This is a genomic window from Streptomyces sp. NPDC058257 (assembly GCF_042881845.1).
Lineage (GTDB): Bacteria > Actinomycetota > Actinomycetes > Streptomycetales > Streptomycetaceae > Streptomyces.
Map to the genome: position 1 here is coordinate 1 of NZ_JBHVXJ010000034.1, position 54,646 is coordinate 54,646.

Annotated in this window: 42 protein-coding genes; 20 read left to right on the plus strand and 22 right to left on the minus strand. The window is 71.2% G+C overall.

Annotated features, from left to right (window positions below):
• Positions 1 to 56 precede the first annotated feature (56 nt).
• From ACFVXC_RS40615 to ACFVXC_RS40630, 4 genes are all read right to left on the minus strand, one after another.
• The gene (locus ACFVXC_RS40615; protein ID WP_249591189.1) at positions 57 to 431 is read right to left on the minus strand and encodes an RNA polymerase-binding protein RbpA; all 375 of its coding nucleotides are present in this window, start codon (positions 429 to 431) and stop codon (positions 57 to 59) included.
• A gap of 256 nt (positions 432 to 687) precedes the next feature.
• Complete coding sequence (locus tag ACFVXC_RS40620) at positions 688 to 2,052, minus strand: MFS transporter (RefSeq protein WP_389916559.1); 1,365 nt, start codon at positions 2,050 to 2,052, stop codon at positions 688 to 690.
• Between the two features lie 47 nt (positions 2,053 to 2,099).
• The gene (locus tag ACFVXC_RS40625; protein WP_389916561.1) at positions 2,100 to 2,867 is read right to left on the minus strand and encodes a glycerophosphodiester phosphodiesterase; all 768 of its coding nucleotides are present in this window, start codon (positions 2,865 to 2,867) and stop codon (positions 2,100 to 2,102) included.
• Positions 2,864 to 3,511, minus strand: coding sequence for a YitT family protein (locus tag ACFVXC_RS40630; protein ID WP_389916563.1), 648 nt, complete (start codon positions 3,509 to 3,511; stop codon positions 2,864 to 2,866). Before ACFVXC_RS40630 ends, ACFVXC_RS40625 begins: the two co-directional genes overlap by 4 nt.
• Positions 3,512 to 3,634: 123 nt before the next feature.
• Here ACFVXC_RS40630 and ACFVXC_RS40635 point away from each other — a divergent pair, with 123 nt between their 5' ends.
• Positions 3,635 to 5,134, plus strand: coding sequence for a PLP-dependent aminotransferase family protein (locus tag ACFVXC_RS40635; protein ID WP_389916565.1), 1,500 nt, complete (start codon positions 3,635 to 3,637; stop codon positions 5,132 to 5,134).
• A gap of 13 nt (positions 5,135 to 5,147) precedes the next feature.
• Here ACFVXC_RS40635 and ACFVXC_RS40640 read toward each other — a convergent pair whose 3' ends face one another.
• On the minus strand, positions 5,148 to 6,794 hold the full coding sequence (locus ACFVXC_RS40640) for a hypothetical protein (RefSeq protein WP_389916567.1): 1,647 nt from the start codon (positions 6,792 to 6,794) through the stop codon (positions 5,148 to 5,150).
• 48 nt (positions 6,795 to 6,842) lie between these two features.
• Positions 6,843 to 7,037, minus strand: coding sequence for a hypothetical protein (locus ACFVXC_RS40645; protein WP_249591193.1), 195 nt, complete (start codon positions 7,035 to 7,037; stop codon positions 6,843 to 6,845).
• A gap of 296 nt (positions 7,038 to 7,333) precedes the next feature.
• Here ACFVXC_RS40645 and ACFVXC_RS40650 point away from each other — a divergent pair, with 296 nt between their 5' ends.
• From ACFVXC_RS40650 to ACFVXC_RS40670, 5 genes are all read left to right on the plus strand, one after another.
• Positions 7,334 to 7,726, plus strand: a complete 393-nt coding sequence (locus ACFVXC_RS40650; RefSeq protein ID WP_389916569.1) for an ankyrin repeat domain-containing protein — start codon at positions 7,334 to 7,336, stop codon at positions 7,724 to 7,726.
• A 302-nt stretch (positions 7,727 to 8,028) separates the two neighbouring features.
• A complete protein-coding gene (locus ACFVXC_RS40655; RefSeq protein WP_389916571.1) occupies positions 8,029 to 9,447 on the plus strand; it encodes a HEAT repeat domain-containing protein in 1,419 nt (472 codons plus the stop codon).
• Positions 9,448 to 9,582: 135 nt separating this feature from the next.
• Positions 9,583 to 10,713, plus strand: a complete 1,131-nt coding sequence (locus tag ACFVXC_RS40660) for a glycosyltransferase family 4 protein (RefSeq protein ID WP_389916573.1) — start codon at positions 9,583 to 9,585, stop codon at positions 10,711 to 10,713.
• Complete coding sequence (locus ACFVXC_RS40665; protein ID WP_389916575.1) at positions 10,710 to 12,062, plus strand: glycosyltransferase; 1,353 nt, start codon at positions 10,710 to 10,712, stop codon at positions 12,060 to 12,062. The genes ACFVXC_RS40660 and ACFVXC_RS40665 overlap by 4 nt, the downstream gene beginning before the upstream one ends.
• On the plus strand, positions 12,059 to 12,913 hold the full coding sequence (locus ACFVXC_RS40670) for an SGNH/GDSL hydrolase family protein (RefSeq protein WP_389916577.1): 855 nt from the start codon (positions 12,059 to 12,061) through the stop codon (positions 12,911 to 12,913). Before ACFVXC_RS40665 ends, ACFVXC_RS40670 begins: the two co-directional genes overlap by 4 nt.
• Before the next feature lie 16 nt (positions 12,914 to 12,929).
• Here ACFVXC_RS40670 and ACFVXC_RS40675 read toward each other — a convergent pair whose 3' ends face one another.
• Complete coding sequence (locus ACFVXC_RS40675) at positions 12,930 to 13,055, minus strand: hypothetical protein (protein WP_389916579.1); 126 nt, start codon at positions 13,053 to 13,055, stop codon at positions 12,930 to 12,932.
• Positions 13,052 to 14,353 carry an MFS transporter gene (locus tag ACFVXC_RS40680; protein ID WP_389916581.1) on the minus strand — a complete coding sequence of 434 codons (1,302 nt, stop codon included), beginning with the start codon at positions 14,351 to 14,353 and terminating at the stop codon, positions 13,052 to 13,054. The genes ACFVXC_RS40675 and ACFVXC_RS40680 overlap by 4 nt, the downstream gene beginning before the upstream one ends.
• Before the next feature lie 201 nt (positions 14,354 to 14,554).
• Here ACFVXC_RS40680 and ACFVXC_RS40685 point away from each other — a divergent pair, with 201 nt between their 5' ends.
• From ACFVXC_RS40685 to ACFVXC_RS40700, 4 genes are all read left to right on the plus strand, one after another.
• Positions 14,555 to 15,259 (plus strand): GntR family transcriptional regulator, encoded by a 705-nt coding sequence (locus ACFVXC_RS40685; protein WP_389916631.1) that lies wholly within the window; start codon positions 14,555 to 14,557, stop codon positions 15,257 to 15,259.
• Positions 15,260 to 15,340: 81 nt separating this feature from the next.
• Positions 15,341 to 16,867, plus strand: coding sequence for a hypothetical protein (locus ACFVXC_RS40690; protein WP_389916583.1), 1,527 nt, complete (start codon positions 15,341 to 15,343; stop codon positions 16,865 to 16,867).
• 85 nt (positions 16,868 to 16,952) lie between these two features.
• Positions 16,953 to 17,846 (plus strand): hypothetical protein, encoded by an 894-nt coding sequence (locus ACFVXC_RS40695; protein WP_389916585.1) that lies wholly within the window; start codon positions 16,953 to 16,955, stop codon positions 17,844 to 17,846.
• A 92-nt stretch (positions 17,847 to 17,938) separates the two neighbouring features.
• Positions 17,939 to 22,642: a hypothetical protein gene (locus tag ACFVXC_RS40700; protein ID WP_389916587.1), complete on the plus strand. Its 4,704-nt coding sequence runs from the start codon at positions 17,939 to 17,941 to the stop codon at positions 22,640 to 22,642.
• Here ACFVXC_RS40700 and ACFVXC_RS40705 read toward each other — a convergent pair.
• From ACFVXC_RS40705 to ACFVXC_RS40725, 5 genes are all read right to left on the minus strand, one after another.
• Positions 22,639 to 23,766, minus strand: coding sequence for an aromatic ring-hydroxylating dioxygenase subunit alpha (locus ACFVXC_RS40705; protein WP_389916589.1), 1,128 nt, complete (start codon positions 23,764 to 23,766; stop codon positions 22,639 to 22,641). The genes ACFVXC_RS40700 and ACFVXC_RS40705 overlap by 4 nt on opposite strands.
• Positions 23,767 to 23,814: 48 nt before the next feature.
• Positions 23,815 to 24,969: an N-methyl-L-tryptophan oxidase gene (gene solA, locus ACFVXC_RS40710; RefSeq protein ID WP_389916591.1), complete on the minus strand. Its 1,155-nt coding sequence runs from the start codon at positions 24,967 to 24,969 to the stop codon at positions 23,815 to 23,817.
• 33 nt (positions 24,970 to 25,002) lie between these two features.
• Positions 25,003 to 27,444 carry an FAD-dependent oxidoreductase gene (locus ACFVXC_RS40715; protein WP_389916593.1) on the minus strand — a complete coding sequence of 814 codons (2,442 nt, stop codon included), beginning with the start codon at positions 27,442 to 27,444 and terminating at the stop codon, positions 25,003 to 25,005.
• The gene (locus ACFVXC_RS40720) at positions 27,441 to 28,526 is read right to left on the minus strand and encodes an S-(hydroxymethyl)mycothiol dehydrogenase (RefSeq protein ID WP_389916595.1); all 1,086 of its coding nucleotides are present in this window, start codon (positions 28,524 to 28,526) and stop codon (positions 27,441 to 27,443) included. Before ACFVXC_RS40720 ends, ACFVXC_RS40715 begins: the two co-directional genes overlap by 4 nt.
• A gap of 319 nt (positions 28,527 to 28,845) precedes the next feature.
• Positions 28,846 to 29,688, minus strand: coding sequence for an IclR family transcriptional regulator (locus ACFVXC_RS40725; RefSeq protein ID WP_389916597.1), 843 nt, complete (start codon positions 29,686 to 29,688; stop codon positions 28,846 to 28,848).
• 188 nt (positions 29,689 to 29,876) lie between these two features.
• On the opposite strand from ACFVXC_RS40725, the gene ACFVXC_RS40730 reads away from it, so the two are divergent.
• Entirely contained in the window at positions 29,877 to 30,197 is a 321-nt protein-coding gene (locus ACFVXC_RS40730) for a bifunctional 3-phenylpropionate/cinnamic acid dioxygenase ferredoxin subunit (protein WP_389916599.1), read from the plus strand.
• The gene (locus ACFVXC_RS40735) at positions 30,194 to 31,369 is read left to right on the plus strand and encodes an NAD(P)/FAD-dependent oxidoreductase (RefSeq protein ID WP_389916601.1); all 1,176 of its coding nucleotides are present in this window, start codon (positions 30,194 to 30,196) and stop codon (positions 31,367 to 31,369) included. The genes ACFVXC_RS40730 and ACFVXC_RS40735 overlap by 4 nt, the downstream gene beginning before the upstream one ends.
• Before the next feature lie 53 nt (positions 31,370 to 31,422).
• On the opposite strand, the gene ACFVXC_RS40740 is transcribed toward ACFVXC_RS40735, so the two are convergent.
• Positions 31,423 to 31,890 (minus strand): hypothetical protein, encoded by a 468-nt coding sequence (locus tag ACFVXC_RS40740; RefSeq protein ID WP_389916603.1) that lies wholly within the window; start codon positions 31,888 to 31,890, stop codon positions 31,423 to 31,425.
• Between the two features lie 444 nt (positions 31,891 to 32,334).
• Here ACFVXC_RS40740 and ACFVXC_RS40745 point away from each other — a divergent pair, with 444 nt between their 5' ends.
• Genes ACFVXC_RS40745 through ACFVXC_RS40765 form a run of 5 tightly spaced genes read left to right on the plus strand, consistent with a single transcriptional unit; the run spans position 32,335 to position 40,474 of the window.
• Positions 32,335 to 35,283 carry a nitrate- and nitrite sensing domain-containing protein gene (locus tag ACFVXC_RS40745; RefSeq protein ID WP_389916605.1) on the plus strand — a complete coding sequence of 983 codons (2,949 nt, stop codon included), beginning with the start codon at positions 32,335 to 32,337 and terminating at the stop codon, positions 35,281 to 35,283.
• The gene (locus ACFVXC_RS40750) at positions 35,280 to 35,720 is read left to right on the plus strand and encodes a roadblock/LC7 domain-containing protein (RefSeq protein WP_389916607.1); all 441 of its coding nucleotides are present in this window, start codon (positions 35,280 to 35,282) and stop codon (positions 35,718 to 35,720) included. Before ACFVXC_RS40745 ends, ACFVXC_RS40750 begins: the two co-directional genes overlap by 4 nt.
• A 9-nt stretch (positions 35,721 to 35,729) precedes the next feature.
• Complete coding sequence (locus ACFVXC_RS40755; protein WP_190084953.1) at positions 35,730 to 36,134, plus strand: DUF742 domain-containing protein; 405 nt, start codon at positions 35,730 to 35,732, stop codon at positions 36,132 to 36,134.
• A 25-nt stretch (positions 36,135 to 36,159) separates the two neighbouring features.
• Complete coding sequence (locus ACFVXC_RS40760) at positions 36,160 to 39,888, plus strand: hydantoinase B/oxoprolinase family protein (RefSeq protein WP_389916609.1); 3,729 nt, start codon at positions 36,160 to 36,162, stop codon at positions 39,886 to 39,888.
• Positions 39,869 to 40,474 carry an ATP/GTP-binding protein gene (locus tag ACFVXC_RS40765; protein WP_361192076.1) on the plus strand — a complete coding sequence of 202 codons (606 nt, stop codon included), beginning with the start codon at positions 39,869 to 39,871 and terminating at the stop codon, positions 40,472 to 40,474. Before ACFVXC_RS40760 ends, ACFVXC_RS40765 begins: the two co-directional genes overlap by 20 nt.
• A gap of 89 nt (positions 40,475 to 40,563) precedes the next feature.
• On the opposite strand, the gene glpK is transcribed toward ACFVXC_RS40765, so the two are convergent.
• The 5 genes from glpK to ACFVXC_RS40790 all read right to left on the minus strand — a co-directional run bounded on the left by glpK (position 40,564) and on the right by ACFVXC_RS40790 (position 45,810).
• A complete protein-coding gene (glpK, locus tag ACFVXC_RS40770; RefSeq protein WP_389916611.1) occupies positions 40,564 to 42,084 on the minus strand; it encodes a glycerol kinase GlpK in 1,521 nt (506 codons plus the stop codon).
• Between the two features lie 14 nt (positions 42,085 to 42,098).
• Positions 42,099 to 42,854 carry an MIP/aquaporin family protein gene (locus tag ACFVXC_RS40775; RefSeq protein ID WP_389916613.1) on the minus strand — a complete coding sequence of 252 codons (756 nt, stop codon included), beginning with the start codon at positions 42,852 to 42,854 and terminating at the stop codon, positions 42,099 to 42,101.
• Between the two features lie 419 nt (positions 42,855 to 43,273).
• Positions 43,274 to 44,464, minus strand: a complete 1,191-nt coding sequence (locus ACFVXC_RS40780; RefSeq protein WP_389916615.1) for a lipid-transfer protein — start codon at positions 44,462 to 44,464, stop codon at positions 43,274 to 43,276.
• The gene (locus tag ACFVXC_RS40785) at positions 44,461 to 44,886 is read right to left on the minus strand and encodes a Zn-ribbon domain-containing OB-fold protein (protein WP_389916633.1); all 426 of its coding nucleotides are present in this window, start codon (positions 44,884 to 44,886) and stop codon (positions 44,461 to 44,463) included. Before ACFVXC_RS40785 ends, ACFVXC_RS40780 begins: the two co-directional genes overlap by 4 nt.
• Positions 44,887 to 44,985: 99 nt before the next feature.
• Positions 44,986 to 45,810 carry a M15 family metallopeptidase gene (locus ACFVXC_RS40790; protein WP_389916617.1) on the minus strand — a complete coding sequence of 275 codons (825 nt, stop codon included), beginning with the start codon at positions 45,808 to 45,810 and terminating at the stop codon, positions 44,986 to 44,988.
• Between the two features lie 73 nt (positions 45,811 to 45,883).
• Here ACFVXC_RS40790 and ACFVXC_RS40795 point away from each other — a divergent pair, with 73 nt between their 5' ends.
• Complete coding sequence (locus ACFVXC_RS40795) at positions 45,884 to 46,426, plus strand: NUDIX domain-containing protein (RefSeq protein ID WP_389916619.1); 543 nt, start codon at positions 45,884 to 45,886, stop codon at positions 46,424 to 46,426.
• On the opposite strand, the gene ACFVXC_RS40800 is transcribed toward ACFVXC_RS40795, so the two are convergent.
• On the minus strand, positions 46,417 to 48,798 hold the full coding sequence (locus ACFVXC_RS40800; RefSeq protein WP_389916621.1) for a TIM-barrel domain-containing protein: 2,382 nt from the start codon (positions 48,796 to 48,798) through the stop codon (positions 46,417 to 46,419). The two genes, ACFVXC_RS40795 and ACFVXC_RS40800, sit on opposite strands and share 10 nt — an antisense overlap.
• Before the next feature lie 219 nt (positions 48,799 to 49,017).
• Here ACFVXC_RS40800 and ACFVXC_RS40805 point away from each other — a divergent pair, with 219 nt between their 5' ends.
• Both ACFVXC_RS40805 and ACFVXC_RS40810 read left to right on the plus strand, forming a co-directional pair.
• Positions 49,018 to 51,000 carry an acetoacetate--CoA ligase gene (locus ACFVXC_RS40805; protein ID WP_389916623.1) on the plus strand — a complete coding sequence of 661 codons (1,983 nt, stop codon included), beginning with the start codon at positions 49,018 to 49,020 and terminating at the stop codon, positions 50,998 to 51,000.
• A gap of 76 nt (positions 51,001 to 51,076) precedes the next feature.
• Positions 51,077 to 51,970 (plus strand): hypothetical protein, encoded by an 894-nt coding sequence (locus ACFVXC_RS40810; protein ID WP_389916625.1) that lies wholly within the window; start codon positions 51,077 to 51,079, stop codon positions 51,968 to 51,970.
• A 57-nt stretch (positions 51,971 to 52,027) separates the two neighbouring features.
• Here the strand turns inward: ACFVXC_RS40810 and ptsP are convergent, their stop codons facing one another.
• Both ptsP and ACFVXC_RS40820 read right to left on the minus strand, forming a co-directional pair.
• The gene (gene ptsP, locus ACFVXC_RS40815) at positions 52,028 to 53,698 is read right to left on the minus strand and encodes a phosphoenolpyruvate--protein phosphotransferase (protein ID WP_389916627.1); all 1,671 of its coding nucleotides are present in this window, start codon (positions 53,696 to 53,698) and stop codon (positions 52,028 to 52,030) included.
• A gap of 77 nt (positions 53,699 to 53,775) precedes the next feature.
• Complete coding sequence (locus tag ACFVXC_RS40820; RefSeq protein WP_389916629.1) at positions 53,776 to 54,225, minus strand: PTS glucose transporter subunit IIA; 450 nt, start codon at positions 54,223 to 54,225, stop codon at positions 53,776 to 53,778.
• Positions 54,226 to 54,646: the final 421 nt, after the last annotated feature.

Consider the following 54,646-nt stretch of genomic DNA (forward strand, 5'->3'; position numbering starts at 1 on the left):
GGGCCACTGCTCAGCAGTGGCCCCGGCCTTCGTGTGCGGTGTTGTTCAGTTCGCCGTCAGGCGGACTTGCGGGAGTCCCGCGGATGCACCGCGATGTTCATGGCTCCTGAACGGAGAACCGCAAGGCGCTCCTCCAGGACCTCCTCGAGTTCTTCTCGAGTACGGCGCTCCATGAGCATGTCCCAGTGCGTACGCGCAGGCTTCCCCTTCTTCTCCTCAGGTCCGTCGCCGTCTACAAGGAGTGCCTGGACCCCGCAGACCTTGCACTCCCACTCCGGCGGGATTTCTGCCTCTACCGAGAACGGCATCTCAAATCGATGTCCGTTCTGGCATGCGTACTCCACGGCCTGGCGCGGAGCCAAGTCGATGCCGCGGTCGGTCTCGTAGCTGGTCACCACGAGGCGCGTGCCGCGAAGAGCTCGCTCACTCATGAATCGTGCCTCCCGGGCTTGTCGCCCACAGGACAGGTGTCGCTGTCGTCGTCATCCGGTCAACGTCCGGTCGGCGGTAAAGATTCCCGTTAAGGGTCATGCGTCGCCGTCGTATGCCGCCCCTTGTTGTACCCACCAGCGCCCGGTATGTCACATCTGACAGAGGATGTCACCCTGCGCTTCTCAATCTTCAGCGCGCAGTAACGGTCCGCCTGGTAAGCCAAACGCGTACACTACCGCCCTTTGGCTTCAGTTGCTAAATCCTGTCGGGTACGGGATTTCCCGCGTCGCGGATCGCGCGCCGCACGGGTACCCGCGCGAGCAGGGCGAAACCGATCACGAAGAAGGCCACGAGCGAGACGATAGCGTCGCGGTAGCTGCCCGTGAGCTGGTACGTCAGGCCGAAGATCAGCGGCCCGAGCCAGGCCATGCCGCGGTCGCTGATCTCGTACGCGGAGAAGTACTCGGCCTCCTTGCCCGCAGGCACCAGATGCGAGAACAGGGACCGCGAGAGCGCCTGGGAACCCCCGAGCACCAGACCGATGCCCGCCGCGAGCACGAAGAACCACACCGGCGCGCCCGCGGGCAGGAAGAACCCGGCCCCGATCGTCACCGTCCACGCGACGAGCGAGCCGAGGATGGTGCGCTTGGCTCCGTACGTCCGTGCGAGGCGCCCCATGGCGAGCGCGCCCGCCACCGCGAGCACCTGCACGAGCAGAACCGCCACGATCAGCGTGGACTGGTCGAGGCCGAGCTCCTCGGAGCCGTAGACGGACGCCTGGGAGATCACCGTCTGCACGCCGTCGTTGTAGACGAGATAGGCGAGCAGGAACGCCAGGGTGTGCGGATGGCGGCGCATGTCGCGCACGGTCGACGCCAGCTGCCGCCGGCCGCGCGCCGACCCTTGTGAGGACGACCGCGAAGGCGGCGCCTCGCGGTCACGAAGCCGCCGCAGCGGTACGAGCGTGAAGGCGCCCCACCACACACCCGCCGACGCCAGACAGATGCGCACGGCCGTGGACTCCGGGACACCGAAGGTGTCATGGGCCAGGAACAGGACCAGATTCGCCACCAGGACGAGCGCGCCCGCCGCGTAACCGAACGCCCATCCGCGCGAGGAGACCGCGTCACGCTCGTGCGGAGGCGCGATCTGCGGCAGATAGGAGTTGTAGACCACCATCGAGACGGCGAGGGAGGCGTTGGAGACGATCAGCAGGAAGCCGCCGAGGAGATAGCGGTCGCCGTCCAGGAAGAACATGCCGGCCGTCGACGCGGCCCCCACGTAGGCGGCCACCGCGAGCAGCGGCTTCTTGCGGCCCGTGCGGTCGGCTGCGGCGCCCGCGAGCGGCATGACGAAGACCGACACGATCACCGATGCCGACACCGCGTACGCGAAGAAGGACCCGGCGCTGACCGGGACGCCCAGTGGGTGGACGTATCCGTCGCCGTCCGCGGCCGACTTGGCGATCTCCGTCAGATACGGGCCGAGGAACACGGTCAGGACGCTGGTCGAGTAGACCGAGCAGGCCCAGTCGTAGATGTACCAGCCGTGCTGCTCGCGCCGCCGCGCGGCGGCGCTCTCGTCGGCCGGTGCTGCCGTACGCACGGTGTCGGTGCCCACCCGTGCCCCCTCGCTGGTCCCCGTGGTCCGCTGCCGCCCCTGAGCGGTCAGGCCCAGGCTCCCCGGTCCTTCAGCACTTCGCGCAGCGTCTCGATGTGATCAGTGATGATGCCATCCACTCCGAGGCCGAGAAGAGCGGCCATGCGATCGGCGTCATTGACCGTCCACACATGCACCTGCAGCCCGCGCGCGTGGGCCGCGCGTACGAACCGCCGGTCCACCACCCGGATCCCGGCATGCGTCTCGGGCACCTGCGCGCACACCGCTGAGCGGCGCACGGGGGCGGGGACGCCGTAGGAGCGCAGCCGCAGGCCCGCCACTCCCCGCGTACCGAAGGACGTGGCGAGGCGCGGGCCCGCGAGGCGCTGGGCCCGTGCCACGCGGGCCTCGGAGAACGAGCCGACGCAGACGCGGTCCCAGGCGTCGGTGCGGCGCAGCAGCTCAAGGAGCGGGAGCAGGGCGGGCTCGGCCTTGACGTCCACGTTCCAGCGGACGTCGGGGAAGGTCTCCAGGAGCTCTTCGAAGAGGGGCACCGGCTCGCTGCCCGCCACGCGCGCGCGCCGCACGTCGTTCCACGGAAGGTCGGCGATCTGCCCGGCCGCGTCCGTCACGCGGTCGAGCGTCGCGTCGTGGAAGGCCACGAGACGGCCGTCCGACGTGGCGTGCACGTCCGTCTCGATGTAGCGGTACCCCAGGTCGACCGCGCGCCGGAACGCGGCGGCGGTGTTCTCCAGGCCGTCCGCCGCCCCGCCGCGGTGGGCGAAGGGGAGCGGGCCGGGATGGTCGAGATAGGGATGGCGTACGCGCGTGGTCACCGCTGCAGTATCGCCTGCCCCGGTTGACCGTCGGCGGCCACGGGCTCTCGCCCGGATGGAGCGGGGACGGCGAAGAAGCGCAGGAAGAACTGGGCCAGCGGGCCGATCGCGAGGGCGTACAGGACCGTTCCGACGCCCACCGTGCCGCCGAAGGCGAAGCCGGTGGCGACCACCGCCACCTCGACCAGCGTCCGCGTCACCCGGATCGAGCGGCCGGTGCGCTGGTGCAGGCCCGTCATCAGGCCGTCCCGCGGTCCGGGACCGAACTTCGCCGAGATGTAGAGCCCGGTCGCCGCACCGTTCAGGACGATCCCCGCCACGAGGAGCGGTATGCGGGCGCCGAGCGCGTGCGCGTCCGGCATCAGGGCCAGGGTGCCGTCCATCGCCAGGCCGACCACGAAGACGTTGGACACCGTGCCGAGCCCGGGGCGCTGCCGCAGCGGGATCCACAGGAGCAGCACCGCGGCCCCGATGAGGATCGAGACGACGCCGATGGACATCCCGGTCAGCTCGGCGAGGCCCTGGTGCAGCACGTTCCACGGTTCGAGGCCGAGGCCGGACACCACCAGGAGCCCTGAGCTCGCGCCGTACAGCGCCAGACCGACGTACAGCTGGATCAGTCGGCGTGCGAGGTGCGACGGCATAAGTGGCTTCGGCGTGGACAAGAGATGGCCCCCCTGCTGGTGATAGTGGCCTGACACATGACACTCTGTGGCTCGTAAGACAGTGCCAACCATGGCCAATTCCGGGAAGGTGGACTGGGAATCATGGCTCAGTGGACTTCGGCGGTGGGCGCCACGCAGCTCGCCCGGCTGCTCACCTCGCAGCAGACGCGCCCCGCGGGCCCCGGCACGCGCCGCCCGCCCGCCTACCGCGCCCTTGCCGACGGCGTCCGCATGCTCGTCCTCGAAGGCCGCGTCCCGGTCGCCGCGCGCCTGCCCGCCGAGCGTGAGCTGGCCGTGTCCCTCGCCGTCAGCCGGACCACGGTCGCCGCCGCGTACGAGGCGCTGCGCACCGAAGGCTTCCTGGAGTCCCGCAGGGGAGCGGGCAGCTGGACCGCGGTCCCGGCCGGTAACCCCCTCCCCGCGCGCGGGCTCGAACCCCTTCCGCCCGAGGCGCTCGGCTCCATGATCGACCTGGGCTGCGCGGCGCTGCCCGCTCCCGAGCCCTGGCTCACCCGCGCCGTGCAGGGCGCTCTGGAGGAACTGCCCCCGTACGCGCACACCCACGGAGACTTCCCGGCCGGTCTGCCCGCGCTGCGCCAGATGCTCGCCGAGCGCTACACCGCGCGCGGCATCCCGACGATGCCCGAACAGATCATGGTCACGACCGGGGCGATGGGCGCCATCGACGCGATCTGCCACCTGTTCGCGCCGCGCGGCGAACGCATCGCCGTCGAGTCCCCTTCGTACGCCAACATCCTCCAGCTGATGCGCGAGACGGGCGCCCGCCTTGTCCCCGTCGCCATGTCCGAGGGGCTCGAAGGCTGGGACATGGACCGCTGGCGGCAGGTCCTTCGCGATGCCGCCCCCCGCCTCGCCTATGTGGTCGCGGACTTCCACAACCCCACGGGCGCGCTCGCCGACGAGGACCAGCGGCGGAAGCTGGTCGATGCCGCGCGCTCCGCGGGAACGGTCGTCGTCGTGGACGAGACCATGATCGAGCTGCAGCTCGACGACGACCTGACGATGCCTCGCCCCGTCTGCGGCTTCGACCCGGCGGGCTCGACCGTGATCACCGTCGGCTCGGCGAGCAAGGCGTTCTGGGCGGGCATGCGCATCGGCTGGGTGCGGGCCGCTCCCGATGTGATCCGCAGCCTGGTCTCGGCGCGTGCGTACGCCGACATGGGCACCCCCGTCCTGGAACAGCTGGCCGTGAACTGGCTCCTGAGCACCGGCGGCTGGGAGTCGGCCGTGCGGGTGCGCAGGGACCAGGCCCGCGAGAACCGCGACGCCCTGGTCGCCGCGGTCCGCCGCGAACTGCCCGACTGGGAGTTCGCGGTACCGGCGGGCGGCCTGACCCTGTGGGCGCGCGCCGGAGGCCTCTCCGGCTCCCGCCTCGCCGAAGTGGGCGAGCGGGTGGGGGTCAGGGTCCCCTCAGGGCCGCGTTTCGGGGTGGACGGGGCCTTCGAGGGGTATGTGCGGCTGCCGTTCACCGTGGGAGGCGCGGTGGCGGACGAGGCGGCGGCGCGCCTCGCCGCGGCCGCGCGCCTGGTGGAGACGGGGGCGGGCTCGGGCGTGGAGGCGTCGCGGGCCTTCGTGGCCTGAGGGCCGGCTCCGGTCAGCTCTCGGCGGGTACGGGCTCCGGCTTCGTGGCGGGTTCTGTCGCCGCGGTGCCGGATTCGGTCGCTTCCACGGCCTCGGCCGTCTCCGTGCCGGTGCCGGTGACCCCTTCGGTGCCGGCGTCCGCGCCGGCCGGAGTGCTCCGTGCGGGCAGCAGCTCCGTCACCGCCTGCCGGTGCGACTCGCTCGTCGCGTCGTCGTACGGATCGGGTGTCGCGGGCACCTGGAGCCGGTGCACCTGACCGGTACCCAGCCGGGCGTAGCCGCGGCCGGGCGGGACGTCGGACGTGGGCGTCGTGCGGGGCGGTACTCCGAGGATGTCCTCGACCTGGTCGAGCGTCGTGGGTCCGAGGACCACGCGCGCGCGTGTGTGCTGGCGCACCGGATCGCTCAGCGCCTCCAGGCTGTCGAACTGGTCGGCCACGACGACCGTGACACTGGCCGCCCTGCCGTGCCGCAGCGGCACCTGGAGCAGCGACTGCGGGTCCTTGCGTCCGTCAGCGGCGGCCAGGTGACCGAGCACGCTGGGGCGGTCCAGGATGATCCACAGGGGTCGCTTGGTGTCGTCCGGGGCGGGGTGGCCCGCTTGCCGGGCGCGGTTGGCGGAGATCAGGCGCCGCTCCGTCTCGTGCGCGGCCCACTCCAGGCTCGCCAAGGCTCCGGCGAGCCCGCACTCGATGGACAGGACGCCGTCACGGCCGGTCAGACAGGCGTAGTCGCCGATGCCGCTGCCCTCGACGATCAGGACGTCGCCGTGCGGCAGGGCCTGCAGGGCGATGGAGCGCAGCAGGGTCGTGGTGCCGCTGCCGGGCTCGCCGACCACCAGGAGGTGGGGCTCGGTGGAGCGGGGGCCGGTGCGCCAGACGACGGGGGGTACGTCGCGCTGCTCGTCGCCGTCCGTCACGGGCAGGGTGCGCTGGACGCCGGTGGGGTCGGTGAAGCCGAGCACGGTCTCACCGGGGGCCGTGACGAAGCGCTGGGCCGCGATGTCGGTGGGCAGTGGGGGGAGCACGTTCACCGTGAGCTGGTTGCCCTCCTCGTCCCACTCGAAGTGGTACTCGCGGCCACGGCCCGCCTTCGCGTGCAGCAGCTGCTCGATCCGTGCGCGCGATTCGGGCTCGCCGTCCGTGAAGTACGCGGGGTAGCGCACCTCCAGACGGGAGACACGTCCGTTGTCGTCGAAGTCGTACGACGTGAGGGCCTTGTCCCACTCGCCGCCGTGCGCGAAGAGCGGCGCGGGGTCCTCGGGGACGGAGAAGTACGGGACGAGCGCTTCGTAGAGGGACTGCAGCCGCTGGGTCTGCGCCTCGTCGGGGCCGGTGGGCGCCGGCGCCGTGCGTTCCCTGCCGGTCCACGCGGCGGCCGCCATCAGGCAGATGGCGGCGAGCAGCGGACCGTACGGAATGAGGGCCACGACCAGGACGACGGAGGCCACGAGGAACAGCAGCGGTCCGCGCCGGTCCTTGGGGGTGTCGGCCCACTTGCGCCGCCCGGCCGCCGCCAGCCGGCGCAGTCCACGAGTGATCGTGATCAGCGGGTGGAGGACGTCGGTGGCGTTGTCGGCGGCCGACCGTGCGAACTCCCGGCTCCGGGCGATCGAGGCGGTTCCGTTGCTCAGGATGCGGGGGAGGGGGCGCCGGGCCACGTCAGTCTCCAGATGGTGCGAACGAAGTACTACAGGGAGCAGGAGGCGTCAGAACTTGATCCCGCCGAGGAGGCTCGCCAGGCTCGCGCTGCCGGCCTTGATGCTCGGGGCGATGGCGGTGCCCGCCATGAAGAAGCCGAAGAGCGCGCAGACCAGCGCGTGGGACGCCTTGAGGCCGTCCTTGCGGAAGAACAGGAAGACGATGATGCCGAGCAGCACGACGCCCGAGATGGAAAGGATCATGACGGTTCTCCTGGTTGGTGGGGACAGTCACCATGAGTTGTTCCAGGTTCACAGCATGTATCCATACGATAAAAGGTGCAAATGGGGGAATTTTCCTGGAATTCCCTCGAATGGCGGAGGTCTGCTGGGCCACCCGAGCGCGGATCCGGGGGGCGTCCGGGTTCCTCGATGATCTTTGCCGCGGGTGTGCCCGGTCATGTGCCCGGACGGGCAGTAGCCTGTCGGTTCACCCGTACGGCCGCACCGGTCGCCGTACGATCCCCGAGTCACCCCGCAGTCGAAAGGCGGTCCGGTCCATGAGTGAAGCCCCCGACCCGGAAGTCGTGGAGCTGGCGACCAAGATCTTCGATCTGGCGCGCCAGGGCGACACCGCGGCCCTCGCCGCGTACGTGGACGCAGGAGTTCCGGCGAACCTCACGAACGACAGCGGGGACTCCCTCGTGATGCTCGCCGCCTACCACGGCCACGCGGAAGCGGTACGGGCCCTCCTGGAGCGGGGCGGCGACGCCAACCGTGCCAACGACCGGGGGCAGACCCCGCTCGCCGGTGCCGTCTTCAAGGGCGAGGACGCGGTGGTCAGGGCGCTGCTCGACTCGGGCGCGGATCCGGCCGCGGGCACACCGTCGGCGGTGGACACCGCCCGGATGTTCGCCAAGACGGAGCTGCTCGAGCTGTTCGGGGCGGCCTGAACGGGGTAGCTGACCAGCAACAACGGGGGCGCTGGAAATGTGGTCGCGGCGGGCTGAACCGCTGGGCCATCATGACGACGTGATTCACGGACGCGACGGCGGGGCAGGAGATGCCGCACCGCGTGGACCGTGAGCGGCCCGCCCCCGGACCTCCCGTCCGGGATCCCTACGGGCCACCGACGAGAGGCAGAGAAAGATGGTCTACACCAAGCAAGAGACGGCGGGCGGCCCGACGTGTTGGCGCACGGCCAGGTAATTCACGGTTCCCGGTTGCGTCGACGCTTGATGTGAGGCTGTTTCCCATGTTCGATCCGGTCATAGCGCCCAGCGGTACGCTGCTCGGCCTGCTGCAGAGGGGCCGCGGTGACGGCACCCTGCACGCACTCACCGCACCCCGGTCCGAGGCGCTCGCCGCCCTTGAGACCTGTGTGCTCCACGACCCACGCCACGACTGGCAGGTCGAGAACCGCTCCCTGTACTACGCCAGGCTCTATCTCGATCTCCGTGGCGGCATCGACGAGATCGAGCGGCATCTCTTCGATGCCGAGGACGTCCTGAACACGGACGACTCACGCACCGGCCTCGCGCTCGCGGTCCTGGGCCACCTCGCCTCCTACGGCAGGCACGACGCCCTCGAACTGCTGCGGAGGTACGCGGTGTTCGGGACCAATTGGGCCTGGGCCCTGGACGAACTGGCGATGCGGGACGACGACGCGGGCCTGCGCGCCCTCGCCGAGCCCGTGCTCGCCAGATTCCCCTCGGACGCGCAGGGCGAGGCAGACCTTGCCACCGTCGTGCGCGACGCCTACGAACCCCGGCCCTGGCGGCTGTGGGAGGAGGATCCGCGACAGGCTGTCGGCGCCCGCGTGCGGGCCGCCCGCGAGCAGGGATCCTTCGACCGCTGGCAACGCCAGATGCGGCCGTCGGGGCCACGCCCCGGCTGGAGCGTCCAGGCCGTCTTCGACTGGGCGCAGGAAGGGCTCGAACGCGGCGCCGTCCTGCATGTGCCCGCGGCCCGCTGCCTGAGCGCGGTCGCCGGGCCCGACGACCGCGCCGAGATCCTCGAAGCCGCCCGCAACGGCTCCGACGGGGCGCGCGGCACAGCCCTGCGCTACCTCGCGGACGCCCACGATCCCGACGTGTTCGACCTGATCGAGGAGGCCGTCCAGAGCCCGTCACGGGCCGTCGTGGACGCCGCGGCAGAGTCCTTCGAGCGGATGCGCAGCGTCGCCGCCGTGGAGCGGGCCCGCCGCTGGGCCCTGCGGCCCGACGTGCTCGGCGCCGCGGCGGGGCGGGTACTCGCCTGCCGGGGCGCGGCCCAGGACAGCAAGCTCGTCCTCGCCGCCCTGAGGGAAGCCGTACGGGGCGAGGGCCCGGACACGCCGACCCTCTGGACGCTCGTCGACGGCGCGGGACGGCTCGGCATCGCCTGCGCGGCCCCCGTCCTCCGGCACGTCTACCGCGAGACCGCCTCCTCCCACCTGCGCGGACGCGCCGCCCGCGCGCTCGCCGCCACCGATCCCTCGTTCGCCGCCGGATTCGCCGTCGAATGCCTGTGGGACTGCGAGGAGACGACCCGCGAGGTCGCCGCCAGGCACGCGGAGACCGGCGACGCCCGCGTGGTCACCCAGCTCAGAAGGCTCGCCGCGGACCCCGCCGAGGAGGACGAGGTACAGACCGCGGTACGCAGCAGAATCGGCCCCGACGCGGCCGAGGTGTAGCCCTCGACGCGGCGGAAGCTCGGCCGGGCGCGCCCCCTGGGCCGGGCGTGTGCGGAGCGGAACGCTCATGGGACGTTCCTCGCCAGGAAAGATCCACGTTGACGTGACCACGCCCCGCGCGACGACAACACGGGTATGCGTGTCGTCATCGTCACCGAATCCTTCCCTCCCGACGTCAACGGCGTGGCGCACTGCGCCCTGCAGACCGCCCGGCAGCTCGTCGCGCGCGGTCACGACCCCCTGGTCATCGCCCCGGCCCCCGCAGCCGGGGCGGACGCCGCAGCCGAAGCCAGTGCGCCCTGCCCGGTCATCCGCGTCCCCTCCCTGCCCCTGCCCGGGTATCCCCAGGTCAGGCTGGCGCTGCCCAGTCGTCGCCTGTCGGCGGCGCTGAGCGCGCACCGCGCCGATCTCGTCCATCTGGCCAGCCCCTTCGTCCTCGGCGCGCGCGGCATGGCGGCCGCCACACGCCTCGGCATTCCCGCCGTCGCCGTCTACCAGACGGATCTGGGCGGCTACGCGCGTACGTACATGGGCATGGGGGAGTCCACCGCCTGGCGGCGCATCCGTGCCGTCCACGCGGCGGCCGACCGCACTCTCGCCCCGTCGTCGGCCGCTCTGCGCGATCTTGTGACACACGGAGTGCCACGGGTGCGGCTGTGGCCACGGGGTGTGGACACCACCCGGTTCCGGCCCGGCCTTTGGGACGCGGCCGTGCGCCGTGAACTCGCGCCGAACGGCGAGCTGATCGTCGGCTACGTAGGGCGCCTCGCCCCCGAGAAGCAGGTCGAACTCCTCGCCGGGGTGTGCTCCTTGGAAGGCGTGCGCCTCGTCGTCGTCGGCGAGGGGCCCAGCGAGGGTTCCGTACGGGCGGCACTGCCCGGGGCGGTGTTCCTCGGACGCCGCACCGGGGGCGAACTCGCCCGGATCTTCGCCTCGTTGGACCTCTTCGTGCACACCGGTCCGCACGAGACGTTCTGCCAGACCGTGCAGGAGGCCATGGCCAGTGGCGTGCCGGTGATAGCGCCCGCCGCCGGAGGCCCGCTGGACCTCGTCGTCCCCGGCCGCACCGGACTCCTGGTGCCGACGGGGGACGCCCTCGCGGTGCGTGACGCGGTCTGGGCGCTCGCCGCCGATCCGGGGCTGCGGGCCGCGTACGGCACGGCCGGGCGCTCGGCTGTCGAGGGGCGGACCTGGGAGGCGGTGGGCGGACAACTCGTCGACCACTACGCCCAGGTGCTCGCCGCGCGGACGGTGGTGGCGGCATGAGGGCGGCTCTGTACCGGGAGGCGGCCTGCCGCGAGGCGGCGGCCCGCTCCGAGGCGGCGGCCCGGTCCGGCGAGGGGCCTTCCACATCGCTGCGGATCGTACGGCTCGCCAACTTCGTAGCCCCCTCGTCCGGCGGACTGCGCACCGCACTGCGGGAGTTGGGCCGCGGCTACATCGCGGCCGGGCACGAGCCCGTGCTGATCGTGCCCGGCGAACGCGCCGGGGTCCGCGACACCGACCAGGGCCGCGTCGTGACACTGCCGGGCACACCGCTGCCCGGAACAGGCGGCTACCGCGTCCTCACGGACCGCCGCAGGGTGGCCCGAATCCTCGAACGCCTCGCCCCCGACCGCATCGAGGTCTCCGACCGTACGACCCTGCGCTGGACCGGTGCGTGGGCCCGGCACCGCAGGATCCCGGCGGTGATGGTCTCCCACGAGACGACGGACGGCGTACTCAGGTCCTGGGGCGTGCCGCGACAGGCCGCTTCGCGTACGGCCGACGCCCTCAACTCCCGTACGGCGCACGCCTTCGCACGGGTCGTGTGCACCACGGAGTGGGCCGAGCGCGAGTTCGTCCGCATCGGAGCGCGCAATGTCGTCCGTGCGCCGCTCGGCGTCGACCTCGTGGCCAGCGGTCCGGGGCTGCGCGATCCTCGCGTACGCGAGCGCCACGCGCGCGTGGGTGACGTTCTGCTCGTGCTCTGTTCCCGCCTCTCCGTGGAGAAGCGGCCGGGCATGGCCCTTGACGCCCTGGAGGCGCTCCGCGGCCGGGGTGTGCCGGCGGTCCTCGTGGTGGCGGGGGACGGGCCGCTGCGGGCCCGTCTGGAACTGCGGGCGCGTGAACGTCGGTTGCCGGTCACCTTCCTGGGGCATGTCGCGGACCGTGCGGCCCTGGGCGCACTGCAGTCCACGGCAGACGTCTGCCTGGCACCGGGCCCCTGTGAGACGTTCGGGCTCGCGGCCCTGGAGGCACTGGCGTGCGGTACGCCGGTGGTGGCCAGCGCGTCGTCGGCGCTGCCGGAGATCGTGGGCGGGGCGGGCGCGGTGGCGAAGGACAGCGGCGACGCGTTCGCGACCGCCGTCCAGACGCTCCTCGCCCGTCCTGAGCGGACACGCAGAAAGGCGGCACGCGCGCGTGCGGAGTGCTTTGGGTGGGGCGGGGCGGTGGCGGCGTTTCTGGGGGCGCATGAGGCGGGGCCGCCGGGTGGTGGGCAGGCGTCCCGCAGGGCGAGTGAGGTCTCCGCTGCTCGACCGACGCCGAGAGCTCGGGGAAGCGTGGGCACGACCCCGATGCCGGGTGCGGATTCAACAGGCGAAGGGGTGCACGGCGAGGGGTGCGCTTCATGAGGGCGCTGTGTTTCGTGGCCATGGGCGACTCCCTCACCGCGGGCATAGGGGACCCCACCGAGGAAGGCTGGCGGGGATGGGCGGCGCTGCTGGCTGCGGGGCTGGCAGCACGTGAGGGAGAGGCGCGGTTCCACAACCTCGCAGTCAGCGGCGCCCAGACCGGCGACGTACTGAACCGCCAACTGCCCGAGGCGCTGAAGCTGCGCCCCGACCTGGTCTCCGTGATCGTCGGCGTCAACGACACCCTCCGCTGCACGTTCGACATCCAGGCCGTGGCAGCCCGCCTGGACACGGCCTACGGAGCCGCCACTCGGCAGGGGGCCCAACTGCTCACCGCCTGCCTCCCCGACCCGGGTGCCATGCTCGGCCTCCCGGGGGCGCTGGCCCGCCCCCTGGCCCGGCGCCAACGCGCCGTCAACGCCGTCGTGCACGCGCTGTCCGAGCGGTACGACGCCGTCCACCTGCACCTGGCGGAGGACGAGTGGGTCGCGGACCGTGCCCTGTGGAGCGCGGACCGGCTTCATCCGGGCGAGCGGGGCCACCGTCTTGTCGCCGCCCGTTTCCACGGGTTGCTCGCGGCGCGGGGGATCGCGGCGGGCAGCCCGCCGTCGTGCGAGCCCCAACTGCCCTCGCCCAGCCGGTCGGCGAGCCTGCTGTGGCTTGCCACGGCAGGGACCGGCTGGATGGCACGCCGGTGCACCGACCTGCTGCCCCAGCTGCTCACCCTCGCGGCCGACGAGGTACGCCACCAAGTGCGGGGCAGCAGCGCCCGGCTCGACCTGAGCGCCACCCATGCGGTGAGATCGGCTCTCGCCGCGCTCACCGCGACCGAGCGGCCGGACGCGGCGTAGGAGACCGTGATCGACCTCAGGAGAGCGTATGACCGGCCGCCCAGCCAGCGGTCGGCCCGCTCGTGCCCGAACGGAAGAGCGCGCGGGCCTCCTCGGGGCTCTGCGGCGCCGTGGCCGTGGAGCTCACGCCGGTGGGGCTCACGCCAGATCCTTCCCACGCGTCTCGGGAAGACCGAGCAGGGCGAGCACGGCGAGCGCGTAGCCGATCGCACCGAAGATCAGCGCACCGCCCACGCCCCAGCTGTCGGCCAGGAAGCCGACCATCGTGGGGAAGACGGCGCCCACGGCGCGACCCGTGTTGTACGTGAAGCCCTGCCCCGTGCCGCGCACAGCCGCCGGATAGAGCTCGCTGAGGAACGACCCGAAGCCGCTGAAAATGGCCGACATGCAGAAGCCGAGCGGGAAACCGAGCACAAGGAGAAGGCCGTTGGCCCCGTCCGGGATGTTCGTGTACGCCAGGATGCTGGCCGCGGAGAGGAAGGCGAAGAGCGTGATGTTGCGCTTACGGCCGAGTATGTCGGTGAGATAGCCGCCGGCCAGGTAGCCGATGAAGGCCCCGGAGATCAGGAACGTGAGGTACCCGCCCGTGCCGACCACCGTGAGTCCGCGCTCGGACTTCAGGTATGTGGGCACCCAGGTGGCGAGTGTGTAGTAGCCGCCCTGTACGCCGGTGGACAGCAGGACCGCGAAGAGCGTGACGCGCAGGAGCCCGGGCTTGAAGATGGCGGTGAACGACCCCTTGTCCGCGCTCTTCTTGCGCTCCTCGGCCGCCTCGGGGGCGTCGTGCACATTGCGCCGTACGTAGACGACGAGGAGGGCGGGCAGCGCGCCGGTCCAGAACATCACGCGCCAGGCGATGTCCTCGTCCAGGAACTGGAACACCACGGTGTAGACGATGACCGCGAGCGCCCAGCCGACCGCCCACGCGCTCTGGATCGCGCCGAGCGTACGGCCGCGGTTCTTGGCGGTCGCGTACTCGGCGACCAGGATCGCGCCGACCGCCCACTCGCCGCCGAAACCGAGGCCCTGGAGGGCGCGGAAGACCAGCAGGGTCTCGTAGTTGGGCGCGAAGCCGCAGGCGACGGTGAAGACGGCGTACGTGACGACCGTGATCATCAGTGCCTTGACCCGGCCGATCCGGTCCGCGACCACTCCGGCGATCGCGCCGCCGATGGCGGAGACGACCAGTGTGACCGTGGTGAGCAAGCCGGTCTGGCCGCTGTCCAGGCCGTAGTAGGCGGCGATCGCGACCATGCTCAGCGGCAGCGTGAAGTAGTCGTAGGAGTCGAGGGCATAGCCGCCGAAAGCGCCCCCGAAGGCGCGGCGGCCACGGGGGCCGAGGGCGCGCAGCCAGCCGAAAGCGCCGTTGTCGTCGGTGGGTTCGCCGTCCACGGGGTGTGGGTCGGCCGGAAGGGCCTGGGGCGGAGGGGGCGTGCTCATGGGCACCTCGCAGGAGGGGGACGGAGGGTGCGGAGCGGGGCAGGGCGTGGGGTGCGGGGAGGGCGTGGGGTGCGGGGAGGGCGTGAGGCACGGGCGGGGATCGCGCTGTGCTCGACAAGGTAGGGGATCGTTGAACGATCCCTCAATACCCATGTTGTCTCGTTCTTGTATCTGCGATTGAATCCGGGCATGGCTGAGGGAATGGCTGACGCGAGCGGACTGGCCGACGACCGTGTACTCCTGGGGCGCACCAGCACCGCGGAGCGGGTCTCGGACATCCTTCGCAGCCGTATCGCGGAGGGCTACTTCCCACCCGGGGCGCGACTGTCGGAGGACAGCATCGGTGGCGCGCTCGGTGTCTCGCGCAACACACTGCGCGAGGCCTTCCGCCTCCTCACGCATGAACGGCTGCTGGTCCATCAGCTCAATCGCGGGGTATTTGTCCGAGTTCTCACGATTGAGGACGTGGAGGACATCTACCGCACCCGGCGCCTCGTGGAATGCGCGGTCGTCCGCGGCCTCGGAGATCCGCCCTATGCGCTCGACGGGCTCGCGAGCGCTGTCGCGGACGGCACGAAGGCGGCACGCGAGCGGAAGTGGAAGGGCGTCTCCACGGCCAACATCCACTTCCACCGGGAACTCGTCGCCCTCGCCGGAAGCGCCCGCACCGACGAGGTGATGCGCAGCGTCTTCGCCGAACTGCGCCTGGCCTTCCATGTCGTGGACGACCCGCGTCGGCTGCACGAGCCGTATCTCGCACGCAACCGACAGATCCTGCGGACCCTCCAGGAGGATGACGCGGCGCAGGCCGAACAGCTGCTCGCGGTCTACCTCGACGACTCGCGGCACGGCCTCGTTGAGGCCTACGGCCAGCGCGTGGCGCAGGGCGAGCGGGCGGGCTCCTGAACCCCGGACGCGACGCGGTCCGGCGCTGTCAGATCTGCGCCGTTTCGACCGTTGTCAGACCGAGGATCTAGTCTGTGCACCGTGACTTCGCCTGCCGTTACGGACACCGTTCCGCCCCAGCTCAGCGCGGGGCCGAGGCCCGCCATGGGCCCGGCCGCCGACGAGGGCCTGGCGCGGCGGCTCCGCGCGCTCGCCTGCACGGCGCCGCTGCACGACCTCGACGTGCGCAAGGCCAACCTCGCGGGTGAGTACTCGGTGTACGCGATGGCGGAGGTGGCCCTCTCCGCCATCGACCTCGTCACCCTGAACATGGACTTCGACACCGGCGCCGACCACGAGCAGATAGTGGCCAGACTGCTCCCGCGCGTCGGAGCCCAGGCCCCCCGGCGCCCCGTGGCCGAGCACGAACGCGTGGCCCGCTGGGTCCTGGAGAACCTGATCAACGTCGGCAGCGTCGACCGCGGCTTCCGCGCCGTGTACGGCACCTTCGCGCCCGACGGCACCTATGTCCGCAGGGACTACGACTTCAAGCTCATCGAAGAGGTGCCCGGGTACGGGGGGAGTGTCTATCTCCGTACGACGGACGAAGCGGTCAACGTCCTCGTGGGCGCCCTCGACACCGACGTCACGAGCGCCCAGATCGCCGCCGAGGTGAAGCTCGAGGTGCTGATCAGCCGCGGCCGCCTCGCCGACGCCCAGCTCGCCGCCGAGCAGGCGCGGTATCGGACGGTGCAGTATTCGGAGACGCTCCGCAGAGCCCTGGACGCGACCCGGCGCAACGTCCGCGCGGTGGACTGGCTCCAGGCCGTCCCCGACATGATCGCGGAGGCGCTCGACCACGTGGCCGACCGCTATCGCCACGAGAACGCGATCCTGACGAACATCCGCAAGGCGCGCGACGAGTCCGAGGACCCCGAGCAGAAGCGCCGCGCCGCCGAGCTCGTCGACATCGTCAAGGACTGCATCCGCCGTCATACGCAGTTGCAGTCCCGGCTCCTCGACGCGGGGCCGCTGTTCCGTGCCGAGCAGGACCGCCAGGCCTTCGCGACACCCACCACACGCAGCGGACTCGATCTGTACGGGCAGCTCGTCGCCCCGCTCCTGCCGCTCCCGGTCGAAGAGGCGAGCCGGGTGACGAACGCGTTCTTCGCGCGCGGGACGGGTCTGCGCACGCCCGTTTCCGTACGCGTCGGTGACCTCGTCGACATACTGCTCACGCCGCCGCAGGAGCGGGAGCACCTGGGCATGGAGATGCCCGAGCCCGACCTCATCGCCACACCCGACGACAGCCGCTTCAGCGAGGAGCAGCTCGCCAGCGCCATGGAGCTCCTCGCCCTGCCCTCCGACGCGCCACGGCGCCTCTCCGGGCTGCTCGCCGACGCCCGCCGACGCGACACCGAACTGCCCTACCTGGTCGCCCTGCTCGCCGTCCACGCGGCGAGCCCGCCGGTCGGCACCGCCTACCGCCAGGGTGAGGAGAAGCTCCTGTTCGCCGTGGACGACGGCACCGAACTCGACGATCAGGAATTCGGCGGCGCCGACCTCATCGTGGGCACGGCGCTGCTGGACGCCGCCGGAATGGCGGCCGGCCGGACGGAGTCGGCGTGAGCAGTCCTGACACCCTCGTGAGCGCCCCCGACCTTCTCCAGTACGACCAGTACGACCCGTACGACCGCCGCAAGGAGCACAAGCCGTGACCGAGCAGCCCGCAGAGCACACCGCGTGGGGCGAGCCGGAGACAGCGGCGGCCCCCGCCGCGACCGCCGCCATCACTCCGGCCGACGCCGCCGACGCCGCGCGCCTCGTCGCCTTCGGGCTCCAGCCCAAGCTCCAGCCCGCCCGCGACCAGGAGTACGCCGAACTGCTCCGCCGGTATCGCGAGGACTCGCCCTTCGCCCGGCTCGCCGACGCCGTCGCCGCCGGCCTCGGGCTCGTCGTCCTCGAGGTGTCCCCGCGCGCGGGGATGGCCGTGACGGCCGCCGATGACTCCGTGTTCGCCGTCCGTATGGGTGACTACGCACGCCGGACCGCCGCCGACTCCACCGACCGCTTCCTGCACGGCCTCGCCCATCTCGCCGTCGCCGCGCTGGCGTTCCCGCGCCCCGAAGACCTCGCCGACGACGGATACATCGGGCGGATCACGGTCAATGGAGTGGACGCCTTCGTGCGGCAGGCCTGTCGCCGCCTTGAGGAGAGCGCCGAGGAGAAGGGCGAGAACTCCGACCCGCAGACCGACGCCCCCGGCCTGGAGGCCGCCTGGCGGATCTGGGCACGGCGCAGCTCGACGGGGGCCACCAAGGACGCCCGCCGCCTGGCCGGGTCGACCACCGGGATCATCGGCAAGGCCGTCGCGTTCCTCACCGACTCCGGGTTCCTGCAGCGCACGGGCGACGACTCCGGGGGCACGTACCGCACCACCGCCCGCTATCAGCTGCAAGTGCGCGACATGGCGGGCGGCGCCGCCATGGCCGAGCTCCTGGAGCTCGGCATCGTGCCCGTCACGGACGGGTCCGCGACCCTGTTGCCCCCCGAAGAGACCGACGACCTGGAGCTCGCCGCCGACGCGGGTCTGCCCTTCCACCCCTGATTCCCGCGCCCGCCAAGACCCGTCCCGCTTGACCCCTTCCTGCTTGACCCCTTCCTGCTGTTCCGCACGACTTACGACGAGAGTCCGCCGCCATGTACGAGCTGTCCCGGGTCCGCCTCTACTCCATCGGCCCCGCCGGTGCGCGCTACGCCGACACCGTGCTTGACCTGCGCGGCGTCGGTGCGGAGGTGCCCGACCCCGCGCCCACCCAGGCGGAGTTCTTCGAGAAGGAGCCGACCGGACCGCCGCGCCGTCCGGCGCCCGCGGGCGTGCTCTTCCTGGAGAATGGCGGCGGCAAGTCCGTCCTGCTCAAGCTGATCTTCTCGGTGATGCTGCCGGGCCACCGCAACACCCTTGGCGGCGCGAGCTCCGGAGTCCTTCGCAAGTTCCTGCTCGCCGACGACTGCGGGCACGTCGCCCTGGAGTGGCAGCACACGCTGACCGGCGAGTGCGTCGTCGTCGGCAAGGTCAGCGAGTGGCGTGGCCGGCAGGTCTCCAACGACCCGCGGAAGTTCGCCGAGGCCTGGTACTCCTTCAGGCCCGCGCCCGGCATGAGCCTGGACTCGCTGCCGGTCGCCGAGTCCACCGCCGTACGGCCCTCCGTGGAGGGCGCGTCGGGCGCGCAGGGGCGGCGGCGCACCATGAAGGGCTTCCGGGACGCGCTGACCGAGGCGGGCAAGGCGTATCCCGACATCGACGTGCACTGGGAGGAGGGCCACGACCGCTGGAACGACCACCTCGGCGACCTCGGGCTCGACCCCGAACTCTTCCGCTACCAGCGCGAGATGAACGCCGACGAGGGTGAGGCAGCGGGCCTCTTCGCGGTCAAGAAGGACTCCGACTTCACCGATCTGCTGCTGCGCGCCGTCACGGACACCCGCGACACGGACGGTCTCGCCGACCTCGTCCACGGCTTCGGCAACAAACTGGGCCGCCGCTCCGAACTCATCGCCGAGCGTGACTTCACCGCGGGCTCCGTCGACCTGCTCGGCCGGATCGTCGACGCCGCCGACACGCGCTCACGCGCGCGTGACGTGCACGCGGGCGCCGAGCGGCGCACCCGGACGCTCGCCCGCCGGCTCTCCGCGCGCGGCATCACCGAGCGGGGCCGCACGGGCGAGCTCGCCGAGCGGGTCACCGCCGCCGCGCAGACCGTCACCACAGCGCAGGAGGCGCGCGGCAGGTCCGCGCTGATCTCCGCCGAACTCGCCTTCCGGCACGCTTCCCTGGCGCTCACCGTCGCCGAGAAGGCCGCCGCCGCGCAGCGCCGCGAGCTCGCCGACGCGCGCCAGCTGCACTCCGCCTGGCAGGCGGCCGAAGCCGTCCTGCGCCACCGCGCGGCCGCCGACCGTTCCGCGCGCGTGGCCTCCGCGATCCTGGAGGCCGAGCGGGACGCGGCGCCCGCACTCGCCGCGCGTTCCAAGGCCGCCGCCGATCTCGTACGGGTCCTGCACACCGCGGCCGAAGGTGCCGAGTCGCTCGCCAACGAGGAGGAGGAGCGCTCGGCCGCCCTCCAGGAGACCGGCGAGGCCGCCCACCGCGACGCCACGGTCGCCGCCACGGAGGCGCAGCGCGCCCGCAGCGAGGCCGGACACCTGCGTCAGCGCCTCACCGAGGTCGAGCAGGAGACCGCGGAGGCGGTCCGTTCGGGCTGGCTCGACGACACCGCACCGGACGCCGACCCGGCACGCGCGGCGCTGGCCGCCAGCGACGCCGAGAAGACCGCGGCGGCAGCCTGGGACACCGCACGCGAGACCTCCCTGCGGGACACCGAGCACGCAAGGGAAGCAGCAGCCGCCGAGGCGCGCGCCGAACTCACCGCGGCCCGCGCGTCGGACGCGGCCGACGCCGCCGAGCACGCGTACGACGCGGAACGCCGGGCCGCCGAGTCGATCGCCGGGGACGAGCGCCTCGCCGAGCTGCTCGGTCTTCCCGGGGCGAGCTCCCTGGGCGGGGTCCCGCAGCCTCGCCAGGAGACGGCGGGGAAGGGCGACAACAGCGATTCCGCCGCCGACGGCAGCGCCGCCTCCGCGGTCGCGCGCGCCGTCACCGCGACCCGCTCCCTGACCGAAGGCCCCCTCTCCCCGCAGGACCTGGACCGCGGCGCCGACGACCTCCGCACACTCCTCGAAGACGGGGTGGCCTCCGCCGAGCGGCAGCTCTTCGACCTGCGGACCGCCGCCGCCGACGACTCCCGCATCCTGGGCGCCCTCGGCGACGGCGGACTGCTGCCGCCGGGCCCCGACGTCCTGGCGACCGTCGAGTTCCTCGGTGAGCACGGCATCCCCGCACTGCCCGGCTGGCGCTACCTCGCGCAGGCCGTCGACCCCACCGACCACGCGCGCGTGCTCGCCGCCCGGCCCGAGCTGGTCGACGGCGTCGTCATCACCGACCCCGCCACGCACGCCCGCGCCCGCGAAGCCCTCGCCGGCGCCGCCCTGCTGCCCCGCTCCGCGGTAGCCGTCGGCACCGCGGCCGCCCTCCTCGCGCCGACGCCGGGCCAGGACGCGGGCAACAGCGGCGACGAGAGCGTCTTCCTCGTACCGCCGAACCCCGCCATGCACGACGAGCACGCCGCCGACGAGGAGCGTCAGGCACTGCGCGCGCGGGCGGCGCGGCGCGACGAGGAGATCAGGGCGCTCGCCGTCCGCCTCGCCAAGGACCGCGAACTCGCCGCGCGGCTCGCCTCCTGGCGCAGCGGCTGCCCGGCCGGGCGCATCGAGGAGCTGGCCGCCGCCGCACGCAACGCCCGCGCCTTCGCCGAAGAGGCCGAGGCCGAACTCACCGAGGCCCGCACGGTCCGCGCCGAGGCCGACGAGACGGCTGCCGAAGCGGCACGCGCGCGTGACGAGCGACAGGAGAGCGCCCAGCGCGCGCGGCGCGTCGCCGACGCCCTCGCGGGGCTCGCCTTCCGCCTGCGCGAGCGCGCGGGCTGGCAGACCAAGCTGCGCGAACTCGCCGATGACGCCGTCGAGTCGGAGGCCCGCGCCCAGGCCTGCCTGGACCGCGCCCGCGCCGCCGACGAGGACCGCCGCGCCGCCCAGCGCGCCGCCGATGACGCCCGCCGCACCGCACGTGCCCTGCGCGCCGAGCGCGCCGAGATCGCGGGCGCACCCGAGGACGTGCCCGAGGAGGCAGGCGCACCCAAGACCTCGCTGCCCGCCCTCCGCGAGGCCTACCGCGCCGCGTCCCAGCTGTACGAGAAGGTCGGCGTCGGCGCCGACCTGCGCGCCGAGCAGGCCCGCGCCGAGAGCGACGAGAGCGGCGCCCTCGCCGATCTCGACCGGCTCAGCAACAAGGTCCGTACCCGCGCCGCCACGCTCCTGGAGGGCACGGACGGTTCCGACGGCCCCTCCCGGCAGGCCGCGTCCGCCCGCGCGGAGGCCCAGGTCCAGCTCATCGAGACCCGCGCGTCCACCGCGAGCGAGCACCTGGGCCGACTCCGTGGCGAGGCGGAGCGGCTGGCCCCGCAGGACGGCGACGCGCACACCGAGCTCCCCGAAGAGCTCGTCCCCGCCGACGCCGAGCAGGCGCAGACCCTCCTGCGCACCGCTACCGGCGAACTGGCCGCACACACGGAGGCATTGAGCCAGGCAAAGGAGGCGCACGCCTCCCTGATGCGCACCCACCGCGCCGCCGAGGACGCCGCCGGAGGCTTCGACGAGACGGCGGCCCTCCTGCGCGACCTGCTGCGTGAGCAGCACCAGGAGGAGGAAGGGGCCGAGGAGCCCGAGCCCTACCCCGGCTCCCTCGAAGAGGCCCGCCAGTCCGCGTCCGAGGCCAGGCGTTCCCTGCGCGGCTGCGCCGCCGACCTCTCCGCCGCCGAGGCCGCCGTCCGCGAGGCCAGCGACATCCTCGTACGGCACGCGAACTCCACGCGCTACGAACAGGTACGCACCCCCGCCCGCCAGCAGATCCGCGAACTGCCCGCGTCCGCGCTTCCGGAGCACGCCAAGAAGTGGGCCGACGCCTTCGCGCCGCGTCTGCGCGTGCTCACCGACGAGCTGGAGCAACTGGAGCGCAACCGCGACAGCATCGTGGACCGTCTGCGCGGGCTCGTGGAGTCCTCGCTCGCCACGCTCCGGTCGGCCCAGCGCCTCTCGCAGCTGCCCGAGGGTCTGGGGGAGTGGTCGGGCCAGGAGTTCCTGCGCGTCCGCTTCGACGAACCCGACCAGGCGACGCTGACCGAGCGCCTCGGAGAGGTCATCGACGAGGCCACGCGGGCGGCGGTCAAGAAGAACTCCGACCTGCGGCGGGACGGAATGTCCCTGCTGTTGCGCGGAGTTCAGGCCGCCCTGGAGCCGCGCGGCATCGCGGTCGAGATCCTCAAGCCGGACGCCGTCCTGCGCGCCGAGCGGGTGCCGGTCGGCCAGATGGGCGACGTCTTCTCCGGCGGCCAGCTGCTCACCGCGGCCATCGCCCTGTACTGCACGATGGCCGCCCTGCGCAGCAACGACCGGGGCCGCGACAAGCACCGGCACGCCGGCACGCTCTTCCTCGACAACCCCATCGGCCGTGCCAACGCCACGTATCTCCTTGAGCTCCAGCGCGCCGTGTCGGACGCGCTCGGCGTGCAGCTGCTGTACACCACCGGCCTGTTCGACACGACCGCGCTCGCGGAGTTCCCGCTGGTCATCCGCCTGCGCAACGACGCGGACCTGCGGGCGGGCCTGAAGTACATCAGCGTCGAGGAGCACCTGCGGCCCGGCCTGCCGCAGCAGGACCCGGCCGAGCAGACGGTGCACGGGGAGATCACGGCGACCCGCATGTACAAACGCCCCGCCCCCACCCCCTAAGCGAGCAGACCTGCCAGCCACTCATGGAAATGGCCGATGTGATGTTCGGTCGGCACCAGCACCCCGCCCGCGCGATAGGCGCGTGACGCCATCGCGGGCTGGGTGCGCTCGCAGGCCTCGAAGTCCTGCTCGTTGACCCGGTGGAAGAGCTCCACGGATTTGGCCAGGTCGACGCCGGACGCGACGATCTCGGGTGCGTACAGCCAGTCGCACTCGACGACCGTGCGGTCCTCGGCCAGCGGGAACATCCGGTGCAGGATCACGTGGTCGGGGACGAGGTTGATGAAGACGGTCGGCTTGATCGTGATCGCGTAGTAGCGGCGGTCCTGGTCCTCGGCGACCTCGGGGAGGCGGTCGAAACCCGCGCTGCCGTCGACGGTGAAGCCGCTGACCTCCTCACCGAACGAGGCGCCGTGCCCGACGTAGTACTGGGCGGCGAACCCGTCGGCGAACTCCGGGAGCACGTCGGTCAGTTCGGGGTGGATGGTCGCGCAGTGATAGCACTCCATGAAGTTCTCGACGATCAGCTTCCAGTTGGCGCGCACGTCGTAGGTGACGCGCTTACCCAGGGCGAGGCCTTCGGTTCTGTAGCGCTCGATGGACGCCGCGTCGCCAAGACGCTCCACGGCCGCGCCCATGACGGTCTCCTCGAAGGAGGGCGGTTCGTCGGCCAGGCACACCCAGGCGTAGCCGAGCCACTCCCGCAGCGCGACCTTGACCAGGCCGTACGCGGTCCGGTCGACGTCCGGCATCTTCACCAGGTTCGGCGCGGCGATCAGCTTGCCGTCGAGGTCGTACGTCCATGCGTGGTACGGGCATTGGAGCGCACGGCGCACCTCGCCCGACTCCTGGGTGCACAGGCGGGCGCCGCGATGACGGCAGATGTTGAGGAAGGCGCGCAGCTCCCCCGACCGGGAACGGGTGACGAGTACGCTCTCGCGGCCGATCTGGACGGTGCGGAAGGCACCGGGCTTGTCGAGGTCGGCGGCGCGGACCGCGCAGAACCAGAGCGATTCGAAGACGCGTTCCTGTTCCTGTCGGAAGATCTCCGGGTCGGTGTAGAAGTGGCCCGGCAGCGTGGTCATCAGGCTGGCGGCGGACGGGGCCTCAGGGGTCGTCGTCACGGTGGCGTACTCCTCCGTACTCCTCAAAAGCGGGCGTGGCCGTAATCCTCAAGCGGGCGCGGCGGCAAGGCGGCTGGGATCGAAGAGCTCGATGGGGTGCGCGGTGGCGCCCCGCAGTGCCAGATCGGCGACGATCTCGCCGACGACCGGCACGAACTTGAAGCCGTGCCCGGAGAATCCGGCCGCGACGGTGACCGACTCCGGGTGGGCGGGGTGACGGGTGATGACGAAGTGCTCGTCGGGCGTGTTGGAGTACATGCAGGTCGCGGCCTTGAGGAACTGCCCAGGAAGAGAGGGGATATGGCCCGCCATGTGCTCCGCCATCGCCGCGACCTCGTGGTCGTGGACGGTGCGTTCGATGGTCTCCGGAGTGCACGGGGTGCCCTTGCGGAAGAAGGCGACCTTCGCGCCGAGATCCGGCCCGTCGATGGCGGGGAACCCGTAGACCTGTACGTCGTCCGCGTCCTCCCAGATGTAGATCGGGTGGTTCTGTGGCAGGAAGGGCCGCACGCCGCCGCTCGGCTGGAACCAGTACATGACCTGCCGCTCGATGCTGAACGGCACCCCGATGTCGGTCAGCAGCCGCGGCGCCCAGGCGCCCGGGCAGATCACCAACTGCCCAGCCGTGTACGTGTCTTCGGCGGTGTGCACACGGACGCCGCCCCGGCACGGCTCCCAGCGCGTCATCGGCTCCTCGAAGTGCAGCTCGGCACCCTGCCGCGTGGCGAGCTGCAGATGAGCAGCGACGGTGTTCTCGGGGCGGACGAGGCCGGCCCGCGCCTCGTACAGCGCGACTTCGTCGTCCGTGGGGCTGAGCGTCGGGAAGCGGCGGCGTATCTCGGGGGCGTCGAGCATCTCGTGGGGGAGGTCCCACCGCTGTGCGGAGAGCAGTGAACCGGAGACGGCGCGGCTCTCGGGGCGGCCGACCATCACACCGCCGCACAGGGTGGCGATCTCGCGGCCGGTATCGCGCTCCAGGCGTGCGTACAGTTCGTACGAGCGCAGCAGGAGCGGGACGTACGCCGGGTCCTCGAAGTAGGACTGCCGGGTGATGCGCGAGCCCCCGTGGCTCGATCCGCGGTTGTGGACGGGCCCGAACTTCTCCAGGCCGAGGACTCGGGCTCCGCGCGCGGACAGGTGGTGGGCCGCGGCGCTGCCCATGCCACCGAGGCCGATCACGATCACGTCATAGGTGGGGGACACAGAGCTTCCTCCCTAACTGCTGCCGCTTGGCCGCTAGCGACGGATGCGGGTCATCTTCGGGTCGAACAGCGGTTCTTCGGCGACCGTCGCGGGGACCTTCTCGCCGAAGTACTCGATGTGCACGCTCACGCCCGTCTCCAGCGGCGGCAGCCACGCGTAGGCGACACAGCGGCCCAGCGTGTATCCGTAAGAGGCGCTGGTGACGTATCCGGCCGGGGCCCCGTCGACGTGCACGGGCTCCTTGCCGAGGACGACGGCGGCCGGATCGTCGAGCAGGAGAGCGGTGAGCTTCCGTGTGGGGGAGGCGAGTCGTTCGAGCGCGGCGCGGCCCACGAAGTCGCCCCGGTCCATGCGGACCGCGAAGCCGACCCCCGCCTCGTAGGGGTTGTGTTCGGTGGTCATGTCGTGACCCCACGCGCGGTACCCCTTCTCCAGGCGCAGGCTGTTGAACGCGGAACGCCCCGCCGCGATCACGCCGTGCCGCCGGCCCGCCTCCCAGAGCGTGTCCCAGAGCCGGAGCCCGGTGTCGGCGCTCGTGTAGAGCTCCCAGCCCAGTTCACCGACGTACGACAGACGCATCGCCGTCACCGGGACATGCCCGATGTACGTCTCCTTGGCCCTGAAGTAGCCGAACGCCTCGTGCGAGAAGTCGTCGCGGGTGAGGGGCTGGACGAGGTCGCGGGCGAGCGGTCCCCAGACCCCGACGCAGCAGGTCCCCGACGTGATGTCCCGTAGGTGTGCGTCGTCGGGGGCGTGGCGCAGGAGCCAGTCCAGATCGGCCGGGCTGTTGGCGCCGACCTGGAAGCGGTGCGGGGCGAGCCGCGCCACCGTCAGGTCCGAGCGGATGCCGCCCGACTCGTCCAGGAGGAGGGAGTACGTCACCGCACCGGGCTTCTTGGCCAGGTTGTTGGAGGTCATGCGCTGAAGGAACGCGAGCGCACCGGGCCCTGACACCTCCAGGCGGCGCAGGGGAGTCATGTCGTAGAGGGCGACCCCCTCGCGGGTGACCCGTGCCTCGGCCGCCGCGATCGGCGACCAGTGCCGGGCCGACCAGGCGTCGCGTTCGGGGACCTCGACGTCCGCGAGGAGCGGGGCGTTCGCCTCGTACCAGTGCGGACGCTCCCAGCCGCCGCCCTCCAGGAAGACGGCGCCCAGCTCCTGCTGCCGGGCGTAGAAGGGACTGACCCGCAGCGGCCGGGGCTGCTCCATGGGCTGAAGCGGGTGGAGGACGTCGTAGACCTCGACGAACTGCTGTGCGCCGCGGTCGGCGACGTACGCGGGGGAGCGCTGGGCGTCGTCGAAGCGGGCGAGGTCGCAGTCGTGTACGTCGGTGGAGGGCCGCCCCTCGACCATCCACTCGGCGACCGCCTTGGCCACGCCGGCGGAGTGCGTCACCCACACCGCCTCGGCCAGCCAGAATCCGCGCAGCGCACGGGACTCGCCGATGACCGGCATCCCGTCGGGGGTGAAGGAGAAGACGCCGTTGAAGCCTTCCGTGACTTCGGTGTCGCGCAGGGACGGAAGCAGCCAGCGGCAGTCCTCCCAACTCGGCGCGAAATCCCCCTCGGTGAAGGGGTACGAGGACGGCATCCCGGCCGCGTCGTCGTACGCCGGCACCGTGAACGCGTCCACGGGCAGTGGACGGTGGGCGTACGAACCGATGCCGATGCGGTCGGTGTGCTCACGGAAGTACAGATCGCGGTCCTGGAAGCGGAGGATCGGCTTCGAAGCCTCGGTGCGCGGGTCGTTGACGCCCGCGAGTTCGGGGAGCGGCGCGGTCTTCGCGTACTGATGGGCGAGTGGGAGGAGGGGGATGTCGACACCGGCCATGCGGCTGATCACCGGACCCCAGAAGCCCGCCGCGGTCACGACCTGGTCGGCGGGGAACGTGCCCCGGTCGGTGACGACGGCGGTGACGCGGCCGTCCTCCTGCTCGATGCCGGTGACGGTGTGCCGGTCGAGGAAACGTGCGCCACGCGCGCGTGCCCGCTCGATCTGCGCCCGGCAGGCGAGCACGGCGCGGGCCAGCCCGTCGTCGGGAGTGTGCAGGCCGCCGAGAACCTTGCTCGCGTCGATGAGCGGCCACATCTCTTCGCACCGCGCGGGCCCTACGAGCTCCGCGCGGACGCCCCAGGAAGCGGCGTACCCGGCCTTGCGGTGCAGGTCGGACCAGCGCTCGGGCGTGGTGGCGAGTTCGAGTCCGCCGACCGGGTTGAAGCAGGAAAGGCCGTCGACTTCCATGGCCCCGAACTTTTCGACCGTGTACGTCGCGAAGGCGGTCAGTGTCCTGGACGGACCGGTCTGGAAGACCAGGCCGGGGGCGTGCGAGGTGGAGCCGCCGGGGGCCGGGAGCGGCCCCTGTTCGAGGACCGTGACGTCGGTCCAGCCACGGGCGGTCAGTTCGTCGGCGAGAGAGCAGCCGACGATGCCGGCGCCGATGACAATGACGCGGGGTATCGGGGAACGGCCGCTCACAGGACCACCACCGAACGCAGGACCTCGCCTCGTCGCATCCTGCCGAACGCCTCCTCGACCTGGTCGAGCGCGATGGTCTCGGAGACGAATCCGCCGAGGTCGAGCCGGCGGCTGAGGTACTGGTCGATGAGGATCGGGAAGTCCCGGGTCGGCAGACAGTCGCCGTACCAGGAGGACTTGAGGGCGCCGCCGTGCGAGAACAGGTCGATCAGGGGCAGCTCGATCTTCATCTGCGGGTCGGGCACTCCGACCTGGACGAGCACACCCGCGTGATCGCGCATGTAGAAGGCCTGCTTGTACGTCGACGGGGTGCCGACCGCGTCGATCGCGACGTCGACCCCGAAACCGCCGGTGAGTTGGCGGACCGCCTCGACGGGTTCTGTGCCACGGGAGTTGACGGTGTGCGTGGCGCCGAAACGGGTCGCCCCGTCGAGCTTGGACTCGTCGATGTCGACGGCGATGACACGGCGTGCGCCCGCAAGGGACGCCCCGGCGATCGCGGCGTTGCCCACCCCGCCGCAGCCGATGACGGCCACGGTGTCGCCGCGGCCCACCCGGCCGGTGTTCACGGCGGCCCCGTATCCGGCCATCACCCCGCAGCCGATGAGCCCGGCGGCCTCGGGGCGTGCCGCCGGGTCGACCTTCACCGCCTGCCCTGCGGCGACCAGGGTTCTCTTGGCGAAGGCGCCGATACCGAGGGCGGGGCTCAAGGGAGTGCCGTCGAGAAGGGTCATGGGCTGGGCGGCGTTGCGTGAGTCGAAGCAGTACCAGGGGCGGCCGCGCAGGCAGGAGCGGCAGGCTCCGCAGGGGGCGCGCCAGGCGAGCACCACATAGTCACCGGGGGACAGATCGGCGACGTCGGCGCCGACCGCCTCGACGGTGCCGGCGGCCTCATGACCGAGCAGGAACGGGAAGTCGTCGCTGATCGCGCCTTCCCGGTAGTGCAGATCCGTGTGGCAGACCCCGCAGGCCTGCACGGAGACAAGTACCTCTCCCGGTCCGGGATCTGGCACGACGATTGTCTGCACCTCGACGGGTGCGCCCCTTTTCATGGCGACGGCGGCACGGACCTCGTGTGGCACGGCCAGGCTCCTCTGCTGTTGCGCACTGCACGACGGGTTGCGCTATGAGAGACATAGTGGGAACGCCATCAAGAGGCCGTCAAGGGGTGGGAGTTAACCCTTGGCAAATCCGCTGGGCACAGCGAAACGGGGTCGGCACGCGACGGCGTCGGCACGAAACGGGGCCGACACGCGGCGAGGGCGGCACGCGGCGAGGGCGGCACGCGGCGAGGGCGGCACGCGGCGAGGGCGGCACGCGGCGAGGGCGGCACGCGGCGAGGGCGGAACCGGAAATCCCGGTTCCGCCCTCGTCGTTGTCCGCGCGTCCAGCGCTCTCCCGTCAGAAGCCGAAGCCCATCCGCCGAGACAGCTCCACCGCGGCGGCGACCGTGCGCTTGGCGAGCTCGGTACGGCGGTCCTCGGTCAGGCGGTACACGGGCCCCGAAGCGCTGAGCGCCCCGATCACCTTGCCGTCGTGCGCGCGCACCGGTGCGGCGACCGCGGCCAGGCCCACTTCGAGCTCCTCCACGGCGATGGCGTAACCCTGGTCGACGACGGCCTCGAGCTCGCCGCGCAGCGCCACCATCCCGGTTACCGTGTGCTCGGTCAGGCGGGGCAGCGTCCGCGCGATCAGGCCTTCGCGCAGCGTGGTCGGCAGATGGGCCAGGAGGATCTTGCCGCTGGAGGTGGCGTGCAGCGGGGTGCGCCTGCCGAGCCAGTTCTGCGCGGTCACGGACGCGGGGCCGCGGGCCTGCATGATGTTGACTGCGGCGTCGTCGTCCAGGATCGCGATGTTGACCGTCTCGCCCAACTCGTCGGCGAGGTCGCGGCAGACCGGTCCGCCCTCCTGGGAGATGTCGAGACGCACCGCGGCCGCCCCCGCCAGGCGGAGCACGCCGGCCCCCAGGAAGTACTTCCCGCGGTCCTTGGCCTGGCCCACCAGGCCCCGGTTCTCAAGCACGCCGAGCAGCCGGAAGGCCGTCGACTTGTGCACCCCCAACTCGTCGGCGATCTCGGTGACTCCGGCCTCGCCGTGCCGGGCGAGTATCTCCAGGACGGTGACCGCGCGGTCCACGGACTGGACGGATCCCGGGGCCGCTTTCGACTGCTTCTCGCGGGACTCCTCAGGCTCGTTCTCGCGCGGCTCCTCGATCTGATCAGGCTGTTTCCGCGTGCCGGTCATGTCTTAACTCTCACCACCTCGCGGCCTGTTGAAGCCGCATCTTCGGGAAGCCCTTGACGCGGTGGGCGTCCCGACCGGATTCTGTTGCGTATAGCGCTCCCTCGTGCGCCATGCGAAACATCATGTTACCGAAGGGTCCTGGGTCGAGAAGGGGCCAGGACCGGGCCGAGAGATCAAGAGGGGGGCCCATGATTCCCGTCTGCCGCCTTGAAGACCTCCCCGCGGGCGAATCCGTCCGTGTCGACACCACACCGCCGATCGCGGTGTTCAACGCCGACGGCGAGATCTACGCCATCGACGACACCTGCAGCCATCAGGACGCCTCTCTCTCCGAGGGCTGGCTAGAGGGCTGTCTGGTCGAATGCCCGCTCCATGCCGCCTCATTCGATCTCCGTACCGGGCTCCCGACCTGTCTGCCCGCCCGTCGCGCGGTGCGCACCCACAGGGTGAGCGTCGACGACGGCACGATCCACGTCCACCTGGTGGCCGAGGAGGGTTCCGCCGCATGAGGACCATCACCGTGGTGGGCGCCTCGCTCGCCGGGCTCTACGCGGCGCGCGAGCTGCGCGCCCAGGGCTACGACGGGCGACTCGTGATCATCGGGGACGAGCCGCACCCACCGTACGACAGGCCGCCGCTGTCCAAGGACTTCCTCACCGGCAAGGCCGACGAGGCCCAACTCGCCCTCTCCGATGACGAGGAGAGCGACGAACTCGCCGCCGAGTGGCTGCTCGGGGTGCGCGCCCGGGGTCTGGACCCGCGCGGCCGCACCGTGCTCCTCGACGACGGCAGGACCATCGCGAGCGACGGCGTGGTCATCGCGACGGGAGCGTCCGCGCGCCGACTGCCGGGCCCCTCTCTGGCACCGGGCCCCTCTCTGGCAGGGGTGCACACCCTGCGCACCCTGGACGACGCCCGCGCCCTGCGCGGGGAACTGACCGGCGCACCGCGGCGGGTCGTGGTGATCGGCGGTGGCTTCATCGGCGCCGAGACCGCGTCCTCGTGCGCGGCGCTCGGGCACGACGTGACGGTCGTCGAGGCCGCCCCGCTGCCGCTGCTTGCGCAACTGGGCGCGGACATGGCGGCGGTGTGCGCCGGACTGCACGCGCGCGGGGGAGCGGAGCTCGTGACGGGCACCGGTGTCGCCGCACTGCACGGTGACACGGCCGTGCGCGGGGTGGAGCTGGCCGACGGCCGTCTGCTCCCCGCCGATGTGGTCGTCGTCGGCATCGGGGCCACCCCCAACACCGGTTGGCTCGCGGGCTCGACCCTCGCCCTGGACGACGGAGTGCTCTGCGACGACGGCTGCGTCACCGCGCTGCCGCACGTGGTCGCCGTGGGCGATGTCGCCCGCGTGGGCGGCGCGCGCGCCGAGCACTGGACGAGCGCCACGGAGCAGCCCCGTGTCGCCGTGCGCAACCTGCTGGCCGGACGCACCACCGAGACGGTGCGTCCGCTGCCGTACTTCTGGTCCGACCAGTACGGCTCCCGCATCCAGTTCGCGGGGCGGCGGCGCGCCGACGACACCGTGCGCCTCATCGAGGGTTCGCCGGAGGAGGGGAGCTTCCTCGCCGCGTACGAGCGGGAGGGGCACACCACGGCGGTCCTCGCGATGGACCGGCCGCGCCCCTTCATGCGGATGCGGCGCGGACTCCTTGCGCCGGCGCCCGTGGCGGCCTGACCGGCGGGAGCGCATCTCGCAGCGCTCCCTGCTCGATGCTCCTCTCGGTGCGCCTAGGGGTGCGACAGCTGCCCCGCTCCGCCCCGCCGTCGTATGCGTTCCTCGCTCCGCGCCGCCGTCCGGGCCTGTCGACGGGCCCGGCGCCGCTCGCGCCGCAGCTGACGCGCCGTGCTGCTCGGCACCGACACCACGCCGTTCCGTTGGTTCCAGACCTGGCGGGTCACCCACACGTCGAGGACGCCCCAGGTGGCCACCACGGTGCTCGCCACGCTGCTGAGCACCATCGGGAAGGACAGCCAGGATCCGGCCAGCGCGCTCAGGAACGCCGTCATCGCCTGTATCAAGGTCAGCGCCACGATGATCACGGCTCGCACCGCGGCCGTACGCACCGGATCGGGCAGGCGCCGCCTGCGCGCCGGCTCCTCCACCCACAACTCTCTGCGGTCCTCGTCGGCCCCGGGCCGACGCCCGAATGCCTCGTGCTCTTGCGCGGTCGTCCTCTGATGTTCTGCCGTGGCCATCAAATCGTCACTCCCCCGATGCCCCTCGGGCCGTTCGATGGGATGTCGGCGGACCCGACCCCCCAGTGGCTGCCCGGTATACGCAGCTTTACGCCACCTGGTGACGGCATGCGGTCCTCTGGTGCCCGCAGCCCCCCCCAACTCCCGTACTGAAAGACGATCGAGAGGCCCGGAAGATTCCCGCACCGTTCGGAAAAGCGAAGAGATCAGGCCAACCGGGAAGATCGACAAGATGGACTGTGGCAAGTGGCATGTGCCACACGGGGGATGCAATCTCCTGAATTGAAGGGACAACTGAGGACGTCGTTTTTGCGTCACGGCTGAAATCCATCCGGACGCGCCTTCGAGTTGCTCCTGTGTCAGTAGTAGGCTCACGCCGTTTGTTGACGCACATGTGTGCCCCTGGCCAAAGCGCGGCCACAGGGGGCCGATCTGGGGGAGGCCATGCGCTTTCGCGGGAAGTCCATCCGCCGGAAGATCGTGGCATTGCTGCTGGTGCCGCTCATCTCCCTGACCGCGATATGGGGATTCGCCACTTATCTCACCGGTCAGTCGGCCAAGGACCTCATCGACGCCTCCAATGTCGTCGACAAGATCGGCTACCCGATCGAGGACACCGCCAGGGTCGTCCAGCAGGAACGCCGCCAGACCCTCGTCTATCTCGCCGACCCCCGCGCCTCCGACGCGCTCGCCGCACTGCGCCGCAGCCGCACGGCCACCGACGACATGGTCGCCAAGGTCGTGGAGAACGCGGAGCACCCGGACGTGCGGGACGAGATCAGCGGAGAGTCGGCGGACCGGCTCGCCTCGCTCCTCGACTCCTTCGAGGGCATCGAGTCGCTGCGCCGCACGGTCGAGGAAGGCACGATCAGCCGTGCCGGCGCGCTGGAGATGTATACGAAGCTGATCGACCCCTGCTACGGCTTCCTGACGACCCTCCACGGTCTCGACGACGTGAAGATGGACCAGCAGGGCCGGGCGCTCGTCGGGGTGGGCCGCGCACGTGAACTGCTCTCCCGCGAGGATGCGTTGCTCGGCTCCGCGCTGGTCGCGCGCCGGCTCACCAAGACCGAGATCCGGGAGATCTCCGATCTCAGGGCCCAGCGCACGCTGCTGTACGAGGTCAACCTCGCGCAGCTGCCGGAGGACGAGCGCGCCCGGTACGAGCGCTACTGGAACGGCGCCGAGACGACGGAGCTGAGGGCCGCCGAGAAGGCCGTCATCGAATCCTCGCCCGGCGCCCCGCGCGCCGTCACGTCGGCGCGCTGGGACGCCGCGTCGGGCAAGGCGCTCAAGGACCTCGCCGAGCGCGACAAGGCGGCGGGCGACCGCTACCAGGACCGCGTCGAACCCGTGGCCGTCGGCGTGATCGTGCGCGTCGTCGTGGCGGGCGTGTTCGGCCTGCTCGCCCTGCTGTTCTCCGTCTTCATGTCCGTACGTATCGGCAGCAGCCTCATCCGTGACCTGCGCCGCATGCGCCTGGAGGCCCATGAGGCGTCCGGCGTCCGGCTGCCCGGCGTGCTGCGCCGCCTGGCGGCGGGCGAGCACGTCGACGTGGAGACCGAGGCGCCCCGCCTGACGTACGAGAAGGACGAGATCGGCCAGGTCGGCCAGGCGCTCAACACCCTGCAGCGCGCCGCGGTCGAGGCCGCCGTCAAACAGGCCGACCTGCGCCGCGGCGTCTCCGAAGTCTTCGTCAACCTCGCCCGCCGCAGCCAGGTGCTCCTGCACAAGCAGCTCACCCTGCTCGACACGATGGAGCGCAGGACCGAGGACACCGACGAACTCGCCGACCTCTTCCGCCTCGACCACCTCACCACGCGCATGCGGCGGCACGCCGAGGGCCTCGTGATCCTCTCCGGCGCCGCCCCGTCCCGGCAGTGGCGCAAGCCCGTCCAGCTCATGGACGTCGTCCGCGCGGCCGTCGCCGAGGTCGAGGACTACGAGCGCATCGAGGTGCGCCGCCTGCCGCGCATCGCCGTCACCGGGCCCGCGGTCGCCGACCTCACCCACCTGATGGCCGAACTCCTGGAGAACGCCACGGTGTTCTCGCCGCCGCACACCGCGGTGCAGGTCCTCGGCGAGCAGGTCGCCAACGGCTTCACCCTGGAGATCCACGACCGGGGTCTGGGCATGGCGGCCGACGCGCTCCTCGACTCCAACCTCCGCCTCGCGGAGACACCGGAGTTCGAACTCTCCGACACCGACCGCCTCGGCCTCTTCGTGGTGAGCCGCCTCGCCCAGCGGCAGCGCGTACGCGTCTCCTTGCAGCCCTCTCCGTACGGCGGGACCACCGCCGTCGTGTTCATCCCGGAGACGCTGCTCACGGACGACGCGCCGGACACGAACGGTGTCGGGTTCCGTCTCGACAGGCCGCAGCCCAAGCAGGCCGTGGGCCGCGACGCATCGGGCGACAAGCAGGCCGCGCTCGGCCAGGTGCCCGTGCAGCTGCCGGGGCTCCCCGCGTCCCTCCTCGACGGTCCCGTCGAGCTGGAGGCGCCGGTCGGCATGGCGGACCTCGACGCCTTCCCGGGCGGTCTCGGCGATCTCGGCGACCTCGGCGATGTGGACAGCGAGCGCGGCGGGCTCTTCCGCCCGCGCCGCCGCATGACCGGGGTTCCGGGGGAGGAGCAGCACCAACAGGCCCGCGAGGAGCGGGAGACGGGTGAGCGCGAGCCGACACGGCCCGACGACCTGCCCTCGCGCAGCAGCGGCGGCAGCGGGAGCGGCAACGTCTTCGGCGGCCCCGGTGAGGACGCGAACTCCGGAGAACCGGTTCAGCTGCCCCGCCGCAGGACCCCGAAGCTGGTCTCCTCGCACGGCCGCCCCGTGACGCACAGCAGGCCCCGGGGCGCCACGGACGGCGACGACACGGCACCCGAGCGCCCCGAGCGCCCGCAGGCCCCCGTGGGGCGCCCCCAGGGCGGCGCCGTGGACCGCGACCGCTCCAACCGCACCGCGGCCGAGCCCATCGACCTGCCGCGCCGCCCCGAGCCGCAGTCCGCCTGGCCCGACCTCTCCCCGCCGCACCGCGACGTCACCGCGGCCGACGCCCCGCCGGACCTCCCGCGGCGCAGCCGGTTCACGGAAAGCGCGCGTACGGAGCCTGCCCGTACGGAAAATCCGCGTGAGGAACCCACCACCGCCCCCGGCGGACTGCCCCGGCGTGTGCGCCAGGCCAACCTCGCCCCACAATTGAAGGATGGGCCGGAACAGCGTACGGAGCGCGAATCGGCCACGACCAGGCCGGAAGAACGCGATGCCGACGAGGTACGCAGCCGCATGGCTTCGCTCCAGCGTGGCTGGCAGCGTGGTCGTGAAGAGAACGCCGCGGGCGAAGACGCCTCCGACGGCACAGCACCAGGAACGACATCTGAGGGGGACGGTCGATGACCTCACCGAAGGCCGATGCACGTACCGCCACACCGGGGGGATCGGGAGAGCTCAACTGGCTCCTGGACGAACTGGTGGAGCGGGTCACCAGCATCCGCAAGGCGCTCGTGCTCTCCGGCGACGGCCTGCCCACCGGCCTGTCCAAGGACCTGACCAGGGAGGACAGCGAGCATCTCGCGGCTGTCGCCTCCGGCTTCCACAGCCTCGCCAAGGGCGTCGGACGCCACTTCGAGGCAGGCCGGGTCCGCCAGACCGTGGTCGAGCTCGACGATGCCTTCCTGTTCGTCACGGCCGCGGGGGACGGCAGCGCTCTCGCTGTCCTCTCGGACGCGGACTCCGACGTGGGCCTGGTCGCGTACGAAATGACGCTTCTGGTCAAAAGGGTGGGTGTGCATCTGGGTACGGCGCCACGCACCGACCTGACCGCGGGAGGGTAGCGGGAGGGTATGAGCGAAGACGGTCAGGGGACGCAGGGGACGCATCGCTGGTTCGACGACGACGCCGGACCCGTGGTGCGGCCGTACGCCATGACGCGTGGCCGGACCACCAGTCCGGCACAGCACCGCCTCGATCTGATCGCGGTCGTCATCGCCGAGGCCCGGGCAGGCGACCCGGAAGCGGATCGGACACTGTCCCCGGAGCACGTGGACATCGTCGGGCTCTGCCGTGACAGCCCTCAGTCGGTCGCCGAACTGGCGGCCGAACTGGACCTTCCCATCGGCGTGATCCGCGTCCTCATCGGCGATCTCGTCGATGACGAACTGGTGCACGTGACACGTCCCGTACCCCCCGCGGAACTCCCGGACGAGAGTATTCTGCGCGACGTGATCAACGGCCTCCGGGCGCTCTGAACAGCGCGGAAGCGGGGAGTGAGACGTGACTGGCTGGCAGTTCTGGGTCGACAGGGGCGGCACCTTCACGGATGTCGTCGCGCGGCGTCCCGACGGGCGGCTGCTCACGCACAAGCTCCTGTCCGACAACCCGTCCCGCTATGCCGACGCGGCAGTCGAGGGCATCCGTGAACTCCTGCGCGGCGCCCCTGGCGTACCCGACGACACGGCGGAGGTGTCCATCGATGTCGTCCGCATGGGTACGACCGTCGCCACCAACGCCCTTCTGGAGCGCGAGGGCGAGCCCACCGCCCTGGTGATCACCCGGGGCTTCGGCGACGCCCTGCGCATCGCCTACCAGAACCGCCCCCGCATCTTCGCCCGCGAGATCGTCCTGCCGGAGCTCCTGTACGAGCGGGTGATCGAGGCCGACGAGCGGGTCACCGCCGAGGGCGAGGTCTTACGGGCGCCCGACCTGGAGCAGCTCGCGGGGCCGCTGCGCCAGGCCTACGAGGACGGCATCCGGGCCGTCGCGGTGGTCTGCATGCACAGCCATCTGTACCCCGCCCACGAGCGGGCGATCGCCGAACTGGCCGTCCGCACCGGTTTCCCGCAGGTCTCACTCTCCAGTGAGGTCAGCCCGCTGATGAAGCTGGTCCCGCGCGGCGACACCGCGGTCGTCGACGCCTACCTGTCGCCCGTCCTGCACCGCTACGTCCAGCACGTCGCCGATGAACTCAGCGGCGTGCGATTGATGTTCATGCAGTCGAACGGCGGCCTCACCGAAGCGGGCCAGTTCCGCGGCAAGGACGCGATCCTCTCCGGGCCCGCGGGCGGCATCGTCGGCATGGCCCGCATGTCGCACCGGGCGGGCTTCGACCGCGTCATCGGCTTCGACATGGGCGGCACGTCCACCGACGTGTCGCACTACGCGGGCGAGTACGAACGGGTCTTCACCACGCAGATCGCGGGCGTACGGCTGCGCGCGCCGATGCTGGACATCCACACCGTCGCGGCGGGCGGCGGCTCCGTACTCCACTTCGACGGCAGCCGCTACCGCGTGGGCCCCGACTCGGCGGGCGCGACGCCGGGCCCGGCGAGCTATCGGGGCGGAGGCCCGCTCACGGTCACCGACGCCAACGTCGCCCTCGGACGCATCCAACCCACCCACTTCCCCCATGTGTTCGGGCAGGACGGCGACCAGCCCCTCGACGAGGCCCTCGTACGCGAACGCTTCACCGCGCTCGCCCGCGACATCAGGGAACACACCGGCGACGACCGCACTCCGGAGCAGGTCGCCGAGGGCTATCTGCAGATCGCGGTCGCCAACATCGCGGCCGCCGTCAAGCGCATCTCGGTCCAGAAGGGCCACGACGTCACCCGCTACGCCCTCACCACGTTCGGCGGCGCGGGCGGCCAGCACGCCTGCATGGTCGCCGACTCGCTCGGCATCCGCACCGTCCTCGTACCCCCGATGGCGGGAGTGCTCTCCGCGCTCGGCATCGGCCTCGCCGACACCACCGCGATGCGTGAGCAGTCCGTGGAGGCCCGCCTCGAACCGTCCGAGATGCCCCGCGTCCTGAAGACCGCCGACGACCTGGAGGAAGCTGCCCGCGCAGAACTCGTCGCCGAGGACGTGCCCGAGGACCGCGTCCGCGTCACACGCCGTGCCCAGCTGCGCTACGACGGCACCGACACCACGCTCACCGTGGAACTCACGGAGCCGGACCGCATGATCAGCGACTTCGAAGAACGCCACCGCACGACCTACTCCTTCGCCCTGGACCGCCCCGTCGTCGTCGAGTCCCTCTCCGTGGAGGCCACCGGCCTGACCGAGCAGCCCGACCTCTCCGCGCCCGCCGTTGACACACCCCCAGGAGTTCCGCAGACCGTGAGCCTGCACACGGGCGGCACGTGGCGCGACGTGCCCCTGCACCGCCGCGATCAGCTGCCGCCCGGCGAGAGCGTCGACGGACCCGCCATCATCACCGAGACCAGCGCCACCACGGTCGTGGACGACGGCTGGCAGGCGGCCATGACACCCGAGGGCCACCTGGTCATGGAGCGCGTGGCGGTACCCGAGGGTTCAGGCGCGAGCACCGCGGCCGACCCCGTCCTGCTGGAAGTCTTCAACAACCTCTTCATGTCGATCGCCGAACAGATGGGTGCCCGACTGGAGTCCACGGCCCAGTCGGTCAACATCAAGGAGCGGCTCGACTTCTCCTGCGCCCTCTTCGACCCGGACGGCAATCTCGTCGCCAACGCCCCGCACATCCCCGTGCACCTGGGCTCGATGGGCACCAGCGTGAAAGAGGTGATCCGGCGCCGCGGCGCCGGCATGCGCCCCGGGGACACCTACGCGGTCAACGACCCGTATCACGGCGGAACCCACCTCCCGGACGTCACCGTGATCACTCCGGTCTTCGACACGGCGGGGGAGCAGGCGGGCTCGGAGAGCTCAAGGGAGCGGATCCTCGTCTACGTGGCGTCGCGCGGGCACCACGCGGAGATCGGCGGCATCGCCCCCGGCTCCATGCCGGCGAACAGCCGCACCATCGAGGAGGAGGGCATCCTCTTCGACAACTGGCTTCTTGTGGAGGGCGGCCGTTTCCGCGAGGCCGAGACCCAGAGCCTGCTCACCGACGCCCCGTACCCCTCCCGCAACCCGGCCACCAATCTCGCCGACCTGCGCGCCCAGATCGCCGCCAACCAGAAGGGCGTCGACGAAGTCGCGCGCATGATCGAGAACTTCGGGCTCGACGTCGTCCAGGCGTACATGAGGCACGTACAGGACAACGCCGAGGAAGCGGTACGCCGCGTCATCGACGCCCTGGCAGAGGGCGAGTTCGCCTATCCGACCGATTCCGGAGCCGTCATCCGGGTCCGCGTCTCGGTGGACCGCGAGGCCCGCTCGGCGACCATCGACTTCACGGGTACGTCTCCCCAGCTCGCCACGAACTTCAACGCGCCCTTCGCGGTGGTCAACGCCGCGGTCCTCTACGTCTTCCGCACCCTGGTGGCCGAGGACATCCCGCTCAACGACGGCTGCCTGCGCCCGCTGCGCATCGTCGTACCGCCGGGCTCCCTGCTCGCACCCGAGCCACCGGCGGCCGTCGTCGCCGGGAACGTCGAGACCTCACAGGCCATCACCGGCGCGCTCTACGGCGCGCTCGGCGTCCAGGCCGAGGGCTCGGGAACGATGAACAACGTCACCTTCGGAAACGACCGCCACCAGTACTACGAGACGGTGGCATCGGGATCCGGAGCGGGCGACGGCTTCGACGGGGCGTCCGTCGTCCAGACCCACATGACCAACTCCCGGCTCACCGACCCCGAAGTGCTCGAATGGCGCCTGCCCGTGCTCCTTGAGGAGTTCGCGGTGCGCCGGGGCAGCGGTGGTACCGGAGCGTGGCGCGGCGGTGACGGCGCGGTGCGCCGCATCCGCTTCCGCGAGCCGATGACGGTGTCCACGCTCTCGCAGCACCGCAGAGTGGCGCCGTACGGCATGGCGGGCGGCAGCCCCGGAGCGCTCGGCACCGGCCGTGTGGAGCGCGCCGACGGCCAGGTCCGGACGCTGGCAGGCAGCGACTTCGCGGAAGCGGGCCGCGGTGACGTACTCGTGATCGAAACCCCCGGCGGCGGCGGATACGGTCGCCCCCCGCACGACAGCAGCAAATCAAGCGCACCTCCCGAACGAAGCGCACCTCCCGAACCAAGCGCACCCCCCGAAGCAACTGATCCAGGAGTAGCGAGCGATGATCTTCAAGCGTTCTGAGCGCGGCAAGGCCCCAGTCGAGCCGGTCACGCTGAAGATCCTGGTGGCGGGCGGCTTCGGCGTGGGCAAGACGACCCTCGTCGGCGCGGTCAGCGAGATCAAACCGCTGCGCACCGAGGAACTGCTCAGCGAGGCGGGCCGCCCGATCGACGACACCAGCGGCGTATCGGGCAAGCACACCACCACCGTCGCCATGGACTTCGGCCGGATCACGCTCCGCGAGGACCTGGTCCTCTACGTCTTCGGCACCCCGGGCCAGGACCGTTTCTGGTTCCTCTGGGACGAGCTGGCCACCGGAGCGCTCGGCGCCGTGGTCCTCGCCGACACCCGCCGCCTAGAGGACTGCTTCGCGGCCGTCGACTACTTCGAGCGCCGCTCCATACCCTTCGTCGTCGGCGTCAACTGCTTCGAGGGCGCGTCCCGTTACCCCGCCGACGCCGTGCGCCAGGCGCTCGACCTCGACCCGGGCGTCCCCGTGGTGATGTGCGACGCGCGCGAGCGGCAGTCCGTCAAGGAAGTGCTCATCGGAGTGGTCCAGCACGCGATGGCGGCTGCAGCGGCGGCCAGGGAGCCCGCGACCACGTGACCGTGGCTCCTTGAGAGCCGCGAGTACGCGTGCGTAACTGAGGCCCGTAACCCCTGCCGAACGGGGTACGGGCCGCGGTCACCCCCGGCTCAGCTCGCGCCGTCCTCGTGCCAGCCGAAGCTTCGTTCCACCGCCTTGCGCCAGTTGTTGTACTCACGATCGCGTGTGTCCGTCTCCATCGACGGCGTCCACTCGGCGTCCTGCTGCCAGTGCGCCTTCAGCTCGTCGAGGTCGTTCCACACGCCGGTCGCGAGCCCGGCGGCGTACGCGGCGCCCAGACACGTCGTCTCGGTGATCTTCGGTCGGATCACCGGCACTCCCAGGACGTCCGCCTGATGCTGCATCAGCAGATTGTTCTTGGTCATGCCGCCGTCCACCTTCAGGGTCCGCAGCTGCACCCCGGAGTCCTGGTACATGGCGTCGACGACCTCGCGGGTCTGCCAGCTGGTCGCCTCCAGTACGGCGCGTGCCAGATGCGCCTTGGTCACGTACCGGGTGAGCCCGGTGACGACGCCGCGCGCGTCCGAGCGCCAGTAGGGCGCGAAGAGGCCGGAGAACGCGGGCACGATGTACGCCCCGCCGTTGTCCTCCACGCTCGCGGCCAGGGGCTCGATCTCATCGGCGTTGCGGATGATGCCGAGCTGGTCGCGGAACCACTGCACAAGGGCGCCGGTGATCGCGATGGCCCCTTCGAGGCAGTAGACGGGAGCCTCGGAGCCGATCTTGTAGCCCATCGTGGTGAGCAGCCCGTTCTTCGAGGGGACGGGCCGGTTACCGGTGTTGAGCAACAGGAAGCTGCCGGTCCCGTACGTGTTCTTGGCCGTCCCCGCGTCGTAGCAGGCCTGCCCGAAGATGGCCGCCTGCTGGTCGCCGAGGGCGGAGGCGACCGGCACACCGGAGAGCTGCCCGACCGCTGTGCCGTAGACCTCGGCCGATGACTTGATCTCCGGCAGGATCGCCTCGGGGACGTTCATCGCGGACAGGATCGACTGGTCCCACTGGAGCGTGGCCAGGTTCATCAGCATGGTGCGCCCGGCATTGGTGACGTCCGTGACGTGCACACCGCCGTCCGTGCCACCGGTGAGGTTCCAGATCAGCCAGGAGTCGATGGTGCCGAAGGCGATCTCGCCGCGCTCGGCGCGGGCCCTGAGCCCGGGCACGTTGTCGAGCAGCCAGGCCGCCTTGGGCCCGGAGAAGTAGCTCGCGAGGGGCAGCCCGGTCTGCTCCCGGAACCTGTCCTGGCCGTCCTCGCCGCCCAGCTCGTTGCAGAGAGCCGATGTCCGGGTGTCCTGCCAGACGATCGCGTTGTGCACGGGCTTGCCGGTGGCGCGGTCCCACAGGACGGTCGTCTCGCGCTGGTTGGTGATGCCGAGTGCGCTGAGCTGGTCGGCACGGAGCCCTGCCTTGGCGATCGCTCCCGCGACCACGGCCTGCACCTTCGACCAGATCTCGGCGGCGTCGTGCTCCACCCACCCGGGCTTGGGAAATATCTGACGGTGTTCGCGCTGGTCGACGGCGACGATCTCGCCCGCGTGATTGAAGATGATGCAGCGGCTCGAGGTGGTGCCCTGGTCGATGGCGGCGACGAACTTCTCGGAGTTGTCCGGCATGGCTACCCCTTGAATCAGAAGGCTGCGTTGTAGATGAGACCTGCGAGCGCTCCGCCGATCAGCGGCCCGGCCACGGGGATCCAGGCGTAACTCCAGTCGGATGTGCCCTTGTTCGGGATCGGCAGGAACGTGTGCACGATGCGCGGGCCCAGGTCGCGGGCCGGGTTGATGGCGTAGCCGGTGGGCCCGCCGAGCGAGAGGCCGATGCCGACGACCAGGAAGGCGACGATCAGCACGAGCGTGCCGGACTCGCCAAGACCCTTGGTCAGGCCGAACGCGAGGAGCGGGAGCACCAGGGCGATGGTCCCGATGATCTCGGTGAGGAGGTTGGCGACCGGGTTACGGATCTCGGGAATGGTCGAGAAGATGCCGAGGGTCGGCGTCGGCTGGTCCACGCCCTGGGTGTCGCCCTTCGTGCCACGCGGGACGTTGGCGTTGAACTGCGCGAAGTAGACGAGATACGCGAGTACGGCGCCGAGCATGGCGCCCACCATCTGCCCGAGCAGGTAGACCCAGACCTTGTCCCACTTGCCCGTGTCGATCGCGATGCCGATGGTGACGGCGGGGTTGAGGTGGCCTCCGGAGAGCGGCGCGGCGGTGTACGCCCCCGCCATCACGCCGAAGCCCCATCCGAAGGCGATGACGATCCATCCGGAGGCTTTGGCCTTCGAATAGTTCAGGGTGACGGCGGCGCATACGCCGGCGCCGAAGAGAATAAGAATCGCGGTGCCGATGGTCTCACCGACGAAGATGTCCCCATTCGAGTACATGGCGGCTCCTAGGGCCTCGCCCGGGGCGGTGGCCCCGGTACTCCGTGCTGGGTGCGTTTCACGACTACTGCCTGGCTGCGCCCGGTGACGTCAGCCGAGGGCAGGGGTGTCCCGCGCCCCGCCCGGCTTCCATGGTGGGCGTGCCGTCGCAGTCGTATCGCCCAGAGGGGGATGACCCGCTGAACAGGCCCTTCGTGCAGACCTTCGCGCGTACAGGGGCCCTGAGTGGCGCGGAGCCAAAAGTGCGGCGATGCCGACTGACACCGGAAGTGTTCACCGGCGGTGATGGAGCGTCAAGGTCGCGGACGGCAACGGTTAACCGGCGTGAGCGCTTCCCCCAGGACCTGTCCATGGGTCTTCCCCGCGCTGCGTCCTCGGTCCTGCCCCGTGACGATCAGCGCAGGGCCGGGTGAGAGGGCTCAGCGCACCGCGACGACCGAGGACCCGTGCCCGAAGAGACCTTGATTCGCCGTGATGCCCGCACGCGCACCCGTGACCTGCCGCGCCCCCGCGGTGCCCCTCAACTGCCATGTCAGTTCGCACACTTGGGCAATTGCCTGGGCCGGAACAGCCTCACCGAAGGAGGCGAGCCCGCCGCTGGGGTTGACCGGTATGCGCCCGCCCGGAGAGGTCGCCCCCTCCCGCAGCAGTTTGGCCCCCTCTCCCTCGCCGCAGAGCCCCAAGTCCTCGTACCACTGGAGTTCGAGAGCGGTGGAGAGGTCATAGACCTCCGCGAAGGAGAGGTCGTCGGGCCCGATGCCCGCTTCTTCGTAGGCCGCGCGCGCGATGGAGGCGCGGAACGTCGTGTCGGCAGGAGCCACGGCGGCCGCGGAGTCCGTCGCGATGTCCGGCAGGTCGAGGACGGTGGTCGGATATGTCGGGGTCACCGTGGACACGGCCCGGATGCGCACCGGGTCGGGCGCGCCGTGCCGACGCGCGAACTCCATGCTGGAGAGCACGAGCGCCGCCGCCCCGTCGGAGGTCGCGCAGATGTCGAGCAGCCGCAGAGGGTCGGCGACGACGGCCGACGCGGCCACTTCCTCGGCGGAGACGGTCTTTCGGTAGCGCGCGTTCGGATTGAGCGCCCCCGCTGCCGCGTTCTTCACCTTGACCTGCGCGAAGTCCTCCAGCGTGTCGCCGTGCACCGCCATCCTGCGGCGCGCGTACAGGCCGAAGTACGTGGGGTTCGTGGCGCCGAGCACCCGGAACCGCAGCCAGTCCGGGTCGTCGTGCCGGTCCCCTCCCGCGGGCCGGAAGAACCCCTTGGGCGCGGCGTCGGCCCCGACCACCAGGACGACGTCGGCGAGGCCCGCGAGAATCTGCGTGCGCGCCGTGTTGATCGCCTGCGCCCCCGAGGCGCACGCCGCGTACACGCTCGCCACCCGCGCGCCCTGCCAGCCGAGCGCCTTCGCGAACGTCGCCCCGGCCACGTACCCGGGATAGCCGCCGCGCACCGTGTCCGCGCCGACGATCGAACCCACGTCGCACCAGTGCACCCCGGCGTCGGCGAGCGCCGCGCGGGCCGCCGCCGTCCCGTACTCGATGAAACTCCGGCCCCACTTGCCCCACGGGTGCATGCCCGCGCCGAGCACCGCCACCTCGCTGCTCATGCGCCCACCCCCACCGGCCGCCAGTACCACGTCGTCCACGCCGTCTCGGCGTCCTCATCAAGGACGCCGGGGACGACCTCCACCTCCATGCCGACCTCCAGATCGGCGACGGTGACCCCCGAGACCGCCTGGCCGAGCACCACCATGCACTCCGCTTCCAGCTCCACAGCGATCAACGCGTAGGGCTGCCACGGAAGTTCCGGATCGGACACATAGGGTGCGGGCGGGCGATAGCGGCTGTCCGTGTACGACCAGACGCGGCCGCGAGGGGAGAGCGGCACCTCGTCGAGATCACCGCCCGAGCAGCCGGGATTGCGGCAGAAGCCGTCCTCGCGGGGGAAGAAGACACAGGCGCAGGCCGAGCAGCGCGTGCCCAGAAGGCGGAAGTTGTCTCCCTCCCCGGCGAACCAGCCGGCCACCACGGGAGTACGCGTACGCGACAAGGCTCCTCCATGACACTGGATTCCACGACACCGAATCTGACGGAACGTCAGAAGTGTGCCACGGGCAACCGGATCGCGTCAGTAGCGCGGCACTCGCTGCTTCCCGTCCAACGAGCCGCGCGCCACGGGGAAGTCGAAGTACGTGTCCGGGAAGAGCTCGGGCTTGTAGGTGAAGTGCCACCACTCCTCGGGAAGGTTCACGAAGCCGACCTTGGTCAGGGCCCCCCGCAGCAGGTCACGGTTGGCGCGCTGCTTACCGTTGATCCGGGGATCGTCCGTGTGGGAGAGGGTGTCGAAACAGTCGAACCCCGTGCCCATGTCCAGGGAGTTGTCGGGGAACCGCTCGCCCTTGGGGCCGTAGCAGGGCGTGAGCGCCTCTCCGGGGATGTACGGGCGCGTCGGCAGGGCAGGCAGCCTCACGACCGTCAGATCGAGCGTCGAGCCGCGGCTGTGCCCGGACTTCGCCGCGATGTAACCGTCCTCGAACAACCGCGACTTGTCGACATGGGGATAGAACTCCGCCTTCATGCGTACGTCGCCGAGATCCTCGGCCCAGTGCACGAACTGGTCGACCGCCCGCTGCGGCCGGTAGCAGTCGTACACCTTCAGGGAGTAGCCCTTGCGCAGCAGCGTCCGCTGGGCCTTGTGCAGCGCCTTGGCCGCGGGCTTCGTAAGGATGCACATCGGCTTCTTGTAGCCGTCGACGGGCTCGCCCACGAAGTTGTGCGGCGTGAAGTAGCGCATCTCCTGGATGATCGTCGGGTCGACGTCGCGCAACGCCACGAACGCGTCGGGGGCCTTGGGTTCGGGCTTCGCGTGGGCGGGCGCGGGGGCGGCGGCCACGGCGACCAGAGCGGTGGCGGTGACGGCGAGATTCCGCAGGGCGGGGGCAAGTCCTGTCATGAACCCTGCATTTATCAGGATTCGGTCCCGGAGGGAAAGACCGTCACCGGAGTGATCGGATACAGTCCGCGGCGTGTCCGTACCTCCGTCACCCCCCTCGCCCCAGCCACCCACCCAGGGCTCGCACTGTTCCAACTGCGGTTCGCCCTACGGGGAACAGCTCTCGGCCTGGCCCCGCACCTGCCCCGCCTGCGGCACGGTCGCCTACCGCAATCCGCTGCCCGTAGCGGTGGCGCTGCAGCCCGTGTACGACACCAGGGGCACTGCCCTCGTCGTCGTGACCCGGACCATCGCCCCCGCGCGCGGGGCAGTGGCCCTGCCCGGAGGGTTCATCGACGACCGGGAGGACTGGCGGGCCGCCGTAGTCCGCGAGCTGGAGGAGGAGACCGGCATCAGCGCGGCCGCACGCGACGTACGCCTCGCGGACGCCCTCAGCTCCGCCGACGGCTACCTGCTGCTCTTCGGCCTCCTGCCCGAGCGCCCGGCCGCCGACCTGCCGGACCCGGCACCGACGGACGAGACCGAAGGCTGGCACCTGCTGCACCGCCCGGCCGAAATGGCCTTCCCGCTGCACACGTTGGCGGTACGCGCCCTGTTCGAAGGGCGCTACATCTGACGCTGCGAAACTCCCCGCACCGTCACCCGCAGCCCGACCTCGCCCGCGGCCTCCTCGCCATCGCGGCCGTCCCGCTCGACCATCACGCTTCCGCCGACCCACCGCGCGGCGAACCGCTCGATCTCCGGCTGCTCCCACCCGTCACCCGCGTCCCTGACCACCAGACCACCGCCCGTACGCCCCGGCGCCGGCGCCCACACCTCAAGTTCGAGCCCGCCGTCGGCGCCCCGCACCGGCAGCACCGCACCGGCACGCGCGAGCACCGGGACACGGGACAGCGGGGCCTCCAGAACTACACGGGCAGGCCCTTCGTACGCCCGGCCGGTCGCCGTGTCGTACCAACGGCCCGGTGGCAGCCGCACCGTGCGGCGGACCGCCCCCGGCTCGAACACGGGCGCCACAAGGAGGCAGTCCCCGAGCAGGAACGCGTCCTCGCAGTCACGCAGCGCACGGTCCTCCGGACTGCCCCACCACAAGGGCCGCACATACGGCGTACCCGTACGCCGCGCCAGATGCGCGAGCGTCACGAAGTACGGCAGCAGTCGCCGCCGTTCCACGAGCGCCACGCGCGCGTGCTCAAGCACATCGGGACCGAACTCCCAGGGCTCCCTGCGCCCGGCCCGCAGCGCGGCATGCGTACGGAACAACGGCAGATACGCACCGAGCTGGAACCACCGCAGATACAGCTCGGGCGACGGACTGCCGTCGAACCCGCCCACATCAGGACCCGAGTACGGCACGCCGCACAGCCCCAGGCCCAGGACAAGCGACAGGGACGCCCGCAGGCCGGGCCACCCCGTGGCCACATCCCCGGACCACGTCCCTCCGTAGCGCTGCATTCCCGCCCACCCGGAGCGCGAGAACAGGAACGGCCGCTCCTGGGGGTGCAGTTCGCACAGCCCCTCGTATCCGGCGCGGGCCATGCCGAGGCCGTACACATTGTGCGCCTCACGGTGGTCGCCACCGCGTCCCTCCAGTGAGTGCCGGGCCGAGCGCGGCAGTGTCGGCTCCCCGAAGGCGGCGAAGGACACCGGCTCGTTCATGTCGTGCCAGAAACCCGCGAACCCCTGGGCGAGCCGTTCCTTGTAGAGGCCGCCCCACCAGGCCCGCACCCGCGCGTCCGTGAAGTCCGGATAGACCGCGTCGCCCGGCCAGACGAGCCCGTGCACCTCCCGCCCCGCGGCATCCCGCACGAAGGCGTCCGCGGCTCTGCCACTGTCGTAGACCTCATTGCCCGGCTCCGCCTTCACCGCGGGGTCGACGATCGACACCAGGCGAACGCCGTCCTTGAGCAAGTCGTCGGCCAACTGCGGTATGTGGGGATAGGCCGCCTTGTCGACGGTGAACACCTGGTGCGCCTCGTAGTGATCGATGTCCAGATGGAGGGCGTCCAGAGGCAGCCCTCGCTCCCGGTAGCCCGCGACGATCCGCCGCACCTCCTGCTCCCCGCCGAAACCCCACCGCGCGTGATGGTGCCCCAGCGCCCACGAGGGAGGAAGCGCGGGCGGCCCCGTGAGCGAGGCCCAGGTGTGCAGCACGCGCGCGGGAGTGCCGACCATCACCCAGCACCGCAGCGGACCGCCGTCCATGCGCACCTCGCACGAACCCGCCCTGTCGTGCCCGGAACCCGCACCCACCTCCCCCTCCCGCAGCGCCACGGTGCCGTCCCAGGTGTTGTCGTGGAACACCAGATGACAGCCGGCATCGGCCACCACGAGCTGCACGGGCATGGTGATGTACAACGGGCCGTCACCAGGCCCGAACGATGTCCCCGGATCGGTGTTCCACAGGCGGTACGTCCCATTCCGCAGCCGAGGCCCCCGCGCGCGCCCCCCGAGCCCGAAGAACCGCGCGTCCGCCGCCACTTGCGAGCGCTGGAGCCAGCGCGCCGCGCCCCCGCCGACCGGCTCCCACCAGCGCGGCGGCAGATCGCGACGCAGCGTCACGCCGCCGGGCGTCTGCAACTCCACGGCGCCGAGCCGCGAGACGACCACCGTCGCCCGCTCCGACACCACCCGCCAGCCGCCCTCCTTGTCCGGCTCCAGGACGGCCCGCGGGTCCGCCTCGGGACTCCCGCTGACGAGCGCGTACGAAGGATCGGGCTCCGCACCGTCCCACCCCCAGAAGACGGCCCCACCCGTCGTGACCCGCACCCGCAGCTCGGAACGGGCGAACCGCACGACGCCGCCCCCCGGCCCAGGCTCCACGCCCGTCACCGGACCGGGCACCCGCGCGCGCTCCGCGCCCCGGGGGACGAGCGCGGCCGCGTCCACCCGCCGCCTACGCCAAGAGGACCGCACCGCACGCAACCCCTGCGCCGTACCGACCAAGCTGACCGCCTTCATCGAACGCACCAGGTCACGACCGTTCATGCTGCTCACCCTGCCACCGAAGAGGCCGCCCGTATGCATCGTTCAGCTGCCGTTCACCTGGGCCGACGGCACATAGTCGCCCCGCCGACTGTGTGAGGTCCGCCCTGGTGCCGAAATCGATCACGTGGCATCGTCCCTGTCAGCCGTGTCGCGCGCACAAACCAGCTCGCGCGCACCACACACGCATACGACGCGTACGTAAAGCCCGGGAGCCGCCCCATGTCCTCAGCGAACCCCTCACCGCTCTGGCAGCCCGACCAGGAACGGATCGCCGCAGCGCAGATCACGCGCTTCCAGGCATGGGCCGCCGAGCACCACGGAGCACCCGCCGACGGCGGCTACGCTGCCCTGCACCGCTGGTCCGTGGACGAACTGGACACGTTCTGGAAGTCGGTCACCGACTGGTTCGACGTGCGGTTCACGACGCCCTACGCGCGCGTACTGGGCGACCGCTCGATGCCGGGCGCCGAATGGTTCCCCGGAGCCACGCTCAACTACGCAGAACACGCACTGCGCGCCGCCGAGGACCCCGCCCGCGTGGACGACCCGGCCCTCCTCCATGTCGACGAGACCCACGAGCCGTCCGCCGTCACCTGGGGCGAGCTGCGCCGCCAGGTAGGCTCCCTGGCCGCGGAGCTGCGCACCCTCGGCGTACGCCCCGGGGACCGCGTCAGCGGCTACGTCCCGAACATCCCACAGGCCGTCGTCGCACTCCTCGCCACCGCGGCCGTCGGCGCCGTCTGGACATCCTGCGCCCCGGACTTCGGCGCCCGCAGCGTCCTGGACCGCTTCCAGCAGGTCGAACCGGTCGTCCTGTTCACCGTCGACGGCTACCGCTACGGCGGCAAGGAGCACGACCGCCGCGACGCCGTCGCCGAGCTGCGCCGCGAACTGCCCACCCTGCGCGCCGTCGTCCACATCCCACTGCTCGGGACAGAGGCTCCCGAAGGCGCCCTGGAATGGGCCGCCCTCACCGCATCGGACACAATTCCCGTCTTCGAGCCGGTCCCGTTCGACCACCCCCTGTGGGTGCTCTACTCGTCCGGCACGACGGGCCTGCCCAAGGCCATCGTCCAGTCCCAGGGCGGCATCCTGGTCGAACACCTCAAGCAGCTCGGCCTGCACTGCGACCTGGGCCCCGACGACCGCTTCTTCTGGTACACGTCCACCGGCTGGATGATGTGGAACTTCCTCGTCTCCGGCCTCCTCACCGGCACCACGATCGTCCTCTACGACGGCAGCCCCGGCTATCCCGACACCGGCGCCCAGTGGCGCATCGCCGAACGCACGAAGGCCACCCTCTTCGGCACATCGGCCGCGTACGTCATGGCCTGCCGCAAGGCCGACGTGCACCCGGCCCGCGACTTCGACCTCTCGACCGTGAAGTGCGTCGCCACCACGGGATCCCCGCTGCCGCCCGACGGATTCCGCTGGCTGCACGACGAGTTCGAGGACACCCCCGGCGGCCTGTGGATGGCCTCGGTCAGCGGCGGCACGGACGTCTGCTCCTGCTTCGCGGGAGCCGTACCCACCCTGCCCGTCCACATCGGCGAACTCCAGGCACCCGCCCTCGGCACGGACCTGCAGGCCTGGGACCCCCAGGGCAAGCCCCTCATCGACGGGGTCGGCGAACTCGTCGTCACCAACCCGATGCCGTCCATGCCCATCCACTTCTGGAACGACCCGGACGGCAGCCGCTACCACGACAGCTACTTCGACACCTATCCCGGCGTCTGGCGTCACGGCGACTGGATCACCGTGACCCCGCACGGCTCGGTGGTCATCCACGGCCGCTCCGACTCCACGCTCAACCGCCAAGGCGTACGCATGGGATCGGCCGACATCTACGAAGCCGTCGAACGCCTCCCCGAGATCCGCGAATCCCTCGTCATCGGCGTCGAACAGCCCGACGGCGGCTACTGGATGCCCCTCTTCATCCACCTCGCCCCCGGCGCCACCCTCGACGACGGCCTGCGCGACCGCATCAAACAGACGATCCGCGCCCAGCTGTCCCCGCGTCACGTCCCCGACGAGGTCATCGAGGTCCCCGCCATCCCGCACACCCTCACCGGCAAACGCATCGAGGTCCCGGTCAAGCGGCTGCTCCAGGGCACGGCACTGGACAAGGCGGTCAACCCCGGCTCGGTGGACAACCTCGACCTGCTCCGCTTCTACGAGGACCTGGCCCGCGAACGCTCCTGATCTCCGGCCAAGCCGCCGTTGTCAGTGCTCGCCGTTACTGTGAGTGAGCATTGATCGACGGACCGCAGGGGGAATCATGACGCGCACGCAACCCATCACCACGCGACGCGCACTACGCCGCGAAGTCGCCGGAACCATCGGCCTGTTGGCCGACGCGGACGACTTCGCGGCGATGCGCCGCTACCGCACCTTCACCTTCGACGACCACAAGACCTACCTCCGGCAGGCCGAAGGCCTCCTCAGGTCACTCGCGTCCGACGGCGGACACACCACCATCGCGCTCTTCGACCCCCAGGAGTTCGAGGAGTACTGCGCCGACACCGGCCTGAACCCCGACGCCCCCGCCAGCCGCACCCGCTTCACCGCGGAACTGGCAGCCACCGGACCCACCGTCCCGTACGACGGCCAGCCCCTTTCCGCACTCCTTCCCGACCTCGTCGACGAGGCGGTCCGCCGGGCCACCTGGGAGTACGCGACGATGCTCCTGGCCCGACTCGGCACCTGCGCGGTCTGCGGCGAGGACATCGGCCGAGACGCCTTCAGCCGGGCCTCGGACCTGCTCTTCCAACTCCTCGACAGCTCCGACCCCGGCACCCGGCACCTCGTCTGCAGCGTGCCGACCTCCCCGGAGACACTCCTCGCCGCACTGCACGCCGCACAGGACACCGACGGCAACGCGGTGCTCGACGAGACCGAAGCCCTGGAGTTCACCACAGTCCTCGCGGTCGGGATCGCCACCCACAGCGCCGCGGGCATGGTGATGCGCACCACCGCGGACGGCAGGCCCGACCGGGTCCAGGGCTGGCGCCTGCACGGCGAGCGACTGCTGCCCCTCACCGCCGCCGAGGTCTTCGACGCCTACTGCACCGACGCCGTGTCAGGAGACCTCGTCGCCCCGGAATCCGGCGTCGACTACTGCGCCGCACCGCCCATCGGGGACGACGGGTCCGAAGGAGGACACCGGCACTGAACGACGAGGGGCGCCCCACCCATGCCGGATGGAGCGCCCCTCACACACCTGATTCGGCTACTCGCCGGACAGAACCGCCTGCGCGGCCTTGCGGGCCTCCTCGGCGGTGTCCGCGGCACGCGCGGCGGAGGCCGCACGCTCGCACTGAGCCAGCGTGTACTTGCCCAGGGTCGCCCGCACGTAAGGAATGGACGCCGCACCCATCGACAGAGAGGTGACACCGAGGCCGGTCAGCACACAGGCGAGCAGCGGGTCGGACGCCGCCTCGCCACACACACCACAGCTCTTGCCCTCGGCCCTGGCCGCCTCGGCGGACAGCGAGACCAAGTCGAGCAGCGCGGGCTGCCACGGGTCCTGGAGCCTGGACACGGCGCCCACCTGACGGTCGGCCGCGAAGGCGTACTGCGCGAGGTCGTTGGTGCCGAGCGAGAGGAACTCGACCTCCTGGAGAATCGAGCGCGCCCGCAGCGCGGCCGACGGAATCTCCACCATGGCACCGAACTTGGCCTGCAGCCCCGCCTCACGGCACGCGTCGGCGAACGCCTTGGCGTCGATACGGTCGGCGACCATCGGCGCCATGACCTCGAGGTAGACCGGCAGTCCTTCCACGGCCTTGGCCAGCGCCGTCAGCTGCGTACGCAGCACATCGGGGTGGTCGAGCAGCGACCGCAGCCCGCGGACTCCGAGCGCCGGGTTCGGCTCATCGCCGGGCGTCAGGAAGTCGAGCGGCTTGTCGGCACCCGCGTCGAGCACACGCACGACGACGCGACCCTCGGGGAAAGCCTCGAGCACCTTGCGGTACGCCTCGACCTGCTTCTCCTCCGACGGCGCCTTGGTGCTGTCGTCGAGGAAGAGGAACTCGGTCCGGAAGAGACCGACACCCTCGGCTCCTGCCGCCACAGCCGCCGGCACATCAGCGGGACCGCCGACGTTGGCGAGCAGCGGCACCTTGTGCCCGTCGGACGTCGCACCCGGACCGGTCGACGCGGCGAGCGCCGCCCTGCGCTCGGCGGCCGACGCCTCGAGCTGAGCGCGCTTCTCGGCGGTCGGTTCGACGAAGATCTCACCGGTGCTGCCGTCCACGGCGACGACCGTGCCCTCGGCCAGCTCACCGGCGCCCGGCAGAGCGACGATGGCGGGGACACCGAGCGCCCGCGCGAGAATCGCGCTGTGACTGGTCGGCCCGCCCTCCTCGGTGACAAAACCGAGCACCAGCGCGGGGTCGAGCAGCGCGGTGTCCGCCGGCGCGAGGTCACGCGCGATCAGAACGTAGGGCTCGTCGCTGTCCGGGACACCGGGCATCGGAACCCCGAGAAGCCGGGCGACGATACGATTCCGCACGTCATCGAGGTCGGCCACGCGACCGGCCATGTACTCGCCGGCGCCCGCGAGGAGCTCGCGGTAGTGGGAGAACGCGTCATATATAGCGCGCTCCGCCGAGCTGCCGACGGTGATGCGCCGGTCGACGTCGGCGATGAGCTCGGGGTCCTGAGCGATCATGGCCTGCGCCTCGAGCACCGCCTGAGCCTCACCGCCGGCCAGGTTGCCACGCGCATTCAGGTCGGCCGCCACGGCTTCCACCGCCTGGCGAGCGCGCCCCTGCTCGCGCTCCGAGTCCTCCGCGGGAATCTGCTTGGCGGGCGGTTCGAGCACCGCCGTCCCCATATGCCGAACTTCGCCGATCGCCACACCGTGGCTCACGCCGACGCCTCGCAGCGTTGTCTCCATTGCACCCGTCTCCGATAGAGCGACGGGCCCAGCCGCCGCGGTGGATGTCGCATCTGCCGTCAGGGACGGCGATGACGTCACTGCCAGCTGAAGAGAGCGTCCCCAGCCTTGACGTCCCCATCCTCCACGAGGCTGGAGAGGGACTCGGCAGTGGCCTCGAGTGCCACGATCGGACAGATCGGAGACTTGCCGGCCGCCTCGACGGCCGCGGGGTCCCAGCGCACGATGGACTGACCGCGCTGCACGGTGTCACCCTTGTTGACGAGCAGCTCGAAGCCCTCGCCGTTGAGCTGGACCGTGTCGATGCCCAGGTGTGTCAGCACGCCATGGCCTTCGTCGTCGACGACGACGAAGGCGTGGGGGTGGAGCGAGACGACGATGCCGCCGACGGGGGCGACAGCCTCGGAGGGCTCGCGCGCGGGGTCGATGGCGGTGCCGGGCCCGACCATCGAGCCGGAGAAAACGGGATCCGGCACGGCGGAGAGCCCGATGGCGCGTCCGACAAGCGGGGACGTCACGGTGGTCATGGCAAGCCTCCCAGGGGGTGGAGAGTCGTAGCCGCCGTCACTACTTGTCCTGGACGACGCACTGTGCAGAAGAGTAAGTCATAAAAAGTCCCGGTTCCGCGCGAGAGGTCCCGGTTGACTGAGTAGGGGCACTGCACAAACGATTTGCTCCGGCCCAACGCCCCATGTACAGTCGGACTCCTGCCTGAGGCGAGCGACGCGATCAAGCGTCCGGACTCGGCGGCATCTATCAAGTCAGATCCTAATCCCTGGGTCAGCTTCTGCGTGCTCGCAGATGAGTGGTCAGGGAGTCGAAAAAGACCTGATAGAGTTTGGAACACAACGAAGGAAGCGCCCGGAGGAAAGCCCGAGAGGGTGAGTACAAAGGAAGCGTCCGTTCCTTGAGAACTCAACAGCGTGCCAAAAGTCAACGCCAGATATG

What these genes read in the sequence shown, in the direction of transcription:
- ACFVXC_RS40615 (WP_249591189.1), bottom strand. Translation starts at nt 431, where the DNA reads ATGAGTGAGCGAGCTCTTCGCGGCACGCGCCTCGTGGTGACCAGCTAC.
- ACFVXC_RS40630 (WP_389916563.1), bottom strand. Translation starts at nt 3,511, where the DNA reads ATGCCGTCGCACCTCGCACGCCGACTGATCCAGCTGTACGTCGGTCTG.
- ACFVXC_RS40635 (WP_389916565.1), top strand. Translation starts at nt 3,635, where the DNA reads ATGGCTCAGTGGACTTCGGCGGTGGGCGCCACGCAGCTCGCCCGGCTG.
- ACFVXC_RS40645 (WP_249591193.1), bottom strand. Translation starts at nt 7,037, where the DNA reads ATGATCCTTTCCATCTCGGGCGTCGTGCTGCTCGGCATCATCGTCTTC.
- ACFVXC_RS40650 (WP_389916569.1), top strand. Translation starts at nt 7,334, where the DNA reads ATGAGTGAAGCCCCCGACCCGGAAGTCGTGGAGCTGGCGACCAAGATC.
- ACFVXC_RS40655 (WP_389916571.1), top strand. Translation starts at nt 8,029, where the DNA reads ATGTTCGATCCGGTCATAGCGCCCAGCGGTACGCTGCTCGGCCTGCTG.
- ACFVXC_RS40660 (WP_389916573.1), top strand. Translation starts at nt 9,583, where the DNA reads ATGCGTGTCGTCATCGTCACCGAATCCTTCCCTCCCGACGTCAACGGC.
- ACFVXC_RS40665 (WP_389916575.1), top strand. Translation starts at nt 10,710, where the DNA reads ATGAGGGCGGCTCTGTACCGGGAGGCGGCCTGCCGCGAGGCGGCGGCC.
- ACFVXC_RS40670 (WP_389916577.1), top strand. Translation starts at nt 12,059, where the DNA reads ATGAGGGCGCTGTGTTTCGTGGCCATGGGCGACTCCCTCACCGCGGGC.
- ACFVXC_RS40680 (WP_389916581.1), bottom strand. Translation starts at nt 14,353, where the DNA reads ATGAGCACGCCCCCTCCGCCCCAGGCCCTTCCGGCCGACCCACACCCC.
- ACFVXC_RS40685 (WP_389916631.1), top strand. Translation starts at nt 14,555, where the DNA reads ATGGCTGACGCGAGCGGACTGGCCGACGACCGTGTACTCCTGGGGCGC.
- ACFVXC_RS40700 (WP_389916587.1), top strand. Translation starts at nt 17,939, where the DNA reads ATGTACGAGCTGTCCCGGGTCCGCCTCTACTCCATCGGCCCCGCCGGT.
- ACFVXC_RS40725 (WP_389916597.1), bottom strand. Translation starts at nt 29,688, where the DNA reads ATGACCGGCACGCGGAAACAGCCTGATCAGATCGAGGAGCCGCGCGAG.
- ACFVXC_RS40730 (WP_389916599.1), top strand. Translation starts at nt 29,877, where the DNA reads ATGATTCCCGTCTGCCGCCTTGAAGACCTCCCCGCGGGCGAATCCGTC.
- ACFVXC_RS40735 (WP_389916601.1), top strand. Translation starts at nt 30,194, where the DNA reads ATGAGGACCATCACCGTGGTGGGCGCCTCGCTCGCCGGGCTCTACGCG.
- ACFVXC_RS40740 (WP_389916603.1), bottom strand. Translation starts at nt 31,890, where the DNA reads ATGGCCACGGCAGAACATCAGAGGACGACCGCGCAAGAGCACGAGGCA.
- ACFVXC_RS40745 (WP_389916605.1), top strand. Translation starts at nt 32,335, where the DNA reads ATGCGCTTTCGCGGGAAGTCCATCCGCCGGAAGATCGTGGCATTGCTG.
- ACFVXC_RS40750 (WP_389916607.1), top strand. Translation starts at nt 35,280, where the DNA reads ATGACCTCACCGAAGGCCGATGCACGTACCGCCACACCGGGGGGATCG.
- ACFVXC_RS40755 (WP_190084953.1), top strand. Translation starts at nt 35,730, where the DNA reads ATGAGCGAAGACGGTCAGGGGACGCAGGGGACGCATCGCTGGTTCGAC.
- ACFVXC_RS40765 (WP_361192076.1), top strand. Translation starts at nt 39,869, where the DNA reads ATGATCTTCAAGCGTTCTGAGCGCGGCAAGGCCCCAGTCGAGCCGGTC.
- glpK (WP_389916611.1), bottom strand. Translation starts at nt 42,084, where the DNA reads ATGCCGGACAACTCCGAGAAGTTCGTCGCCGCCATCGACCAGGGCACC.
- ACFVXC_RS40775 (WP_389916613.1), bottom strand. Translation starts at nt 42,854, where the DNA reads ATGTACTCGAATGGGGACATCTTCGTCGGTGAGACCATCGGCACCGCG.
- ACFVXC_RS40780 (WP_389916615.1), bottom strand. Translation starts at nt 44,464, where the DNA reads ATGAGCAGCGAGGTGGCGGTGCTCGGCGCGGGCATGCACCCGTGGGGC.
- ACFVXC_RS40790 (WP_389916617.1), bottom strand. Translation starts at nt 45,810, where the DNA reads ATGACAGGACTTGCCCCCGCCCTGCGGAATCTCGCCGTCACCGCCACC.
- ACFVXC_RS40800 (WP_389916621.1), bottom strand. Translation starts at nt 48,798, where the DNA reads ATGAACGGTCGTGACCTGGTGCGTTCGATGAAGGCGGTCAGCTTGGTC.
- ACFVXC_RS40805 (WP_389916623.1), top strand. Translation starts at nt 49,018, where the DNA reads ATGTCCTCAGCGAACCCCTCACCGCTCTGGCAGCCCGACCAGGAACGG.
- ACFVXC_RS40810 (WP_389916625.1), top strand. Translation starts at nt 51,077, where the DNA reads ATGACGCGCACGCAACCCATCACCACGCGACGCGCACTACGCCGCGAA.
- ptsP (WP_389916627.1), bottom strand. Translation starts at nt 53,698, where the DNA reads ATGGAGACAACGCTGCGAGGCGTCGGCGTGAGCCACGGTGTGGCGATC.
- ACFVXC_RS40820 (WP_389916629.1), bottom strand. Translation starts at nt 54,225, where the DNA reads ATGACCACCGTGACGTCCCCGCTTGTCGGACGCGCCATCGGGCTCTCC.